Below are 56,457 nucleotides of genomic sequence, written 5' to 3'. Positions count from 1 at the left end.
CTTGACGCCGAAGGCGTCGTGGATCACGCCGAAGCGCGAGCCCGGGCCGTAGGCGCTCATCTTGCCGCCCGTGGTCAGCACGATCAGGGCGGAGCCGGCGCCCGACGCCTTGGCGTTCAGGGCCGAGATCGAAGCGCGCAGGGCGTTCAGCTTTTCCGTGGCCTGGGCCTGCTTGCCGTAGATGGCCGCCAGCGTTTCGGTGTTGCGCGTCACGCTGCCCACCAGGTCCTTCGCATCCACGGTCAGGTCGACGGTAGGCGCGAGCCGGGCCAGCTCGTCGTACTTGGGCGCGGAGCGGCCGGCCACGAAGATCACCTGCGGCGCGGCCGCGTGGATCACCTCGTAGTTGGGCTCGAACATCGAGCCCACTTTCAGGTAGCGCGGGTCGGCGTACTGCGCGAGCTGCGGCGGCAGCTTGGCCACGCTGGGCACGCCGGTCACCTCCACGCCCAGGGCGTGCAGCGTATCCAGCACGGCCAGGTCCATCACCACCGTCTTCGTCGGATTGGCCGGCACCGCCGTCTCGCCGCGCGCGTGCTTGACCGGCACCGTCGGCTGCGCCGCGCACACCGTGGCGGCGGCGCCCAGGGCCAGCGCGGCCCCGGCCTGGATCAACCAGCGGCGCGCGCCGCCCTTTTGAATCTGTTGCTTCATGCGTACCTCATCATGGGGCGGGCGCCGCGCGCCCGCCGGTCTCAGAACTTGACGCCCACGCCCAGCCAGTAGCGGCGGCCGTCTTCCACGTAGCCGTAGTCGTCGTAGGCGACCTGCTTGTCGAACAGGTTGTAGATGCCGGCGTACACCGACACGGTCTTGTTGAGCTGGTAGGAACCGCCCAGGTCCACGAAGGTGTAGGACGGCGCCACCAGCGACGAGGAGGACGGGCCGGTGATGGGCTGGCTTTCCTTGCCGCGGTAGTTCACCCGCGCCCAGGCCTGCAGCGCGTCCGACGGCTGCCAGTTCACGGTGGTGGTGAACAGGTGCTTGGGCAGCTGGTTCAGCGGCTGGCCCTTGTACTGGCCCGACTTCTGCTCCGACTTCGTGAACGTGTAGCTGCTGGTCATCGACCATTCGCGCGCCAGCGGCAGCTTCATGCTCGCTTCCACGCCGCGCGAATTCGCCTTGTCCACGTTCATGTAGGTGGTGGGGTCCGAACCGAACTGGTTGGGCCCGTCCGTGCACTGGCTGACCGGGCACGCCACGCGGGTGATCTTGTCCTTGAAGTCGTTGTTGAAGACGGTCAGGCCGGCATTGAAACCTTCGCCGTCGTCATACAGGATGCCGAGTTCCTCGGTCACCGACTTCTCGGGCGTCAGGTCCGGGTTGCCGTACATATTGCCGCCGCGGCTGACCTGGCCCCAGCCTGCCACCGTCTGGCGCAGGTCGGGCGCGCGGAAGCCGGTGGAGACGCCGCCCTTCAGGGTCCAGCGTTCCGCCATGTGCCACACGCCGTACAGGCGCGGGCTGAAATGGTTGCCGAAGTTCTCGTCCTCGTCCATGCGCAGGCCGGCCGTCAGCGCGAAGCTCTCGGTCAGGCGCCATTCGTCTTCGGCGAACAGGGCCCACTGGTAGCGCTCGACCTTGTTGGGGCCGCCCGCCAGCTGGTTGCCGGTCTGGTCGTCCAGGCGCTGGTTCAGGTAGCTGCCGCCCAGCGTCAGCATGTGCGAACCCAGCGGCAGCGACCAGCTGGTCTGCAGGTCCAGGTTCTTGATCTTCATCTGGCGCGAGCGGTTGTCGAACTCTTCCTGCTGCACGTAGCTGTCCGACACGCCCCAGCCCCAGCGGCCGGTGTGCGACAGCGCCCACTTGTTGCTGCGGTAGTCGGTTTCGGACGAGGCCGGGCATCCGTTGCGCGAGCAAGCCTCGCCCGGGGCCAGCGGCGCGACCGTCTTGCCTAGCGTTTCCTGCAGCTTCTGCCGCATGGTGGTCGCTTCCAGCACGATGTCGTGGTCGCGGTTGGGCGTCAGCGCCAGCTTGGCGGTCACGCTTTCCGAATTGCGCTTGCGGAAGCCGCTGACGATGTCGTCCTCGTCGCGCTGCGTCGCCTGGCCGTAGATCTGCAGGCCCAGCAGGTCGGTCTTGATCGGGCCGGCCAGGTAGAAGTTGCCCTGGTAGATATCGCCGGACTTGCTGCTTTCCTGGATCGTCGTGTCCAGGCGGATCTCGCCGCCCCAGGCTTCGGGCACCTTGCGGGTGATGATGTTGATCACCCCGCCCATCGCGTCCGAGCCGTACAGCGAGGACATGGGCCCGCGCACCACCTCGATGCGCTCGATGGCCGACAGCGGCGGGGTCCAGCCGCCCTCGACCCCGGTCGAGTCGGAGTTGGTGCGGGTTTCGCGGGAGTTCTGGCGCTTGCCGTCGATGAGGATCAGCGTGTACTTCGGGCCCATGCCGCGCAGGCTGATGTCCTGGCGGTCGCCGCCGCCGGTGACGATGACGCCGGGCACTTCGACCAGCGCGTCGTTCAGGTCGCGGTAGAACTTCTTGTCCAGGTCTTCGCGGGTGATCACGCTGATCGAGGCGGGCGCGTCCTGGATCTGCTGCTCATAGCCGGACGCGGTGACCACCACGGTTTCCATCGTCTTGGCGGCGTCCGCGCTCTGCGCCCAGACGGGCCCCGCCCCGAAACCCGCCGCGCACAGCGCCACGGCCAGCCGTGTGCGCGTGCCCGGTGCGCGCCTGCCGCCGGCCAGATCTTTCCTGCTCATGATTCCGATTTCTCCCGTCCCAGGCTTGCGCCCCACCCCACGTGTGACGTCCCGCCCGCTTCGACTTATGAATGAAAACTATTCTCATATTAGAATTGGACCTGTCGGAGACCGGCAACCCGCTTTCCGCAACTTTTATCTTCTTTGCACTTCTTGACACTCCGGCCCGCGGCCATCCGCCACACTGCCGGGTGCAGAACCGACGAAACGCATGCCTTTTTCCCAATCCCCGGCGACGCGCCGCATCCTGCTGATCGACGACGACGTCGAGCTCGCGCAGATGCTGCGCGAATACCTGGAACCGAATCATTGCCTGCTCACGCTGGCGCATACGGGCGCGCAGGGGCTCGCCCTGCTGGCGCGGGACGACTTCGACCTGGTGCTGCTGGACCTGATGCTTCCCGACGGCAGCGGCCTGGATCTGCTCAAGCACTACCGGCAGCGCTCGCGCCGCCCCGTCATCATGTTCACCGCCCACGGCGGCGAAACCGACCGCGTGCTGGGCCTGGAGTTCGGCGCCGACGATTACCTGGCGAAGCCCTTCAGCCCGCGCGAGCTCAAGGCCCGCATCACGGCGGTGCAGCGCCGCTTCGAGGAAGTGCCCGACGCCGCGCGGCCCAGCCTGACGCTGGGCGCGCTGTCCCTCGATCCGGCCACCGGCCGCGCGCGGATCGGCGACGAAGAAATCGCGCTCACCGGCGCCGAGCAGCGCATCCTGGAAATCCTGATGCGCGCCCCGGGCCAGGTCATCGGGCGCGACCAGATAGGCCTGTACGCGCTGGGCCGCAAGCCCGACCGGTACGACCGCAGCATCGACACCCACATCAGCGCCCTGCGCAAGAAACTGCGCCTGGACACCGGCGCGGAGGCGCTGTCCATCCGCAACCTGCGCGGCCTGGGCTACGTGCTGGCCGGCGGCGCCTGATGGCCTGGCTGCCCACCCGCTCGCTCTTCTGGCGCGCCTTCCTGACCTTCTGGAGCGCCATGGCCATCATCCTCGTCTGCGGGATGATGCTGACCGCCGCGGTCGCCTGGTACCGCTTCAATTCGCTCGACGGCCTGAACCCCGCCAGCCTCACGCGCGACGCCGCGCAGATCGCGCGCACCCAGGGCGAGGAAGGCCTGGCGCGCTGGGTCCAGGCCATGGACCAGCGCTATTCGGCCCTGAAGATCTACATCATGGACGCCCAGGACGCCGACATCCTGGGCCGCCGGCTGCCCACCCGCATGCACGATTGGCTGAGCTCGTACCGCGCCGCGCCCGGCCGCCCGCCGCAGGCCGATTACGCGCCCGCCGAACCGGCCGGCGAACGGGTCTCCTGGTGGGAGCCGCAGTGGCTCGCGCTGCCGGACGACACTGAACTGCTGATGCTGTTCCTGCCCTTCGATTCCTCGCATTGGGAAGTGCTGGCGCTCTCGCCCGTGGCGCTGGCGCTGCTGCTATTCGCGCTGGCCGTGACCGCGCCCTTCTGCTGGGCCCTGACCCGCCACGTCACCGCGCCGCTGGCGCAACTGCGCCAGGCCACCCACGCCTTGTCGGCCGGGCGGCTGGGCGCGCACACGCCGGCGAAGCTGGCCCGCCGCAAGGACGAGCTCGGCCTGCTCGCGCGCGACTTCAACGCCATGGCGGACCGCCTCAAGGCCCTGGTCGACACTCGCGAACAGCTGCTGCACAACATCGCCCACGAACTGCGCTCGCCCCTGGCCCGGCTGCGGCTGGCGGCCGAACTGGCGCGGCGCAAGGACGAGCGCCAGGACCTGCAGCTCGACCGCATCGAACGCGAATGCGAGCGCCTGGATTCGCTGGTCGGCAACACGCTGCGGCTGGCGCGCCTGGGCGCCCTGCCCGTGCCCACCGACACGCTGGACCTGGCCGAGATCGTGTCCGCCGTGGTCGAGGACGCCCGTTACGAAGCGGGCGGGCGGCAGATCCGCATCGCCTGGGACCCGCACCCGCCGGTGCCGCTGGTGGGCGACCGCTGCAGCCTCGCCAGCGCCATCGAAAACGTGCTGCGCAACGCCCTGCGCTTCGCCCCCGCGCACAGCGCCATCCGCGTGCGCCTGCTGGTCAGCGCGCGCGAGGCCTGCCTGGAAATCGAAGACCGAGGGCCGGGCGTGGCCCACGAAGAACTGGAATCCCTGTTCGAGCCCTTCTACCGGACCACCTCCGGCGCCCGCAAGCCGGGCAGCGGCGCCGGCCTGGGCCTGTCCATCGCGCACGCCGCCGTGGCCGCGCACAAAGGCCGCATGTCGGCGCGCAATATGTCGCCCCAGGGATTGAGCGTGAGGCTGGAACTGCCCCGGCTGCCCGACTGAGCCGCGGGGGAAACGCCCCCTATTCCGCCGCGATGTGCGGCAGTTCCTCTTGCGGCGCGGCCGCGTTCCGCTTGCGCACCCGCATCAGCAGCAGGCACGGCAACGTGGCCAGCGTCAGCCACATCATCAAGCGATAGTCGTCGAGATACGCGACGAACGCCGCCTGGTTCTGCAATACCGCATCCAGGCCAGCCAGGCCCGCCCGCGTGCCCAGGTCGAATACTTTGTCGAAGCCATCCGGACGCGCCTGCAAAGCGCCCGCCGTCACGTAGGCCGCCAATGAGCTGTGCATCATCACGGTATTGCGGGTCAATAGCGCCTGCATGGTGGATATTCCGATGCTGCTCCCCATGTTGCGCGACAGGCTGAAGATCGCGGTTCCTTCCGGCCGCAGCGCCCGGTCCAGCGTGGAGAAGGTCAGCGTGGTCAGCGGAACCGAGGTGAAACCCAGGCCCAGTCCCTGGACGAACCCCGGCCATGCGACGCCCCAATCCGTGATTTCCGGCGAAAAATTGGCCATCTGCCACAAGGACAGCGCAGTCAGCCCCAGGCCCAATCCGATGATGAGCCGTTCATCCAGCTTCCCGACGACGCGGCCGGCGACCAGCATCGCCACCATGGTGCCCAAGCCGCTGGGCGCGGTGACCAGCCCCGTCGTGACGACCGGGTAGCCCAGCAATGTCTGCAACATCGGCGGCAGCAGCGCCCGGGTGGCGTACAGCAACAGTCCCACCACGAAATAGAATGCCGTGCCGGTGACGAAATTGCGGTCGCGCAACAAATTGACGTTCAAGAACGAGGCCGCGCCGACGGTGGCCGTGTGGATGATGAAGTAGATCAGCGCGATGGCGGCGCAGGCGGCATAGATGCGGATCTCGATGGATTCGAACCAGTCGACCTGGTCTCCCCGGTCCAGCACCAATTGCAGCATGCCCACGAAGATGGCCAGCGTCGCGAAACCGAACCAGTCGAAACCCGATTTGCGCGCCGCGCCCTCGTCGCGCAGATAGAACCAGACTCCCGCGAAAGACAGGAGGCCGACCGGCAGGTTGATCAGGAACACCCAGCGCCAGCTCATGTTGTCGGTCAGCCAGCCGCCCAGGGTCGGGCCCAGGATGGGTCCCAGCATGACCCCCATCCCCCACGTCGCCATGGCGCGCGCATGGCGTTCGGGAGGATTGATGTCCAGCATGACCGACTGCGACAAGGGGACGAGCGCCGCGCCGAACGCGCCTTGCAGCAGGCGGGCGACGACGATCTCCGCCAGGTTCGCCGCGGCGCCGCACAGCAGCGACATGACCGTGAAGCCGGCGATGGCGACCAGGAATATCCGCGAACGCCCATAGCGCCCCGTCAGCCAGCCGGTGACGGGCGTGGCGATCGCCGCGGCCACGATGTAGGACGTGAGCACCCAGGTAATCTGGCTCTGCGATGCGGACAGGCCGCCCGCCATATGCGGCAGCGCGACGTTGGCGATGGTGCTGTCCAGGGTCTGCATGATCGTGGCCATCATGATGGACACCGTGATCATCAGCCGGCGGGACGGCGCGGGAGCGGGCCGGACGGGAAGGTCGGCGGTCATGATGGCGCGGCGGCCCGGATCCTATTCGGCCGCCAGCAACAGCTTGCGCGCCAGCGCCTCGAACTGCTCCAGTTCGGCGGCGTCGAACGCCGCGAAGATGCGGGTCATCTGGGCGCGGCGCAGCGGCAGGTGGTCTTCGACGAAGCGCCGCCCCTTGCCGGTCAGTTGCAGCAGCACCTGGCGGCCGTCATGCGCGCTGGCGATCCGCCGCACGAAGCCCTGTTTCGTCAATTCTCTGGAGACGCGCGTGATGTTGGTGCGCGATGAATTCATGAAAACGCTGAGCGCCGAGGGCATCAGCTCGTGGTCCTGGCTGCTGTAGATGACCACCAGCGCCGTCCACAGGGTGGAATTCAGGCCATGCGGCCGCAATGGCGCATCCAGCGCATCCGTCAGCCGCAAGGCCGTGTGCTGCAGCAGGCGCGACAGGGCGGCCTGCTGCAACGGATTGCCGCTATCCGGGCCCAGCCTCCGCGACAAGTCGCGCATGGCCTGTTCGAACGGATCGAACGATGACGCCTGGGCCGCGGACTGCGGCGGAACTCGATCGGACTTGGCAGTGGCAGACATACGGTACGCACCAGATAATTACGTACGTTACTACTTTTCGCGGTGCGTTTCCATCACGGCGCCCGGCCGGAGCCGGGCGCTCACAGCCATCAGAACGTGATGTTCGCCGACACCCACAGGCGGCGGCCTTCCAGCACCTGCCGGTAGGAGTTCGACCAGTTGGCATTGGCCGCCGGCGCCGACGTGCCGGTCTTCGTCGGGCCGTAGTCCACGAAGTTCTTGTCGAACAGGTTGAGCACCGATGCCGACAAGGTCACGTTCTTGTTGACCGCGTAGGAACCGCCCAGGCTGGCCAGCCAGTACGGGCTGTAGAACACCTGCTCCTTTTCCCAGTTCATGTCGTTGAACTGCTTGGCGCGGTACTCGCCGCGCACCCAGGTGTTGAACTGGTCGTTGATCTTCCAGTTCAGGCCCAGGTTCAGGGCGTGCCTGGGCTGCGAGCCCAGCGGCTGCCCCTGCTTGGCGCCCGAGGTCACTTCGCTTGCGGTCAGCGTGTAGTTGGCGTTGAAGGACCAGCCGGCGTACAGCGGCACGCGGCCGCCAAATTCAAAGCCCTTGATGGTGGCCGAATCCACGTTGACCCGCTGCGAGAAATTGGCGACCGGCACGCCGTTGCGCTCCCACACGCCCAGGTCCAGGCACCCCGGCGCGGGGCCGCCCGCCGCCAGGCAATTGGGCACGTTCTGGCTGTCGATCTTGTCCTTGAACTTGGTGTGGAAGGCGGTCAGGTTGCCGGTCAGCCCCGCGCCGTCGTCGAACAGCACGCCCAGTTCGGACGAGGTGCTGCTTTCGGGCTTGAGCTGCGAATTGCCCAGCAGCGGCATGGTGCCCTGCGCGCCCAGCCCGATGATGCCGTCGGTCATGAGGTTGATGTCGGGCGTCTTGTAGCCCTTGCTCACGCCGCCCTTGAACGTCCACGCCGGCGTGGCGTTCCACACCAGATAGCCGCGGGGACTCCATTTGCCGCCGAACTGCTCGTTGCGGTCGTAGCGCGCGCCCATGGTGAGCGCCAGGTCGTCCACGATGCGCCATTCGTCTTCGGCGAACAGGGCCCACTGGTACTGCTTCATGTCCAGCGGCGCCGATACCAGCGTGTCCTTGAAATGCTGTTCGCGCCATTGGCCGCCCATGGTCAGATTGTGGCGGTCGTTGAACAGCGGCATGGTCCACTTGGTGTCGAACACCCAGTTGTCGTATTCCAGGTCGCGCTTGTCGCCGTCCGTGGGACGGCGCGGCGCGTTCATGGGATTGGTGCGCCCGATGGTTTCCGTGGTGTCGTACACCAGGCTGGTATCGGAACTGATGGAGCCGGCGTAGCGGCCCAGGTGCGTCAGCGCATAGCGCTGGCGGTTGAACTTCATTTCGGGCTCATAGCCCCCGCCCTGGCGGTTGCGCGCCACGCTGTCGTTCAGGGTTCCCAGCTCGCCGTTGGCGTTGTCATAGGTCTGCCAGTTGCTGTCGACGTCGAACAGGACGTCATGGTTGCGGTTGGGCGTCAGTGCCAGGCGCAGCCCGACGTTGCGCTGCAGGCTGTCTCCCAGGCCGCTGAAGCTGGCGATGTCGCCGGTGTAGTTGCCGCTGTCGGACTCGGCCTGATTGGCCGGATAGCTGCCGTGCGCGCTCAGGCGGCGGTACAGCCCGCCGCGCAGGGTCAGGCCCAGCTTGTCGGTCACCAGCGGGCCGCTCAGGTAGAACGCCGATCCATAGTTGTTGCCGTAGCGGTTGTCGCCTTGCGCCGTGCCGTCCAGCGTGACCTGCCCGGTCCATTCCTGGCTAACCTTGCGCGTGATGATGTTGATGACGCCGCCCATCGCATCGGAGCCGTACAAGGTCGACATCGGGCCGCGCACCACTTCGATCCGCTCGATCGCCGCCATGGGGGGAATGAAGTTCGTGTCCACGTCGCCGAAGCCGTTGGGGCGCGCGCCGGAACTGTTCTGGTTCAGGCGCTTGCCGTCCACCAGCACCAGCGTGTAGTCGCTGGGCAGGCCGCGGATGCTGATGTTCATGCCGCCTGCCTTGCCGCCCCGCTCCACCGTCACGCCTTCGACATCGGCGACGGCGTCGGCCAGGTTGTGGAAGGGCTTGGTTTCCAGCTGTTCGCGGGTGATGACGGAAATGGACGCCGGCGCGTTCTTGATCTCCTGCTCGAAACCGGACGCGGTCACCACGACAGTATCCAGTTGAGCCACGCCCATCGTGTCTTCGCTTTGCGCATGGGCGGCCCCTGCGGCGGCCAGGGCCAGCGCAAGCGGCAACTGGCGGACAAGCAGGCAATGTGGGGAACGGATGCGGCGGGAGCCTTTCAAGCTTTTCTGTGTGGGCATAGGAATGACAAGGAAAACCGCCCTTTTCCGGACGGTTGGCGCAAGGCGCCGATTGGGTTCTTTTAGGGAACGCCAATGATATTCATTCCTATTAATTCGTTCAATTATTTGTCAGGTTTCATTCAGCTAAATCAAAGGTTTCAGACAATTCTGAGAAAAATGACGTATTCGCGCAACAACTTCCGTTATCGCGCAGTCAAAAAAACGGGACGGAGATCAGTCGGCGTCGGCCAGAATGGCCGCCGGCAGGCGCGGCAGCACCCGCATGGCGTTGGCCGAGGTGGCATGCGCAACCCGCGCGAGCGAAAGCCCCCGCAGTTCGGCCAGCACTTCGGCGATGCGCGCCAGTTCGCCGGGGCGGTTGCGCCGGTCGGGCGGATGGAGCCAGGCGGGCGGAATGTCCGGCGCGTCGGTTTCCAGCACCAAGTGCTCCAGGTCCACCTCTACCGCGTGGCGGCGGATCTGCAACGCGCGCTCGTAGGTCATGGCCCCGCCCAGCCCCAGCGCGAACCCCTGCTCGATGAACGCCTGCGCCTGCTGCGCGCTGCCGTTGAACGCATGAGCGATGCCGCCGATGCGCGGATGGCGGCGCAGATACTTCAACAGAATGTCCTGCGACTTGCGCACGTGCAGCAGCACCGGCAGGCCGAACTCGGCCGCCATCGCCAGCTGCGCGGCGTAGAAACGCTCCTGGCGCTCGCGCGGCTCGCCCGAGGCGATCTCGGGCACGAAGAAATCCAGGCCGATCTCGCCGATGGCGACGAAGCGGGGATCGCCCAGCGACTGCCCGATGGCCGCGCGCAGCGCGTCCAGGTCCGCGTCGTCGGCGCGCTGCACGTAGAGAGGATGGATGCCCAGCGCGTAGGCGCCGCCGGCGACCCGGCCGGCAAGCTCCCGCACGATGGGAAAATTGGCGCGTTCGACGGCGGGGATCACGATGGACCCGACGCCGGCCTCGCAGGCATCGTCGGCCACCTGGTCGCGGTCGGCGTCGAACTCGGCGGCATCCAGGTGGCAATGGGTGTCGATCAGCATGGGCGCGGCCTCCTTGCCCCGATTATCCACCCGGCCCGCTCAACCCGAAACCAGGCGGCCGTTTTCCATGAGCAATTGGCGGTCGGCGCGGGCGGCCAGTTCCGGGTCGTGCGTGACGATGGCGAATGCCGTGCCCGACTCGCGGTTCACCTGCGTCAGCAGCTCGAACATGATGTGCGCGGTGTGGCGGTCCAGGTTGCCGGTGGGCTCGTCGGCCAGCACGCAGGCCGGCCGCGTCACCAGCGCGCGCGCCAGCGCCACGCGCTGCCGCTCGCCGCCGGAGAGCTGCCCCGGAAAATGGCCTTCACGGGCCGACAGGCCCACCAGGCCCAGCACCTCGCGGGCGGCCGCCCGGGCGCGGTCGCGGTTCTCGCGGCGCACGATCAGCGGCATCGCCACGTTGTCCAGCGCCGAAAACTCCGGCAGCAGGTGGTGGAACTGATAAACGAAGCCCAGGCTGCGGTTGCGCACCGCGCTCTTGCGGCTCTCGGACAGGCCCACCGCCAATTGGCCGTCCACCGACACCGAGCCGCTGGTCGGCACGTCCAGCAGGCCCAGGATGTGCAGCAGCGTGCTCTTGCCGGAACCGGAGGCGCCCACGATGGCGACCATCTCGCCGCGCGCCACCGACAGGCTGACGTTGCTGAGCACTTCGATGCGCGCGGGGCCTTCGTCGTAGACCTTGACGATGTTGTCGGCCTGCAGCGCGGGAGTGAGGTTGTCAGTCATGGCGCAGCACCTGGGCGGGTTGCAGGCGCGAGGCGCGCCAGCTGGGATACAGGGTCGCCAGCAGCGACAGCACCAGGGAAGTCAGGCCGATGGTGACGATGTCGCCCACCTGCGGATCCGACGGCAAGGCGCTGATGAAATAGATCTCGCGCGGCAGGAAATGCACGCCGAGCAGGCCCTCGATGAACGGCACGATCACGTCCACGTTGTAGGCGATGACGATGCCCCCGGCCACGCCCAGCAGCGTGCCGATCACGCCGATCAGCGCGCCCTGCACCAGGAAGATGCGGGCAATCTCGCGCGGGCCCGCGCCCAGCGTGCGCAGGATGGCGATGTCGGACTGCTTGTCCTTCACGGCCATGACCAGCGACGACAGCAGGTTGAACGCCGCCACCGCCACGATCAGCGCCAGGATCAGGAACATCATGCGCTTTTCGGTCTTCACGGCCGCGAACCAGGTGCGGTTGTTGCGCGACCAATCGCTGGCCGTCACATAGGGCGGCAGCACCTGCTGCAACTCGGCCGCCACTTCCGGCGCCTTCTGCATATCCGCGATGCGCAGCCGCACCCCGGCGGTGCCGCTGTCGCGGAACACGCGCGCCGCGTCCTCGTCGTCGACGAACGCCAGCGAAGAATCGTATTCATAGTGGCCGGAAGAAAAAACGCCCACCACGGTGAACTGGCGCATGCGCGGCGTAAAGCCCGCCGGGCTGATCGAGCCTTGCGGCGCCATCATCAGCAGCGTATCGCCCACCTTCACGCCCATGCCGTCGGCCAGCTCGTTGCCCAGCACCACGCCGAAGCTGCCCGGCTTCAGGTCCGTGAGCCGGCCCGAAACCATTTGCCTGGGCAGATCCGACACCTTGCCCTCGGACTGCGGATCGATGCCGCGCACCTGCACGCCCCGCAGGGCCTGCCCGCGCACCAGCATGCCCTGCGCCGCCACGAACGGCGCGCCGGCCTTGACCGCGGTGTTCTTCTCGGCGGCCGCGGCGAACTGCTGCCATTGCTCCAGCACCCGCTCCGGCACGGCGCCGGGGATATAGAGCTCGATGTGCGGCAGCACCGACAGCATGCGGTCGCGCACTTCCTTCTGGAAACCATTCATGACGGACAGCACGACGATCAGGGCGGCTACGCCCAGCGCGATGCCCGCCATGGAACTGGCGGCGATGAAGGAGATGAAGCGATCGCGGCGTCCGCGTCGCTGGCGGATTCGGGCCAGCCCGGCATAGCGGGCGCCTATCCATAGTTCGTAGGGTATTTTCAGCACGTGCGCATTATGGCATTAACGGGCGGGGGGACGCCCCGCGGCGGGCGGGCCCGCCCGCCGCCTGCCCGCGCGCTGCGTTCGCGGCCGACAGGCCCGGACGGGCGTGTTCAGCTATGGCAGTATCGGGGCCGCTTAGTTCCCCCGTCCTCGGGGACTACAATCCCGGCCATGCTGATCGTCATCCCGGGCGCCTTGCCCGCCCTCCCCGTCGCCTCGGAGCTGGCCAAGCTCCTGCCCGAGCGCGCTCCCACCCTGCACGCCTGGCTGCGGGCCGGCGCCGCCCGGCCCGAGGCCTACGACCTGCGCGCCCACGGCTGCACCGCCTTCGAGTCCTGGCAACTGGCCCGGGCGGGCTATGCGCCCGAAGCCGGCCTGCTGCAGGGCGCCGGCCTCGGCCCCCTGCTGGCCGGCGCGCAGGCCGCGGGCGGCGAACCCGTCTGGCTGGCCGAACTGGTCCACCTGGCGCTGGGCACCGACCAGGCCACCCTGCTGGACCCCGGCATGATGGACCTGCGCGCCGAGGAAACCGCCGCCCTGCTGGAAACCGCCCGCCCCCTCTTCGAGGACACGGGCTTCGCCGTCGAACTCCTGTCGCCCGAACGCTGGCGCCTGCGCCTGCCCGAGGGCCTGCGCCCCCAGACCGCCAGCCCCCTGGCGGTGGCCGGGCAGCGCCTGAACGACTGGTGGCGCCAGGACGCCCAGACCCGCCCCTGGCGCCGGCTGCTCAACGAAATACAGATGGCGTGGCACGACCACCCCGTCAACGAGGCGCGCGCCGCCCGCGGCCTGCCCCCCGTCAATGCCCTGTGGCTGTACGGCGGCGGCTCGCCCTGGAACGCCGCCGCGCCCGGCGCCGAACGCGTATTCGCCGAACTGGAAGCCCCCGGGCGCAACGGCGACTGGGCCGCCTGGCTCGACGCCCTCGCCATCCTGGACACCCGGCGCCTGCGCCCCCTCGCCGGCAAGAACGGCCTGCCCGAGGCGCCCGTCGACCTGCTGCTGCTGGGCGACGACCGCAAGGTCGCCCTTACCCTCAAACCGCGCGGGGGCCTGCTCGGCTTGCTGCCCGCCCCCAAAAAGAACTGGAGCGCCTGGTGGTCTCACCCCGCTTGACTGTCCGTCCGTCCGACCTGGACGCCTGCCGCGTCCTCGAAGCCTCGGGCATCCATCCCTTGCTCGCCCGCCTGTGGGCCGCCCGCGGGGTCACCCATCCCGACCAGACCCGCCTGGCCTGGCCCTCCCTCCTGCCCCCCGCCGGCCTCACCCACTCGGCCCATGCCGCCGGCGTGCTGGCCGACGCCATCCAGGCGGGCAAAAAACTGCTGATCGTCGCCGACTACGACTGCGACGGCGCCACCGCCTGCGCCGTCGGGCTGCGGGCCTTGTCCGCCATGGGCGCCGACGTCGACTTCCTGGTCCCCAACCGCTTCGAAACCGGCTACGGCCTCTCGCCCGCCGTGGTGGAACTGGCCTGCAGGCACCGCGCCGGCAAGCCCGACATCATCATCACCGTCGACAACGGCATCGCCAGCGTGGACGGCGTGGACGCCGCCAACGCCGCCGGCATCGGCGTCGTGATCACCGACCACCACCTCCCGGGCGACACCCTGCCCCAGGCGCTGGCCATCGTGAACCCCAACCAGCCCGGCTGCGGCTTTCCGTCCAAGAACCTAGCCGGCGTGGGCGTCATCTTCTACATGATGCTCGCCCTGCGCGCCGAACTGCGCCGGCGCGGCGTCTACGCCCCCGACGGCGGCCCCCGCCTGGACGCGCTGTCCGACCTGGTCGCCCTGGGCACCGTCGCCGACGTCGTCAAACTCGACGCCAACAACCGCCTGCTCGTCACCCAGGGCCTGCAACGCATGCGCGCCGGCCGCCTGCAACCCGGCCTGCGCGCGCTCTTCGCCGTCGCCGGCCGCGAACCGCGCAGCGCCAACGGCTTCGACCTCGGCTTCGCCCTCGGCCCCCGCATCAACGCCGCCGGCCGCCTGGCCGACATGAGCCTCGGCATCGCCTGCCTCACCACCGACGACGAGGCCCAGGCCCTCGAAATGGCGCGCGAACTCGACAACATCAACCGCGAACGCCGCAGCATCGAAGCCGAAATGCGCGAACAGGCGCTCGCCGCCATGGAAGCGCCCGACGCCGCCGCCGGCGCCACCGTCTGCGTCTTCGACCCCGGCTGGCACCAGGGCGTCGTCGGCCTCGTCGCCTCCCGCCTCAAAGAAAAATTCTGGCGCCCCACGCTGGCCTTCGCCCCCGCCGGCGACGATGAAATCCGCGGCTCCGGCCGCTCGATCCCCGACGTGCACCTGCGCGACGCGCTGGATCTCGTCTCCAAGCGCCACCCCAACCTCATCCGCAAATTCGGCGGCCACGCCATGGCGGCCGGCCTGACCCTGGGCAAGGCAGACTTCGCCGCCTTCGCCCCCGCCTTCGACGCCGCCGTCCGCGAGCTGACCGGACGCGACTCCTTCGAGCCCGTCATCGAAACGGACGGCTCCCTCGAATCCGGCTATGCCAACGCCGACGTCGCCGGCATGCTGCAACAGCAAGTCTGGGGCGCCGGCTTCGCCGCCCCCCTGTTCCTCGACGAATTCACCGTCCGCAACCAGCGCCTGGTCGGCGAGAAGCACTTGAAGCTATCGCTGGAACGCGGCCACCAACGCTTCGACGCCATCTGGTTCGGCCACGACCAATCCCTGCCGGAACACATCCAGGCCGCCTACCGACTGGAGCAGAACGTCTGGAACGGCATGGTGTCGGTGCAACTGGTCATCGAGCACGCGGGGTAGTGTTGCCCCCACGCCGCGCGCGCTTCGCGCGCTAGCTGCCCCCCGGGGGGGGGCTGCCCCGCCTTGGGGCGGCCCGGCGGCGGGGCGGTTGCCCCCACGCCCCGCCCACAAGACACCCCGACGCCCCAGCAGGCAGCCCGCGCGGCCGACCTGGGGCGAGCCCCGCAAGACCTTCCATCCGGCCACCACACGCGGCAAGAACCAAAAGAACCCCGCCCTCCCCAGCGACCGGGCAATCCGAGCTGTCGGAGCCGTGCGCGTCGGGGGTGTGGGGTGCGCGGGGAGTCGATAAGCCCAAGGGAATCCGAAGGCAGTCGCCGGAGGCGACAACGAGGATGACGCAGGGGAAGCCCGGAGCGAAGGCTCCGGGCCGCAATCGTTGACCCGCGCACCCCACACCCCCGACGCGCACGGCGTCTAAAGAACCCGTCCTCTCCCGCAAAAAGAACCAACCGTCTCCCGCAAAAAAACACCGTCCACAAATGAAAAAGGTGTCAGAAACCCCAGAAAGGTCCCCGACACCCTCGTCACCGAACAACGCCGCAGCGACTACTTATTCACCAACTTGGCCGGCTGCGCCAACGCCACCAGCGCCCCCACCACCAGGCACCCCGACAACATATACAGCCCGGTATTGGTCGTCCCAGTCATATCCTTCAGCCAACCCACCAGGTAAGGACTGACGAACCCCGCCAGATTCCCCACCGAATTGATCAGCGCAATCCCCGCCGCCGCCGCCGTCCCGCCCAGCAACGCCGTCGGCAGGCTCCAGAACAACGGCAACACCGTGCAAATCCCGATATTCGCCACCGTCAGCGCCAAAATCGCCAGCACCGTACTGCCGCTCCAGATCGCCGAAAACAGCAGCCCCAGCGCCCCGAACAACGCCGGCAGCGCGACGTGCCAGCGGCGTTCCCGGTGCCGGTCCGAATTACGAGAAATCAGGATCATCCCGATCACCGCGAACAGATTCGGCACCGCCGTCAGCAGCCCGATCGCCAGCGGACTCTGCACCCCCGTGCTCTTGATCAGCGTCGGCATCCAGAACCCGACCCCGTACAGCCCCATCACGAACGAAAAATAGATCAGCGCCATCGCCCACACCCGCGGCTTCGTCAGCGCCGCGCGGATCGGCGGATCCTCCTTCTGCTGTTCCTCCGCGGCGATATTGCGGATCAGCACCGCCTTCTCGCTCGCCGTCAGCCACTTCGCCCGGTTGATCCGGTCGTCCAGATAGATCAGCACCAGCACCCCGATCACCACCGACGGAATGCCCTCCAGCAGAAACAGCCACTGCCAGCCCGACAATCCATGGTCGCCATGGAACGTGCTCATGATCCAGCCCGAGATCGGCCCCCCGACCAGCCCCGACATCGGCACCGCCGTCATGAAGAACGTCGTAATGCGCCCCCGGCGCGCCGCCGGATACCAATAGGTCAGGTACAGGATGATGCCCGGGAAAAACCCCGCCTCCGCCGCGCCCAGCAAGAAACGCAGCGCATAGAACATCGGCACGCTGGACACGAACATCATGCACGCGGAGATAATCCCCCACGTAATCATGATCCGCGCGATCCAGATCCGAGCGCCCACCTTGTGCAGAATGATGTTGCTGGGAATCTCGAACAGGAAATAGCCGATGAAGAAAATGCCCGCGCCCAGCCCATACACCGTCTCGCTGAACTGAAGCTCCTGCAGCATCTGCAGCTTGGCGAAGCCCACGTTCACGCGGTCCAGATAGGCCACGACGTAGCACACCACCAACAGCGGCACCAGCCGCCAGCCCACCTTCCGGTAGATCCGGTCCTCCTCAGTCGCCGGGATCGCCGGCGAGACCCCGGGGGCCATCGTATTTTCCATCTATGCCTCCATTCCTCTGACGGGATAGGGCCGGCGGCAGCCGGCGCGGTCACGGTCCGCGGCCCCGGATAGGGAGCCGCATCCGATACCCGCAGGCTAGAACCGCAGGGTTGACAAAAAACTGAACAACTTTCCCCTAGCCAAGCAAACCCTTAGAACAGATCCGTCCCCCCCAATGGCGATATCGGCCCACGAACCGCGAACAAGCGCGGTAAAATGCCAGGTTTCGCACAAAAGTCATCAAGACAGGATCAATCATGGAAGCCGAACGTCAGAACCAGCTCGCAGCCCGCCTCGCCGACTACGCGGAGCGCGAACAGGCTCTACGGAGGTATCTTTGACTACGATGCCAAATCTGAACGCCTGCACGTCGTAAACGCCGAGCTCGAAGACCCGGCGGTCTGGAACGACCCCAAGCACGCCCAGGACCTGGGCCGCGAGAAGAAAGCCCTGGAAGACGTCGTCGAGACGCTCTCCGCGCTGGGCGCCGGCCTGGGCGACGCCAACGAACTGTTCGAACTGGCCGCCGCCGACGACGACGACGCCACGCTGGAATCCATCGAGCACGATGCCGACGCCTTCCAGGAGAAGCTGGAAGGGCTGGAATTCCGCCGCATGTTCTCCAACCCCGCCGACCCGCTGAACTGCTTCCTGGACATCCAGGCCGGCGCCGGCGGCACGGAAGCGCAGGATTGGGCCTCCATGCTGCTGCGCCAGTACCTCAAGTACGCCGAGCGCAAGGGCTTCAAGGCCGAAGTGCTGGAAGAATCCGAAGGCGAAGTCGCCGGCATCAAGTCCGCCACCATCAAGCTCGAAGGCGAATACGCCTTCGGCTACCTGCGCACGGAAACCGGCGTGCACCGCCTGGTGCGCAAGAGCCCCTTCGATTCCTCCGGCGGCCGCCACACCTCGTTCGCCAGCGTGTTCGTCTACCCTGAAGTCGACGATTCCTTCGAAGTCGAAGTGAACCCCGCCGACCTGCGCGTGGACACCTACCGCGCCAGCGGCGCCGGCGGCCAGCACATCAACAAGACCGACTCCGCGGTTCGCCTGACCCACATGCCCACCGGCATCGTGGTCCAGTGCCAGAACGACCGTTCGCAGCACCGCAACCGCGCCGAAGCCATGCAGATGCTGAAATCCAAGCTCTACGAGCTGGAAATGCGCAACCGCATGGCCGAGCAGCAGAAGCTGGAAGATTCCAAGACCGACGTGGGCTGGGGCCACCAGATCCGTTCCTACGTGCTGGACCAGAGCCGCATCAAGGACCTGCGCACGAACGTCGAAATCTCCAACACCCAGAAAGTGCTGGACGGCGACCTGGATCCCTTCATCCAGGCCAGCCTCAAGCAAGGCATCTGAGTTTCGCGACACTCCCCTTCAACGTACCCAGAGGTTCACGAATGTCCGACACCATCGCAATCCTGACCGGCGCCTCGCGCGGCATCGGCGCCGCCATGGCCCGGAGCCTGGCCAAGCCGGGCACGCGCCTGATCACGCTGGCACGGCGCGAAGATCCCGAACTGGCCGCCTACGCCCGCGCCCAGGACGCGCAGCTGGAACAGCTGTCCGTGGACCTCTCGGACCTGAAATCGGCCGAAGCGGCCGCCGAGCGCATCTGCGCCTCGCTGCCGCGCGACGCGAAACGCTACCTGCTGATCAACAATGCCGGCACGGTGCACCCCATCCTCGGCACCAGCGCGCTCACCGACGGCGCGGCCATCGCCTCCGCCTTCAACCTGAACGTCTCCGCCGTGATGCTGCTCAGCGCCCGCTTCCTGGCCGCCGTGCAGGACCTGGACGCCGATCGCCGCGTGCTCAACATCTCCTCCGGCGCGGGCCGCAATCCCAACGCCGGCTGGGGCGTGTACTGCGCCACCAAGGCCGCGCTCGACATGTACACGCGCGTGGTCAAGCAAGAACAAGGCGCCGACGGCGCGCGCGTCGTCTCGCTGGCCCCCGGCATCGTCGACACCGACATGCAGGTCGCCATCCGCTCCAGCGACCCGGAGAACTTCCCGGCGCTGGCCAAGTTCCAGGATTTCCACGCGACCGGCAAGCTCTCTGCGCCCGCCAACGTCGCCGCCCGCATCCTCGCCTACCTGGATCGCGAAGATTTCGGCACCACCGAAATCGACGACATCCGCAATTACGACTGATTTCCCTACCATGACCGACCACTCGACCGCTCCGGCCCCCGCCCAGGATGAAAACCGCTTGATCGCCGAACGGCGCGCCAAGCTGGCCAAACTGCGCGAAGCCGGGGTCGCGTACCCCAACGACTTCGTCCCCGACGCCCGCGCCGCGGCCCTGCACGACAAGTACGACGGCGAGGAGCAGGAAGCCCTGGCCGCCGCGCCCGTCACCGTCAAGGTCGCCGGCCGCATGATGCTCAAGCGCGTCATGGGCAAGGCCAGCTTCGCCACGCTGCAAGACAGCACCGGCCGCATCCAGATCTACCTGGATCGCGGCACCCTGGGCGAAGACAGCTACGCCGCCTTCAAGCAATGGGATATCGGCGACATCATCGCGATCGAAGGGTCGGTCTTCAAGACCAACAAGGGCGAACTGTCGGTGCACGCCGCCAGCGCGCGCCTGCTGTCGAAGTCGCTGCGCCCCCTGCCCGACAAGTTCCACGGCGTGGCCGACCAGGAACTGCGCTACCGCCAGCGCTATGTCGACCTCATCATGACGGACGCCACGCGCCGCACCTTCGAGGCGCGCAGCAAGGCCATCGGCAGCATCCGCCAGTTCATGCTGAACGCCGGCTTCCTCGAAGTCGAGACCCCGATGCTGCACCCGATCCCGGGCGGCGCCGCGGCCAAGCCCTTCGTCACGCACCACAATGCGCTGGACATGGAAATGTTCCTGCGCATCGCGCCCGAGCTCTACCTCAAGCGCCTGATCGTGGGCGGCTTCGAACGCGTCTTCGAAGTCAACCGCAACTTCCGCAACGAGGGCGTCAGCCCGCGCCACAACCCCGAATTCACGATGATGGAGTTCTATGCGGCCTACGCGGAATACCGCTGGCTCATGGACTTCACCGAAGAACTGATCCGCCAGGCCGCCATCTCGGCCACGGGCAGCGCCGTGCTCACCTACCAGGAGCGCGAACTCGACCTGTCCAAGCCGTTCGACCGCCTGACCATCTGCGAAGCCATTCTCAAGTACGCCCCGGGCTACACCCAGGCGCAACTCGACGATCCGGCCTTCGTGCGCGCCGAACTCAAGAAGCTGGGCGCCGACGCCGACGGCCCGGTGCTGTCGCGCGCCGGCCTGGGCGCGCTGCAGCTGGCGCTGTTCGAGGAAACCGCCGAAGCCAAGCTCTGGAACCCCACCTACATCATCGACTACCCGGTGGAAGTCTCCCCGCTGGCGCGCGCCTCGGATACCCGCGAGGGCATCACCGAGCGCTTCGAGCTCTTCATGACCGGCCGCGAAATCGCCAACGGCTTCTCCGAGCTGAACGATCCCGAAGACCAGGCCGACCGCTTCCGCGCGCAGGTCGAGGCCAAGGATGCCGGCGACGAGGAAGCCATGTTCTATGACGCGGACTACATCCGCGCCCTGGAATACGGCATGCCCCCGACGGGCGGCTGCGGCATCGGCATCGACCGCCTGGTCATGCTGCTGACCGACAGCCCCAGCATCCGCGACGTCATCCTCTTCCCGCACCTGCGCCGTGAAGACTGATAACCGGAGGGCGTCATGATCTTCAAGATCCTGATGCTCCTGCTGGTCGTGGCGGGGCTGGTCTACTGGATCAAGCAGCCCCGCAGCGTCCAGCCGGGCGCCTCGTACGCCCCGGCGCGGCCGCGCCGGCCGGCCTTCGTGGCCCTGTGCATCGCGGCCGCGATCTCGGCCGTCGCCGCGCTGCTGACCGTCGTACTGTGGATGGGCAGCGTGGCCGGCGGCGTCACCGGCAGCGGCTATCACGGCGAAGCGGATTTCCTGCTGCCCGTGTCCGGCTCGCTGTTGGCCTTGGCGATCGCCTGCGCCGTGGGCGCATTCCTCAAGCGTCGCGGCTGATTCCCGCCCGGGATCACACCGGCCACTTCCCCGCCCCCGCCGGCAACGCCGGCAGCGAAGCCTGCAACATTGCATCGATGAACTCGGCGGGGGCCAGCCGCCCGCCCGGCTTGTACCACTGCACCGTCAGGTTCATCGCGCCCAGCACGCAGCGCTTGATGACGCGGGCATCGCCCTGGATCAGCCCCGCGTCCACCGTCCCCGCCACCACGGACTGCCACATCGCCTCGTAGCGGTCGCTGAGCACTTTCACCACCGCCTGGCTCGGCGCCGACAGGCTGCGCCACTCATAGACCAGCGCATTCATCGCGTCTCCGCCAGCCCCGTGCAGCATGCTCCACATGTGGACGCGGAACAGCGCCGCCAGCCGGTCCGCCGGCGCGTCATAGCAGGCCAGCGCCCGTTCCCCATGGTCGATCACTTCCTGGATGCCGTTGTTCATGACCGCCACCAGAATTTCTTCCTTGCTGCGGAAATGATGGAACAGGCTGCCCGACTGCAGTCCCACCGCCCGCGCCAGCTCGCGCACCGTGGTGCGCTCGTAGCCGTGCTTGCTGAAGAGCCGCCCCGCCTCCAGCACCAGTTCCCGGCGCCGTTCCGTATCGGCGCCGTCGTCCCGCATCGCGGCCGTTCCGGTCTTGCCCATGCGGCTCACAGCCTTTGGATAATGGTCGCGGTCGCCATGCCGTGGCCGATGCACATCAGTTGCATGCCCAGCTCGCCCTCGGTGGCCTCCAGCCCCGCCAGCATCTTGCCCATCAGGCCCGCGCCCGTCGCCCCCAGCGGATGCCCGTGAGCGATCGCGCCGCCCCAGGGGTTCACGCGCGACAGGTTCGCGCCCAGTTCGCGCTGCCACGCCAGCACCACGCTGGCGAACGCCTCGTTGATTTCGATCCAGTCGATATCGCCCAGCGCCAGTCCCGCCCGCGCCAGCGCCTGGCGGGCGGCGGGAATGACGCCGGTCAGTTGCATCACCGGGTCCGACCCGACCACGACTCGCGCCAGGAACCGCGCGCGCGGCCGCAAGCCGTCGGCCAGCGCGGTATCCCGGTCGCCCAGCAGCACCGCCGCCGCGCCGTCGGCCAGCTGGCTGGCGTTGGCGGCCGTCACGCCGCCCTGGCCGGGCGGCCGCAAGGCCGGCGCCATCGCCGCCATGCGGGCCGCGTCCGTGGTTTCGCGGATGCCTTCGTCGCGGCACGCGGATGCCGACGGCCCCGGCAGCAGTTCGGCATGCAGCCCGGCGTCGGCCGCGGCCCATGCGCGGGCATGGCTTTCGCGAGCCCATTGGTCCATCTCGGACTGCGACAGCCCCCAATGCTCCGCTATCCGTTCCGCGCTCTCGATCTGGTGGACGAGCGGATGGCGCTCCAGCAGCGCCGGGTTCAGGGAGTCGAATCCCCGGAACTCGCCCTGCCCCAGCGTCACGTCCAGGAACATCGGCACGCGGCTCATGCTTTCCACGCCGCCCGCCACCACGTAGCGCATGTCGCCCGCGGCGATCGCCTGCGCGCCGAAATGGACCGCCTGCTGGCTGGATCCGCACATGCGGTTCAACGACACCCCGGGCACGCTCTCCGGCAGCCCGGCCAGCATCGCGGCCAGCCGGCCGATATTGGCGCCCTGCTCGCCCGCCTGGCTGACGCAGCCGGCGATCAGGTCCTCGACCTTGTCCGCCGGCAGGCCGGCGCGCGCCAGCAGCCCTTCCACCGTCTGGGCCAGCAGCGCGTCCGGCCGCGTCTGCGCCCACCATCCTCCGCGCCGCCCGAAGGGCGTGCGCACCGCCTCCAAGATCACGGCCTCGTTCATGCCGTCGTCTCCTCAACGTATAGCGTTTCGATTTCGTCGGCGTAGGCGCGATAGATGCTGGCGCGCCGCACCTTCATCGTCGCGGTCACTTCGCCGTCGTCATGATCCAGTTCCTTGGTCAGCAGATGGAAGCGCTTGATCTGCGCCACCGGGGCCAGCCCGGCGTTGGCGCGCGCCACCTCTTGCTGGACCAGCTCGCGCACCTGCGGGCATTCGGCCAGCGACCGGAAATGCGTGAACGCGATGCGCCGGGATTCCGCCCACTTCCCCACCGTATCGAATTCCAGCTGGATCAGCGCCGACACGTATTTCCGGCCGTCCGCGATCACGATGCACTCCTTGACGTAGGGGCTGCCCTTGACCGCGTTCTCGATCTCGGAGGGCGTCAGGTTCTTGCCGCCCGCCGTGATCATGATGTCCTTGAGGCGATCCACGATGCGCACGCGCCCGCCGTCCTCGGCCACCACGTCGCCCGTGTGCAGCCAGCCGTCGCGCACCGTATCGGCCGTGGCCTCCGGGTTCTTGTAATAGCCCTGGAACACCATCTCGCCGCGCACCTGCAGCTCGCCCGCCTCGCCCATGCGCCATTCCACGCCCAGGATGGGCTCGCCCACGGTTCCCACTTTCACCCGGTCCGGATGCTGCCCGAAGATCATCCCCGCCGACTCGGTCAGCCCGTAGACTTCCACCAGCGGCACGCCCAGCGTGCGGAAGTAGCGCACCACGTCCGGCGGGATCGGCGCGGCGCCCGTCATCGCCACTCGCACCCGCCGCAAGCCGATGAAATTCTGCAGCGCCCGCAGCACCAGCCAGTACCACAGCCAGTACGTCAGCCGTTCGCCCGCGCCGTATTGTCGCGGCGACTTCTCCAGGAATGGCCCGCAGCCGGCCAGCGCCTTGCGGTACAGCCACTGCTGCACGCGTCCGGCCTCCTGCATCTTGATGGAGATCGCCGCGTGCAGCTTTTCCCAGATCCGCGGCACGCCCAGGAAGATCGTCGGCGCGACCTCGCGCAGGTCTTCCTGCACGGTCCGGATCGATTCGCCGAAATTCACCTGCGCGCCCAGGTAGATGGGCACGAAGGTCGACAGCATCTGCTCGGCCACGTGGCACAGCGGCAAGTACGACAGATGCACGCTGGCCGCGTCCATCGACAGCCGTTCGGCAATGCCCGGCGCCACGCCGCGCATATTGCGGTAGCTCAGCATCGCGCCCTTGGGCTTGCCGGTGGAGCCGGACGTGTAGATCATCAGCCCGGTTTCGTCCAGCCCCTGCGAGTCCAGCGCCGCATTCAAGGCCGCCAGCTCCGCGGCCTCGCGATCGCGGCCGTCGGCCTCGACCTGCGCGAACGGCACGATGCGCTCGCGGTCCGGCGGCGAGTAGGAACGCAAGCCCTTGGTTTCCATCATCACGATGCGCCGCAGCAGCGGCAGGCGCGACGCCACCTGCAGCACTTTATCGGTCTGCTCCTGGTCCTCGCACACCACCAGTTCGACGTCCGCGTGCTCCAGCACGTAGCCCATTTCCTCCGCCGGGCTCGTGGAATAAACGCCCACCGCCACGCCGCCCACCGCGCCCGCGCCCATCTGGGCCAGCAGCCATTCCACGCGGTTGTCCGACACGATGGCCACCCGCCCGCCGGCGCTCAGCCCCAACGCGCGCAGCCCCAGCCCGACGCGGCAGGCGCGCTGCCAGTATTCCGCCCACGACAGCGGTTTCCAGATGCCGAAGTCCTTTTGCCGGATGGCGATGGCGGACGGCTGGCGCCGCGCCTGTTCGCGCAGCATCTGCGGCAGCGTCAGCGCCGGCCAGGCGTTTGCGGGGTCCGGCCCGCCGGGAAGGGAGCGCTTGTCCGTCATGAGAGCCAGCGCTTGCGGCGCTTGTAGTGCTTGATGTCGCGAAAGCCCCGGGCCTCGCCCGTTCCGCCCACGCCCAGGTAGAACTCGCGCACGTCCGGGTCCGCCGCCAGCCGGTCGGCCGAGCCGTCGATCACCACCTTGCCGGTCTCCATGATGTATCCGTAATGCGCCACCGCCAGCGCCACCGAGGCGTTCTGCTCCACCAGCAGCATCGACACCCCTTGCTCGCTGTTGATGCGCGCGATGATGGAAAAAATGCTCTCGACCAGCATCGGCGACAGGCCCAGCGAGGGCTCGTCCAGCAGCATCAGCTTGGGCTGCGCGATCAGCGCCCGGCCGATGGCCAGCATCTGCTGCTCGCCGCCCGACAGATAGCCGGCCAGCCCGCGGCGCCGCTCGTACAGGCGCGGGAAATAGCTATAGACCAGGTCGAAATCCACCCGCGCGCCGGGCCTGCCGGTGAGCGCGTAGGTGGCCGCCACCAGGTTCTCTTCCACGGTCAGATCTTCGAACACCCTGCGCCCCTCCATGACGTGCGCCAGGCCCGAGCGGACCAGGTTCTGCGGCTTCACGCCCGCGGTGTCGCCGCCGCCGAACACGATCTGCCCGCGCACCAGGGCCCCGTCCTCCAGGTCCAGCAGGCCGGACACGGCCTTCAGCGTGGTGGACTTGCCGGCCCCGTTGCTGCCCAGCAGCGCGACGATGCTGCCGGCCGGCACCGACAGGGACAGGCCGCGCAGCACCTGCACCGCCTTGTTGTAGACGACTTCGATGTTGTTGATATCGAGCACCGCCTGCGCCGCCCCGGCGCCGGTTCCCGCGCGCGCGTCCTGTCCCGGATTCACGTCGGCCTCACTTGAGCACGATCCAATCGGAAGCGGGCACCATCTGCTTCTGCTTCACGTCGGCGCGATAGATCCGGCCCACCGGTATCGAATTGCCCTTGATGCTGATCGGCACGCCGATCAGGCCGCCCGTGTCGAAGTCCTTGATGCCGTCCAGCGCGGCCTTCATATTGGCGGCGGTCAGTTCCTTGCCCGCGTCCAGCGTGCGCTTGGCGACTTCGGTGAACAGCATGGCCGCCAGGAAACCCTGCATGTAGCCGGTGCTCTGGTACTGCGGGCGCATTTCGCGGATCTTCTTCAGCATCGGCGCATCGGCGGCCGTGTCGTAGTAGTAGCGGTAAGGCATCACGCCCATGAAGCCCTCGGCGTCCTCGCCCATCTGCATCACGGTGGAGTTGTCCATGGTCCAGAACGTGCCCATGTAGCGGGTCTTCAGGCCCATGCGCTTGCCCTGCCCCACGAATTCGGGAATGGGCGCCAGCACGTAGCCGTGGAAAATCGTGAAATCCGGATCGGCGCGGCGCAGCTTGATCACCTCGGTGGACACATCCACGCTGCCCGGCGGCGTCATGATTTCAGTGGCCACCTTCAACCCGAGCTTCTCGGCTACTGCCCGCGAACTGGCGATGGGGTCGCGGCCGAACTCCGTGTCCGAATAGACGAACGCCACCTTCGCGCCCGGCTGCTCCTTGGCGATGTACCGCAACAGGATGCCGAACATTTCCGTGTAGTCGGGCCCCAGCATGAACTGCGCGGGATACTTCGCAGGATCGTTCAGTTCGGTCGCGAACGAGGCGCCCGTCATCAGGATGTCTCCGCTGCGGTTCAGCTCGGCGTTGATGGTCTTGGAGAAGCCCGTCGAATCGCCGTAATAGAAGTTCACCTTGTTCTGGCTGGTGATCTTCTTGAACGCCGCCACCGATGCGTCCACCTTGTAGGCCGTGTCTTCCGGCACGTAGCGCAGCTTGCGCCCCTTCACCCCGCCCTGGTCGTTGACGATCTTCACGTAGTCCGTGATGCCCGCGTGTATCCCCTGGCCGGCGAACGCGAACACGCCGCTCAGCGGAATCGACCCGCCCAGCACCAGGTCCTCGGCCGCCTGCGCCGCGGGCGCCGCCGCCAATGCCGCCGCCAGGCCGAACGGGGCCAACAACCTCGATAAACCGCTGCCTATCCGGATGCGCTTCATGGTTTGTCTCCTGGGTCTTGTGGGTAGTGGCCATCCTCGCGCGGGGCGCGAAACGCTACGTGCGAAAAGGCCAGAGGTGAAAGAATCGGCGCACTCGCCGCCAGATTTCCGCGAGCCCGTGCGGCTCGAAGATCAAGAAGCCCACGATCAGCAGGCCGAAAACAATGGTGCGCACGGGCGAGATCAGCCGCAGCGCGTCGCCGCCCACGGGCAGCCAGCCGACGACCAGCTTGAGGAACTCGGGCACCATCGTCATGAAGATGGCGCCCAGGATGGATCCGAGGATCGAGCCCATGCCGCCGACGATGATGGCGGCCAGGAAGAAGATGGACATGATGAGCGGGAAGCTCTCTGGCGTGACCACCCGGAAGAAATAGGCCCACAGGCCGCCCGCCACGCCGGCGTAGAACGACGACAGCCCGAACGACAGCAGCTTGTAGCGCAGCAGCCGGATGCCCAGCACCTCGGCGGAAATGTCGCGGTCGCGGATGGCGATGAAGGCGCGGCCGATGCGCGTGCGGAACAGGTTCGCGGCGCCCAGCACCATCAGCGCGGTCACGGGCACGATCAGCCAATAGATCTTGAACGAGGTATCCAGGTCCATGCCCAGCACGCGGGCGGGCGGCACCTGCAGGCCCGTGGTGCCGCCGGTGAACTGCCAGTTCGCGAAGACGAAATGCGCAATGAACGAGGCGGCGATGGTGGCGATCGCCAGGTACAGCCCCTTGACCCGCAGCGAAGGAATGCCGACCAGCAGCCCGCCCAGCATCGCCACCACGCCGCCGCCCAGCAGGTTGACCGCGACCGGCGTGCCCAGGCGCAGCTCCATCACCGCCACGGTGTAGGCGCCCAGCCCCATGAAGGCGGCCTGCCCCAGGCTGACCAGCCCCGTATAGCCGGTCAGGATGTTCAGCCCCGTGGCGCTGGCGATATTGATCGCCACCAGGCAGGCCAGGTACAGCCAATAGGCATTCGCCATGAAGGGAAACAGCACCAGCGATGCCGCCAGCAGCGCCAGCCACAGGTGCTGGGTGCGCGTATCGAAGAGCGCCTCGTCGGCCAGGTAGGTCTGTTTGGCGGTGGCGATGCGCATGGATCAGAGCCTCTCGATTTCACGGGTGCCGAACAGGCCGTACGGCCGCGCCATCAGCACCACGACCAGCACGACGAAAGTGGCCAGCAGCTTGTACTCGCCGCCCAGGTAGGCCCCGGCCCAGGCCTCCAGCAGCCCGATGAAGATGCCGCCGACCAGGGCGCCGGCCACGCTGTCCAGCCCGCCCACGATCACCACCACCAGCACCGACAGGCCGAACACGCCCATGGACGAAGAGATGCCGCCGATGGCGCCCACGATCACGCCCGACACCGCGGCGATCGCGCCCGCCGTCACCCAGGCCAGCGAAAACACCCGCGGCACGTTGATGCCCATGGCATAGGCCGCGCCCTGGTCCGACGCCGTGGCGCGCAGCGCCACCCCGCCGCGCCAGTAGCGGAACACCACCAGCACCAGCAAGGCCAGCACCACCGCGACCCAGAAGCCGTAGAAGACCTTGGGCGCCACGAACGCCTCGCCCACCATCACGGGCGAGCGCGGCATGAATTCCGGCAGGCGGCGCTGGTCGGCCGTCCAGATGAGTTCCACCGCGCCCACAAGGATGGAGGCCAGGCCCACGGTGATCATGAACACCGAGATCGGCGCCTCGCCCAGCATGGGCCGTATCGTCAGGCGCTCGACCACCGCGCCCAGCGCGCCGGACACCACCACCGCGCCCACGATGGCCAGCCAGATCGGCCACTCCATGCCGGTCGCGAAGGCATAGAACACGTAGGCGCCCAGCATCAGGAACTCGCCGATGGCGATGTTGACCACCCGCGTCGCCTTGTACACGATGACGAACGCCAGCGCGGCCAGCGCATACAGCCCGCCGCTGCCCAGTCCGGCCAGCGTGACCTCCAGGAGGAACAGCCAATCCATCAGGCGGCCTCCCTCAGGCGGCGGCGCAGGTCGCCCACGTCGCCGGCGCCCAGGTAGGCCTTGATCACTTCCGGATCGGCCTGCACTTCGGACGGCGTGCCGTCGGCGATGACCTGCCCGAAGTTCAGCACCACGACGTGGTCGGACAGGTCCATCACCATGCCCATGTCGTGCTCCACCATCAGCACCGTCACGCCCCACTCGGAGCGCGCATCCAGGATGAAACGCGCCATGTCGTCGGTCTCTTCGCGGTTCATGCCCGCGACGGGCTCGTCCAGCATCAGCACCTTGGGGTTCATCGCCAGCGCGCGCGCCAGCTCCACGCGCTTCTGCAGGCCGTAGGACAGCGCCGCGACCGGGGCGTGGCGGATGTGGTCGATCTCCAGGAAATCGATGATGCGTTCTTCGATGTCCGCGCGCAGCGCCATTTCCTCGCGGCGCGCGCGCCCGAAGTAGAGCAGCGCGTCCAGCACGTTGGTGCGCAGGTGCGCGTGGCGGCCCAGCTTGATGTTGTCCAGCACCGTCATGCCGCGGAACAGCGCGATGTTCTGGAAGCTGCGCGCCAGGCCCAGCCTGGCGCGTTCGGGCGCGGCCACTCGCGTGATGTCCCGGCCTTCGAAGCGGATCTGCCCCGACGCGGGCTTGTAGAAGCCGGAGATGGTGTTGAACAGCGAGGTCTTGCCGGCGCCGTTCGGGCCGATGACCGTGGTGATGGAGCCGGGCGCCACGCGAAAGCCGACGCCGGTCAGCGCCTTGACCCCGCCGAACGCCAGCGTCACCCCATCCGCCTCCAGCAAGGCAGGCCTGTCGGACTGATCCACCATTTGTCTCCCCGCATTATTTTTGCGAAGCCTAGCCGCCTGGGGCGGACATTTTTTACGACGGTGAACCTGGCGAACCCGCGAGGCAGGAGATGCAACGAACCTGTCTTTACCTACGCCAGTACAGCGCCGGAAATTCGTTCTATGCGTTACGCTAAGCGTGCTCAAAACAAAACCAAGCAAGCGCTCGGTTCAGACCATAGCATCGCGGTTTTTGGATCGACAGTTGGTATTTACCCGAAACGGAGACTAGCCATGACCCAGGACCTTCCGGTCTTCCAGACGCTGCTGCTGGAAACCGACGGCGCACTCGCCACCGTCACGCTGAACCGCGCGGACGCGCTCAACGCCATCGACGTGGCCATGGCCCGCGACCTGCTGCGGGCCGCCCAATGGCTGGAAACGCGCGAGGCGGTGCGCGTGGTGCTGCTGCGCGCGGCGGGCAAGGCCTTCTGCGCCGGCGGCGACATCGGCATGTTCACGGGCGATCCCGCCACGGTGCGCGCCACGCTGTCCGATCTGTTCACGCCCCTCAACGACTTCATCGCGCGGATCGCGCGCATGGACAAGGTCTGGCTGGCGCAGGCGCACGGCGTCGCCGCCGGCGCCGGCCTGTCGCTGGTGCTGGCCTGCGACCTCGCCATCGCCGATGCCGGCACCCGCTTCATGACGGCCTACCTGAAGCTCGGCGCCACGCCCGACGCCGGCATGACGCACGGGCTCGCGCGCGTCGTGGGCCCCAAGCGCGCCCTGGATCTGCTGCTGCGGCACGATGCCTTCACGGCCGGCGACGCGCTGGCCTGGGGCATCCTCACCAGAACCGCCCCGGCCGGTGAGATCGCCGAGGCGGCGCTGGCCTACGCGCAGGAGATTGCGGGCCACGCGCCGCACGGCCTCGCAGGCGCGAAGGCGCTGTTGCGCTCGGCCGCGCATGCCACGCTGGAAACCCAGCTGGCCGAGGAAACGGCGCGCTTCCTGCAATCCGCCGCCCGGGAGGACTTCGCCGAAGGCGTCCAGGCCTTCCGCGAAAAGCGCCCTCCCCGGTTTGCCGGCCGGTAGGGCCTAGCGCTCGGCGCTGGCGCCGGACCAGTCCGGTGCGCGCTTTTCCACGAAAGCGCTCAAGCCTTCGCGCGCCTGCGGCGTCGCCGCGGCGTTGCAGAACACCTCCACCGCCGTGGCCACCCGGCGCCGGTATTCGTTGTCGTTGCTGTACACGAAGGCGCGCCGGCCCAGGGCCAGCACCTGCGGCGGCTTGTCCGCCAGCGACCGCGCCAGGCCGCGGGCGTGCTCCAGCAGTTCGGCGGCGGGCGCCAGGCGCGTCACCAGGCCCATGGCGTGCGCATCCTGCGCGCTGAACGTGCGGCCGGTAAACAACAGATCGAACGCCCGATGCTTGCCGACGATGCCCGGCAGGTGCACGTAGTGGATGGCGGGCAGCACGCCCACGTCGATCTCCGGATAGCCGAACGTGGCGGTGTCGGCCGCCACGATCATGTCGCTGGAGACGGCCACCGTCATGCCGCCGCCCCGCACGGCCCCGGACACCACCGAGATCGACGGCTTGGTCAGCTCGAACTGGGCGTCGTACAGCTTGACGTACAGCTTCGTGAGCAGTTCGTGTATGCGGGCCGGCGCGCTCTGCAGCAGCTTCTTCATGTCCAGCCCGGCGCAGAAGCGCCCCGGCAGGTCGCTGGCCAGCAGCACGGCGCGCACGTCGGGATCCGCGTTGGCCCGGTTCAGCGCGGCGATCAATTCATCCAGCATGTCCACGTCCAGCGCATTGACCGGCGCGTGGCACAGGCGGATCTCGGCGATCCGGTCGCGGACCTCATAGCGCAGGTGTTTCATGCCCGATCTCCTTTGCGGGTGTTTTCCTGGACGCTGCCCTCGGCCAGCATGGCTTCGATCTCGGCCTCCGCATACCCCAGTCCGGCCAGGATCTCGCGGCTATGTTCGCCCAGCAGGGGCGCCGGCAGCGCGGCCTGGCGCGGCTGGCGGCCGAACCGCACCGGCAGCCCCACGTTCCGCACCTCGCCCAGGACGGGGTGCCGGGTGGTCACGATGAGTTCGCGCGCGGCAACCTGGGGGTGGGCCAGCGCCTGGTCCAGGGTATGGATGGCGGAGCAGGCAATGCCCGCCGGCTTGAGCGTATCCAGCCATTGCGCCACGGTGCGCGTTTCGATGCGCGACTGCACCAGCGCGACAGTGGCGTCGAAGTTGCGCACGCGGTCGGCGTTGGTGGCGAATTCCGGCGCGTCCACGTAGGCCTGCAGGCCCGCCACCGCGCAGAAACGCTGCCATTGCGCATCGTTTCCGACGCCCAGCATCAGGTCGCCGTCGGCGGCGCGGAACGCCTGGTAGGGGCACATCGCCGGATGGCCCGTGCCCATGCGGCGCGGCACCTTGCCCGTGCGCCAGTAGTTCTGCGCCATGTAGGACATCAGCCCCAGCGAGGTGTCCAGCAGCGACACGTCCAGGTATTGCCCCTGGCCCGTCTGGCTGCGTTCCAGCAGCGCCGCCAGGATCCCGCTCAGCGCGTACGAGCCGGTTCCGAGGTCCACCGGCGAAAAGCTGGCGCGCGCGAAATTCCCGCCAGGCTCGCCCATCGTACTGATCATGCCGCTGAAGGCCTGCAGCATGACGTCGTAGCCCGGCTCCTCTCCCATCGGGCCTTCCCGGCCGTAGCCGGAGATCTCGCAATACACCAGCTTGGGATTGATGCGGCTCAGCGTGTCGTAGTCCACGCCCAGGCGCGCGGCGGTCTTCCCCCCGAAACCCTGCAGGACCACGTCCGCCTGCGCCGCCAGGCGGTGCACGACGGCGCGTCCGGCTTCGGTCTTCAGGTCCACGGCGAGGCTGCGCTTGTTGTGATTCACCGCCAGGAAGGTCGCGGACTCGCCGCCATCCTGCGGCAGCCAGGCGCGCGTATCGTCGCCCGTGCCCACCGGCTCGACCTTGATCACGCGCGCGCCCAGCTCGCCCAGATACTGCCCGCATAGCGGCCCGGCCAGGACCTTGCTCAGGTCCAGGACGGTGATGTGCTTCAACGGGGTCATGCGGTCAGCGGCAGCCATGTTCATTGTTCAGCCTTGAGCCCGATGGTGTTCGCGGCCTGCGTCCACTGGGCGGTTTCGTGCTTGAAGAATTCGTCCAGGTTCGCGGGCGCCACCTGGAACGCCTCGGCGCCGCGCTCCTGCATCGCCTTGCGGTAGGCGTCGCTCGCCACTACCTTGGCCACCGCCGCGCGCAGCTTCTGCACCGCCTCGTCCGGCGTGCCCGCGGGCGTTTGCAGCGAGAACCAGAATTTGAGGTCCAGGCTGGGATAGCCGGCTTCCTTCAGCGTCGGCACGTCCGGCAGCAAGGGCGAGCGTTCGGCGGACGTGATGGCCAGGGCCTTGAGCCTGCCGCCCTGCACCTGGCCGATGCTGGTGGACATGCTGTCGAACAGGAAATCGATCTGCCCGCCGATCACGTCGGTCACGGCATTGGCGCTGCCCTTGTAGGCCACGCCCACCGCCTGGAAATCGGCCAGCTTCTGCAGCGACGCGCCGTACACGTGCGGCGAGCTGCCCGGGCCGAAGGTCGCGTAGCTCAGGCCGTTGGGCGTGTTGCGCCCGCGCTCGACCAGTTCGGCCAGCGTCTTGACGGGCGTGCGCTCCGGATTCACCACCAGGAGGTTGGGCATGGCGCCGGTGGTGCCGACGGGCACGTAGTCCTTCAGCGGATTCATCTTGGCGCTGGGATACATCAGCGGGTTGATGGCCTGCATGGCCACCGTGTTGTGCATCAGCGTGTAGCCGTCGGCCGGCCCGTTCAGCACGCTCTGGTAGCCCACGTTGCCGCTGGCGCCGGGCTTGTTCTGCACGATGACCTGCTGCCCCAGCTCGCGCGCCAGCGGCTCGGCCACCAGCCGGGCGATGAAGTCGGTCGGCCCGCCCGCCGAGAACGGCACGACCAGGGTAATGGGCTTGGACGGCCAGGTATCGGCCAAAGCCGGGGCGGACAAAGTTGCCGAGGCCAGGCACGCGGCCAGGATTCTGTTGAGCGTCATGATGTCTCCGAAGTTTTCTTGGCAGTGGCGCCCATTATGCGAAGCGGATTGATATATTAGAAATACCGTTTAAATATGCAGGCCATAATAAATTTGTGATGGCCTGAGCAGGCAGGAGGGCCTCCGATGAGCATGTCCATACGCGCCATGCAGTGCTTCGTCGCCGTGGTGTCGACCGGGTCGATCAGCCGCGCGGCGGCTGCGCTGCACGTGGCCCAGCCCGCGCTGAGCCTGTTGATGCGGAACCTGGAGGAAGACCTGGGCGTGGTGCTGCTGCATCGCAGCGCCCGAGGGGTCGCGCCCACCGCCGCCGGCGCGCGCCTGCTGGCGCACGCCCGGGAGATCCTGGGACGCATCGATGCGGCGCGCGCGGACGTGCGGGAAGACCTCAACGCGCCCCGCGGCGCCGTATCGCTGGCGATGTCGATGTCCATGGCCAAGCTGCTGACCGTGCCGCTCTTGCGGTTCAGCCTGAAGCATTGGCCGGGGGTCTACCTGAAGATCATCGAATCCAGCACCGGATACATCCCCGGCTTCGTCAGTTCGGGCCACGCGGACCTGGGCCTGACGTTCAGCGACGAGGCATCGGTCGATCTGCGGTTCCAGCATCTGATCGACGAAGAACTGGTGGTGGTGTCCCCGCCCGCGGCGAAGTCCAGGTCTGTGAAAAAGCCGGCCGCCGATCTGCACGCGCTGCCGGCGATCAGCTTGCGCGCCCTGTCGGAGCTGCCGCTGGTGCTGCCGGGAAATCCGCACAGCCTGCGCCGCCTGCTGGACCAGTACCAGCAACGCGAGCGCGTCGAATTCCGCGTCATCGCGGAGGCCAATGCCATTCCCCAGCTGATCGAACTGGCGCAGGCCGGGGTCGCGCACACGATTCTTTCGTACGAAGCGGTGCGCCAGGAGGCCCAACGCGGCGAGGTGGTGCTGCGCCGCATCGGCGCGTCCAGGCTGACCCGGCCGGTGTTCCTGTGCCGCTCGGACGTCCTGCCGCTATCGATGGCGGCGGCGGCCGTGGCCGACCGCCTGGCCCGCATCATCGCGGACGCGCACCCCGCCGCGGCGCCCGGCTAGCGGTCAGGCTTGCCGCTTTTCCACCGCCTGCGCCCAACGCCGCGCCACGGTCGGCGAGGTTGCGCAGGTGGCCGATTCCGTCACCACGCGCACCGCGCGCTCCAGCAGTTGGATGTCGGCCTCGTGCTGGCGGGCCACGTGCGGATCCTCGAAAAAGATGACGCGCTGGCACTGATGCTCCAGCACCAGTTCGGCGATCTGGGCGTCGCCGCCCAGCGGCCCGCTCAGATAGCGGTGCACCCAGGGCGTGTCCTTGGGCCATCCGCGCGACCAAGCCAGTTCATTGAGGCGGCCGCCGGTCGTGCCCGTGGCCACGCGCCGCGCGAATTGCGACAGCACGTCGAAATGCTCGGCGGCGAACGCCACCATCTCGTCCTTCAAGGCATCGTGCGCGATCAGCGCCAGCGTCTGGCCGGTGAAATTGAACAGGCGCGAGGCCGACTCGTCCGGCGCCAGCCCGGCGTGCACGCGCTCCACTTCCATCCACTCGATGGCGCCGGCCAGCGTCGAAATGAACGGCCGGCCATGCGTGATGCACTGCCGCTTGAGCGCCAGCGCCTCGGGGAAAATCGAAGAAGGATCCACCGGATCGATCAGGTAGATCGCGCCGTCGAACGGCGCGTTGCCGTCGCGGCCCTCGGTGACGCGGGCCACCAGCTTCATCAGCCCGCCCTCGCGGCCATAGGGATAGCGAACCAGCCCGCTATAGCCCTGCAGCATGCCCTCGCGCACGATCGCGTCGTGCGTGCGGCCCACGGTATGCAGCTGCACACCCAGCTCGCGGATCGTCGGCGAACATGCGCGCAGCCAGGTAAACAGGGCGGCGTCGGGAGTTTCGTGGTGGAGCCGGTTGGCGGCCAGGCCAAAACGCAATTGGGCAGCGGGCATCTCTAGACTCGGGAAGGAGAACAACGGGATCCCTCATGATACCGGGAAAGAAAAAAAGCTCCCCGCAGGGAGCTTCTTTCTTCAGTCGGCTTCGTCGATCCAGGCCATCTGGATGGCCTCCAGGATCTTTTCGCCGCAGTGGGCCGGGTCGTCACTGAAGCCCGGCAGGGCCAGGACCCACTCGCGCAGCTGCACGAAACGCAGCGTCTTGGGGTCCACGTCGGGATACGTGTCCGCCAGCGCGGCGGCGATCTCGTAGGTGTCGGTCCACTTCATCAATGGCCCTCTTTCGCGTGGTTGATGGTGTACTTGGGAATCTCGACCGTCAGGTCGGCGTCCGCCACCACCGCCTGGCAGGACAGGCGCGAGGTCGGGGTCAGGCCCCAGGCCTTGTCGAGCAGGTCCTCCTCGTCGTCGGTGGCGTCTTCCAGCGACGCATAGCCCTGCTTGACCACCACGTGACAGGTGGTGCACGCGCAGGACAGCTCGCAGGCATGCTCGATATCGATATGGTTATCCAGCAGCACGCGGCAGATCGACACGCCCTTGGGCGCGTCTTCGATCACCGCGCCTTCCGGGCAGTACTCGGGATGAGGCAATACAGTCAGTTTCGGCATAACGTGTTATCAGGCGATCTCATCAAGTTTGCGGCCGGCCAGCGCGGCGCGGATGCTGCGGTCCATCCGTCGCGCGGCGAACTCGTCGGTCGCGGCGGACAGGGCCTGCACCGCGGCTTTCACGGTGTCCGCGTCCGCGGCGTCCTGGGCCGCGACGGCGGCCTGCAGGCATTCGTCCACGCGCTTGCGCTCGTCCGCGTCCAGCAGGTCGCCGTCCACGGCCAGCGCGGCCTGGACCGACTCGACCAACTGGCGCGCGTCCACCTGCTGCTCGCGCAGCATGCGCGCCTGCGCGTCCGAGTCCGCCTGCGCCACGCTATCGGCCAGCATCTGCGCGATCTCGTCGTCGGACAGGCCGTAGGACGGCTTGACCGACACCATGGCCTCGACGCCCTGGCTCTGTTCGCGCGCCGTCACGCTCAGCAGGCCGTCCGCGTCCACCTGGAAGGTCACGCGGATGCGCGCCGCGCCCGCCACCATGGGCGGGATGCCGCGCAGCTCGAACCGCGCCAGCGAGCGCGAATCGGCGACCAGGTCGCGTTCGCCCTGCACCACGTGGATGCACATCGCCGTCTGGCCGTCCTTGAAGGTCGTGAATTCCTGAGCGCGCGCCACGGGAATGGTGCTGTTGCGCGGAATGATGCGCTCCACCAGGCCGCCCATGGTTTCCAGGCCGAGCGACAGCGGGATCACGTCCAGCAGCAGCCAGTCCTCGCCCGGCGCGCGATTGCCCGCCAGCAGGTTGGCCTGCAGGGCCGCGCCCAGCGCCACCACCTGGTCCGGGTCCAGATCGGTCAGGGGCGGCGTGCCGAACAGCTGCCCCACGGCTTGGCGCACGACCGGCATGCGCGTGGCGCCGCCCACCATTACCACGCCGCGCACGTCGGCCGGCGCCAGCGATGCGTCGCGCAGCGCCCGGCGCGCGCAGTCCAGCGTGCGGCCGATCAGGGGCTGGGCCAGGGTTTCGAATTCGGCGCGGGTCAGCGCCGCGTCCACCGCGCGGCCGTCCGACAGCGCGAGCTGCAGCCTGGCCTCGTCGGCGTCCGACAGCGCTTCGCGCGCCGCGCGCGCCGCCATCAGCAGGCCGCGGCGGTCCGAGGGCGTGAGCTCGCCCGAGGCCAGCCCGGCCAGCACGTGGTCCACGATCAGGGCGTCGAAATCGTCGCCGCCGAGCGCGGTGTCGCCGCCCGTGGAGATGACTTCGAACACGCCCTGGGTCAGGCGCAGGATGGAAATATCGAAAGTGCCGCCGCCCAGGTCATAGACTGCGTAGACGCCTTCGGCCGCGTTGTCCAGGCCGTAGGCGATCGCCGCCGCGGTAGGCTCGTTCAGCAGCCGCAGCACGTTCAGCCCGGCCAGGCGAGCCGCGTCGCGCGTGGCCTGGCGCTGGGCGTCGTCGAAATACGCCGGCACCGTGATGACGGCGCCGACCAGGTCGTCGCCCAGCACGTCTTCGGCGCGCTGGCGCAAGACCGCCAGGATCTGCGCCGACACTTCCACCGGGCTCAGGTCTCCCTGCGCCGTGCGGATGCGCACCATGCCGGGCGCGTCGACGAATTCGTACGGCGCGCGCATCGCGCGCGCCTCTTCCAGGGACCGCCCCATGAAGCGCTTCACCGACACGACGGTATTCAGCGGATCCTGGGCCTGCTGGCCCAGCGGCTCGCGGCCGGTGGTGACCTTGCCATCGGCGAAGTAGCGCACCGCGGACGGCAGCAAGGCATGGCCTTGCGCGTCGGGCAGCACTTCGGCGACGCTGCTGCGCACCGCCGCGACTAGGGAGTTGGTCGTGCCCAGGTCGATCCCGACCGCCAGCTTGCGCTGGTGCGGCGCGGGCGATTCACCGGGTTCGGAAATCTGCAATAAGGCCATGATTCTGTTTTTCTGGTCAGTGGGCGGCGGGGCCCGCCTTGCGGGCCTCCCGGCGCGCCCTGGGCTATCCGGCGGGCTGGGCGTTGGCCAGCTCTTCCGCCAGCTTCTCCACGAACATCCATTCCCGCACCTTGAGCCCGGCCGCGGCGTAGTCCCGATCCTGGTCCAGCAAGCGGGCGAGCGTGGCGCGCATGGCGTCGCGCGCCTGCTGCAGTTCCGCTTGCAGGGCGGCCAGCGCCGCCGCGTCTCCGCGCGCATCGTCCAGCATCTCGCGCCAGGTCATCTGCTGCATCAGGAAAGCGCCGTCCATGGACGTATTGCTTTCGGTCTGCAGGTCCACGCCGGCCTGTTCGCACAGGTAGCGCGCGCGCAGCAGCGGATCGCGCAACTGACGGTAGGCCTCGTTGGCGCGCGCCGCCCATTGCATGGCGACGCGGCGCTCCGCGGGGCTGGCCGTGGCGTAGCGGTCGGGGTGAACCTGGGCGGCGACGGCGCGCCACGCGCTTTCCAGCGCCTGGGCGTCAAGGTCGAAACGTGCCGGCAGCCCGAACAGGCTGAAGTGATCGTCTCCAGCCAAGACTTACACCGTGAACGACTCGCCGCAGCCGCAGGTCGCCTTCTCGTTGGGGTTGCGGAACTTGAAGCCTTCGTTCAGGCCTTCGCGGGCGTAGTCGAGTTCGGTGCCGTCCAGGTAGGCCAGGCTTTTCGGGTCCACGAAGACCTTCACGCCGAAGCTTTCGAACACCACGTCTTCCGACGCCGCGTCGTCCACGTACTCCAGCTTGTAGGCCATGCCCGAACAGCCGGTCGTCCTAACGCCGAGCCGCAAGCCGATACCCTTTCCGCGCTTCTGCAAGTAGCGGCCGATATGGGTGGCGGCCTGTTGGGTCAGGGTAACGGACATGTTCAGCTCGCCACGGCTTCGGCCGGAACCGAATGCTTTTCTTTGTAGTTCTGCACCGCGGCCTTGATCGCGTCTTCGGCCAGGATGGAACAGTGGACCTTCACGGGCGGCAGGGCCAGTTCTTCGGCGATCTGGGTATTGCGGATCTTCATGGCTTCGTCGAGCGTCTTGCCCTTGACCCATTCCGTCACCAGCGAGCTGGAGGCGATGGCCGAACCGCAGCCGTAGGTCTTGAAGCGCGCGTCTTCGATCACGCCGGCTTCATTCACCTTGATCTGCAGCTTCATGACGTCGCCACAGGCCGGCGCGCCGACCATGCCGGTGCCCACCGATTCGTCCGACTTGTCGAACGAGCCGACGTTGCGCGGGTTTTCGTAGTGATCCAGAACTTTGGTGCTGTAAGACATGCTATTTCTCCACGGATTTCTTGGCGCGGGCGCTCAGTGCGCGGCCCACTGCACGCTATTCAAGTCGATGCCTTCCTTGGCCATTTCCCACAGCGGCGACATGTCGCGCAGCTTGCCGACGCGGCTCTTGATGAGCTCCACGGCGAAATCGACTTCCTGCTCGGTCGTAAAGCGGCCGAGCGTGAAACGGATCGAGCTGTGCGCCAGTTCGTCGTTGCGGCCCAGGGCGCGCAACACATAGGACGGCTCCAGGCTGGCCGAGGTGCAGGCCGAGCCGCTGGACACGGCCAGTTCCTTGATCGCCATGATCAGGGACTCGCCTTCGACGTAGTTGAAGCTCACGTTCAGGTTGTGCGGAACGCGCTGGTCCATGTCGCCGTTGAGGTAGACCTCTTCGATCTGCGACAGGCCGTTCCAGAGGCGGTCGCGCAGCATGCGGATGCGCTCGTTCTCGGTGCCCATTTCCTCGCGGGCCAGGCGGAAGGCCTCGCCCATGCCGACGATCTGGTGCGTGGCCAGCGTGCCCGAGCGGAAACCGCGCTCGTGGCCGCCGCCGTGCATCTGGGCTTCGATGCGGATGCGCGGCTTGCGGCGCACGTACAGCGCACCAATGCCCTTGGGGCCGTAGGTCTTGTGGGCGGAGAACGACATCAGATCGACCTTGAGCTTTTGCAGGTCGATTTCCACCTTGCCGGTCGCCTGGGCGGCGTCCACGTGGAAGATGATGCCCTTCTCGCGGCAGATCTCGCCCAGCGTTTCCACGTCCTGGATCACGCCGATTTCGTTGTTCACCATCATCACCGACACCAGCACGGTGTCGGGGCGCAGCGCGGCCTTGAAGACGTCCAGGTCGATCAGGCCGTTGTCCTTCACGTCCAGGTAGGTCACTTCGAAGCCCTGGCGCTCAAGTTCGCGACAGGTGTCCAGCACGGCCTTGTGCTCGGTTTTGACGGTAATGATGTGCTTGCCGCGCTCGGCGTAGAAGTTGGCGGCGCCCTTGATGGCCAGGTTGTCGGATTCCGTGGCGCCGGACGTCCAGACGATTTCGCGCGGGTCCGCGTTCACCAGCTTGGCGACTTCTTCGCGGGCGCGCTCGACGGCCTCTTCCGACTCCCAGCCGAACGCATGGCTGCGGGAGGCCGGGTTGCCGAAATTGTCGTACAGCCAGGGCACCATCTTCTCGACGACGCGGGGATCCACGGGCGTCGTGGCGGAATAGTCCAGATAGATCGGGCGGGTGGTCATTTCTACAACTCCTACTGCTTATACGGTGGCATTGGCGGCGACGGTCGCGGTCGGGGCGTTGGCGGCATTGGCGCCGCCCACCCTGTTCACGCGCACCGCGCAGGCCTGGGCTTGATTGTTGGCTTCCTGCAATTGGCGCACGCGCTGCTGATCCACCAGATCTTGCAGGGACACCGAATCCAGGTAATCGACCATCTTGCGATTCAGGGTTGCCCAGAGCTCGTGCGTCATGCACTTGCCGGGCTTGCCGTCATTGCCGCTCGTACAGTCCCGCTTGCCGCCGCAGCTGGTGGCGTCCAGCGGTTCGTCGACAGCGAAGATGATGTCCGCGACCGTGACGTTGCGCGCCAGCCGGGCGAGCGAATAGCCGCCGCCGGGGCCGCGCACGCTATCCACGAGTTCATGGCGACGCAGTTTCCCGAACAGCTGTTCCAGATAGGACAACGAGATATTCTGACGCTGGCTGATGGCCGCAAGAGTGACCGGGCCGCTATGCTGCCGCATAGCCAGGTCGATCATGGCAGTCACGGCGAAACGCCCTTTGGTAGTTAGCCGCATGGTAGGTTCCCTGTGATTCGGCAATGACCGCCAGCGAATCCAGCGGCCAATACCCGAGTAATTGGCTCAAGTATAGCCTATTCCCGACTAATTTGGTATGGCTCCCGGCTAGAAAAAACCGCGCATTCGCGCGGTTTTTCTGGCCAGGCACCCTCGGGAACCGCCGATCGGCAGCTCCCCCCCAACGGCGTATCAGGCTGCCTGGTACTGGGTGGCGCGCTTGCGCACCAGTTCGAGCACGCCCTGACAGGCATCTTCGAGATAGTCGAGCACTTTGCCGAAACCATCGGCGCCGCCATAGTACGGATCGGGCACGGTGGCCTCCTCGAACTCGTTGGCGAAGCGCATCAGCAGCATCAGCTTGTGCTGGTAGGCCTTGGGGCACTGCTGCTGCATGGCGGACAGATTGTCCCAGTCCATGGCGAGGATCAGGTCGAAATCGCGGAAATCCTCCGCGGTGACCTGACGCGCTTCACAGTGCGTGATCTCGTAGCCGCGCTTGCGCGCTGCGGCCTGCGCCCGGGCATCAGGCGCCTCGCCGATGTGAAACGCGTGCGTGCCCGCGGAGTCGATGCGAACCACATCGCTCAAACCCGCGTCGTTCACCAAATGGCGAAACACGCCCTCTGCGCTCGGCGAGCGACAGATATTGCCCATGCAAACGAAAAGTACCTTGGTCATCATGGAAGTAAGTGTGCGGGAAAACCCGAGATAAGGCAAGCTTTTTTTGCGTTCGCGCAATTGGCCCGATGCAAATATGTCCCCTTGAAATATCCATACATTTCAATGATTTGCATGGCATTTCGGAGATTATGCTTGAGGTTCGCATCTGGATAATCGCCCGGATTGCGACAGCGCAATTGCAGCGCAGCAGATTTCCGGGCGATTCAGCTTGGTGTCAGCATAAAGACACACCAGGAAACGGCCTTTTCCCTATACCGCGCCGTCCAGGAGGACCCGCTGCTTGAGCGCGGTCAAGGCGTCGCGCGCGGCCGCGGCCTGCTCGAATTCCAGGTTGCGGGCGTGGTCCATCATCAGCTTTTCCAGGCGCTTGATCTCGCGCGCCAGGGCCTTTTCGTCCTTCAGGAATTCGGCCGGCACCGCCGCTTCGAGGGCGTCGTGCTGCGCCGGCGCCACGATGCCGTCGATCAGCTCGCGCACGGCCTTCTGCACGCCCCGCGCCGTGATGCCGTGGTCGGCGTTGAACTGCAGTTGCTTGGCCCGGCGGCGGCTGGTTTCCTCCATGGCGCGCTGCATGGAATCGGTGATTCGGTCCGCGTACAGGATGGCATGGCCGTTCAGGTTGCGCGCCGCGCGCCCGATGGTCTGGATCAGGCTGCGCTCGGACCGCAGGAAACCTTCCTTGTCGGCGTCCAGGATCGCCACCAGGGACACCTCGGGGATGTCCAGGCCTTCGCGCAGCAGGTTGATCCCCACCAGCACGTCGAACGTGCCCAGGCGCAGGTCGCGGATGATTTCCACGCGCTCGACGGTGTCGATGTCGGAGTGCAGGTAGCGCACCCGCACCCCGTGCTCGCTCAGGAAGTCCGTCAGGTCTTCGGCCATGCGCTTGGTCAGGGTCGTGACCAGCACCCGCTCGCCCTGCCCCACGCGCGCCTTGATCTGCCCCAGCAGATCGTCCACCTGGGTGCGCGCGGGCAGCACTTCGACCAGCGGGTCGACCAGGCCGGTGGGCCGGACGACCTGCTCGACCACGTTGTCGGCATGCTCTTTCTCGTAGGCGGCCGGGGTGGCCGATACGAAGACGCACTGGCGCATCCGCGCCTCGAACTCCTCCAGCCGCAGCGGCCGGTTGTCGAGCGCCGAGGGCAGCCGGAAACCGTACTGCACCAGCGTTTCCTTGCGCGAACGGTCGCCGCGATACATGCCGCCCAACTGCCCGATGGTGACGTGGCTTTCGTCGATGAACATGAGCGCATCGGCCGGCAGGTAATCGATCAGCGTGGGCGGCGGTTCGCCCGGCGCCGCGCCCGACAGGTGGCGGGAGTAGTTTTCGATGCCCTTGCAGAAGCCCAGCTCCTGCAGCATTTCCAGGTCGAAGCGGGTGCGCTGCTCCAGCCGCTGCGCCTCGACCAGGTGGCCGTCGTCGACGAAGCGCTTGACGCGCTCGCGCAGCTCTTCCTTGATGGTTTCGATGGCGCGCAGCACGGTGTCGCGCGGGGTCACGTAGTGCGAGCCCGGATAGACCGTGAAGCGCGGCAGCTTCTGGCGGATGCGGCCGGTCAGGGGGTCGAACAGCTCCAGGCTTTCGATCTCGTCGTCGAACAGCGTCAGGCGCAGCGCCAGTTCCGGACTTTCCGCCGGGAAGATGTCTATCGTTTCGCCGCGCACCCGGAAGGTGCCGCGCGTGAAATCGGCGTCGTTGCGGGTGTACTGCATGGCCACCAGCCGCGCCAGGATCTCGCGCCGCGAGATCTGGTCGCCGGAACGCAGGATCAGCACCATGGCGTGGTAGTCGCCCGGGTTGCCGATACCGTAGATGCACGACACCGTGCCCACGATGATCGTGTCGCGGCGCTCCAGCAGGCTCTTGGTGGCCGACAGGCGCATCTGCTCGATGTGCTCGTTGATGGACGAGTCCTTCTCGATGAACAGATCGCGCGTCGGCACGTAGGCCTCGGGCTGGTAATAGTCGTAGTACGAAACGAAATACTCGACCGCGTTCTTCGGGAAGAACTCCCGCATTTCGGCGTACAGCTGGGCGGCCAGCGTTTTATTGGGGGCCAGTACCAGCGCGGGCCGCCCCAGGCGGGCGATCACGTTGGCCATGGTGTAGGTCTTGCCCGACCCCGTGACGCCCAGGAGCGTCTGGAACATCAGGCCGTCCTGCATGCCCTGGGCCAGGCCCTCGATGGCCGCGGGCTGGTCGCCCGCCGGCGGATACGGCTGGTACAGGTGAAAAGGACTTCCCGGGAAGTCGACGAATCCAGGGCCCGCCGCCATGGCCGGCGCGCCATCGCCCCCAGGTGCGGGATCTTCCGCAATCGGGTCTATTGCGCTATTAGACATGCTAGACTGTTCCAGGGTAAACCCCCCATTATCCACAGCACTCCGTACTGCGTCCACCCACCTCACCAGACTCCCATGAGCACCCTTTTCGATTCCGTCGAACTCGCGCCGCGCGACCCTATTCTTGGCCTGAACGAACAATACAACGCCGATACGCGTCCCGGTAAAGTCAATCTGGGCGTGGGCGTGTACTACGACGATCAGGGCCGCATCCCCCTGCTGGCCGCAGTCCGCAAAGCGGAAAGCGCCCGCCTTGAGGCGGCCGCCGCCCGCGGCTACCTGCCGATCGAAGGCATCGCCGGCTACAACGCCGGCGCGCAAGCCCTGCTGCTGGGCAAGGATTCCACGCTGGCCGCCGCCGGCCGCGTCCTGACCACCCAGGCCCTGGGCGGCACCGGCGCGCTGAAGATCGGCGCCGACTTCCTGCACCAGCTGCTCCCCGGCTCCAAGGTGCTGATCAGCAACCCCAGCTGGGAAAACCACCGCGCGCTGTTCGAGCGCGCCGGCTTCGAAGTCGGCACCTATGCCTATTACGACGCCGCCACCCGCGGCCTGGACTTCGACGCCATGCTGGCGGACCTGAAGGCCGCGCCGGCCAAGACGGTGGTCGTGCTGCACGCGTGCTGCCACAACCCCACCGGCGTCGACCCCACGCTCGACCAGTGGAAGCAGATCGCCGCCGTGGTCAAGGAAAACAACCTGGTCCCGTTCCTGGACATCGCCTATCAGGGTTTCGGCGACAGCCTGACGGAAGACGCCGCGGTCGTGCGCATGTTCGCCGACCTGGACCTGACCATGTTCATCAGCTCCTCGTTCTCGAAGTCGTTCTCGCTGTACGGCGAGCGCGTCGGCGCCCTGACGGTCGTGGCTGGCAGCAAGGACGAAGCCGCCCGCGTGCTGAGCCAGCTCAAGCGCGTGATCCGCACCAACTACTCCAACCCGCCCACGCACGGCGGCACGGTGGTGTCGACGGTCCTGAACTCGCCCGAACTCTTCGCCATGTGGGAAGAGGAACTGGCCGGCATGCGCGACCGCATCCGCCTGATGCGCAAGCAGCTGGTCGAGAAGATCAAGGAACACGGCGCCAAGCAGGACTTCAGCTTCGTGCTGCGCCAGCGCGGCATGTTCTCGTACTCGGGCCTGACCTCCGCGCAAGTGGATCGCCTGCGTGAAGAGCACGGCGTGTACGCCGTCTCCAGCGGCCGCATCTGCGTCGCCGCCCTGAACAGCGGCAACATCGACAAGGTGGCCGCGAGCATCGCGGCCGTGCTGTAAGCAACGGCCGCGCGCGGGCCCACAGGGGCCCGCCACCAGGAACGGGACCTTCGGGTCCCGTTTTCATTCGCGCGGCGCTCTTACTTGTCCAGGAACCGGTTCATCTCTTCGCGGATGATCTGGGCCACGGCTTCCTGGCGCTTTTGCGTCATGCGGTTGTCCAGCGCCGCGACGCTGATGCCGCCCAGCACGTCGCCTTCCTTGTTCTTCAGCGTCACGCCCACGCCGGTCACTTTGCTGACCGCGTGGCTGCCTATCACGGCGTAGCCGCGCTTGCGCGCGCGGGCGATGCGCATGCGCAGCTGCTCCAGCGTGAGCGACTTGTACTTGAGGAAGCGGGCCCTGTTGACCTTGAGGTAATGCTCCGTGACGTCGTCGTCGAAGCTCGCCAGCATGGCCAGGCCGCCCGCGCCCACGCCGATGGGCTGCCGATTGCCCACCGGAATGGCCAGCGCCTGGATCGGATAGGCGCCCACTTCCCGGCCGATGCAGAGGGTGTCCAGGTCTTGCAGGATCACCAGGAAGCTGGCGTCTTCGGTGCGGTCGGAGATACGGCGCAGCAAAGGCGCGTAGCGCACGGACAGCGAGGACTGCGCGGCCAGCGACTCCCCCAGCTTCCGGCAGTAGTCGCCCAGGTAGTACTTCTTGCTGCGCGCGTCGCGGGCCACCAGCCCCTGCGCCTGCAGTTCGCGCAACAGACGCAGCGCCGTCGGCTTTTCCAGGCCCTGCTCCTGGCAGACGTCCGTGAGCCGCAGGCCTTCTTCGTGATGGCGCTGCACGGTCTTGAGCACTCGCAGCGCCTTCTGGATGCTGGAGGATTGCGTCATATCATCGGGGCCCATCGCGGGCGGAAAAGTTTCATATGCCGGAACTTTATCCTCTTTTTCACGGGTAAGCAGGGGTTAATCCGGATCGGCCGGCCACGCAGAATAGAGCCACTCATCGACCCGCTGCCTACACCTACCATGAACGTCTACATCACCGGCATCGCCCACACTCCGCTGGGCCGCCACCCGGATCTCTCCGTCAAGCAACTGACCGAACAGGCCGTCAACAATGCGCTGGCCGACAGCGGCCATGGCCTGGAAGACATGCAGGCGGCCTGGTTCTCCAACGTGCGCCAGGGCCAGATGGAAAAACAGAATTCGATCCGCGGCCAATGCGCGCTGAACGCGATGGGGGTGAGCGGCATCCCCGTCTTCAACATCGAGAATGCCTGCGCCAGCAGCAGTTCCGGCTTGTTCAATGCCTGCCTGGCGATCGAATCGGGCATGTTCGATACGGTGCTGGTGGTCGGCGCGGAGAAGATGTTCTATCCGGACAAGAAGACGGAGATGATGAACGCCTTCTTCGGCGGCACCGACATCCATCTGCTGCGCCAGACCTGGGACTTCTTCTGCCAGCAGGAGACCGACCCCGCCATCCGCGAGCGGCTGAACTCTCCCGGCGCCTGGAATACGCAGAGCTTCTTCATGGACATTTATGCGGCGATGGCGCGCCAGCACATGCGCACCTACGGCACCACGCAACGGCAGATCGCCAGCGCGGCAGCCAAGAACCACGCGCACTCGACCATGAACCCGCTGGCCCAGTACCAGAACGACATGTCCATCGACGAGGTGCTTGCCACTCCCGAGATCGCCTGGCCGTTGACGCGCGCCATGTGCGCGCCGATTTCCGACGGCGCTTCGGCCGTCGTGCTCTCCAGCGGCCGCGCCTTGTCCGACGCGCGCCGGCAGCGGGCCATCCGGGTCGCGGGCATCGGCGCGGCCAGCACCGTGATCCGCGACATTGCCGACATGGACCGGCACTGCGTGCACCTGGCCGCCAAGCGCGCCTACGCCATGGCCGAGATCACGCCGCAGGATATCGACGTGGCCGAAGTGCACGACGCCTCCAGCTTCGCGGAACTGCTGCAGATCGAAAACCTGGGCCTTTGCGCCCGCGGCCAGGGCGGCCCCTACACCGAAAGCGGCGCGACCAGCCTCGGCGGCATCACCCCCGTCAACGTATCGGGCGGCCTGGTGTCCAAGGGGCATCCGATCGCCGCGACGGGCCTGGTGCAGATCCACGAACTCGTTACGCAACTGCGCCATGAAGCCGGCGCGCGCCAGGTCCAGGGCGCCCGCACCGCGGTGGCCGAAAACGGCGGCGGCTTCCTGCACTACGAGGACGCCGCGGCCGTGGTCACGGTGCTCAGCAACAGGCTCTAGCATGCAGCCCATCGATTTCTTCCTGCATGCCGCCATGCGGTACCCGGATCGCATCGCGGCAATCGACGCGGCCAGCGGATTCGCCCACACCTACGAAGCGTTGCGCGGCCAGGCGCTGGCGCTGGCCGCGGCGCTGCAGCGCCTGTCGGGCAAGCCTCGTCCGGTGATCGCCACGCTGGCCGGCAATTCGCACGCCATGCTGCTGGGCATCCTGGCCACCTATGCCTGCGGCGGCGTGCTGGTGCCGCTGACGCCGACCGTGGTTGAACAGGACATCGCCCGCCAGCTGGCGACGGCCGCGCCCGATATCGTGTTGCACGACGCGGCATACGAAGCGCTGCTGGTGTCCTACCAGGGCCTGCGCATCTGCAACGACGAAAGCCGCGAGTTCCAGACCGACGCGCTGGCGCGTGAATACGCGGGCCAGTCGCCCTCGCGCGGCAACCCGGATCCGGGCGAGACGACCGCCATCAAGTTCACGGGCGGATCGTCGGGCGTGCCCAAGGCGGTATTGCAGTCGCTGCGCTGTATCAACACCATGGTGGCGTCCCTGGCCATGGCCTATGGCTTCGACAGCAAGGAACGCTTCCTTCTGGCGCCGCCGATGACGCACGGCGCGGGCACGTTCGTGCTGCCGGTATTGCATGCCGGCGGCTGCCTGGTGATCGCCGGAAAGGCCACGGCCGAGCAACTGCATGCCCTGCTGGACACCTACGCGGTGACGTCCACCTGGGTGCCTCCCACGCTGCTCCAGCGGCTGGTGCAGGCGCAGCGCGCCGCGCCCCGTTCTCTGCCGGCGCTGCGCAATCTGCTGTATGGCGGCGCGCCGTGCCCTGCCCCGCTGCTGTCGCAGGCGATAGACGCGTTTGGCCCCGTGCTGGGCGTGACCTATGGCCTGACGGAAGCGCCGGTCATCATCGCGGGGATGGACGGCGCCACCGGCTCCCAACCGGAAAATCGCGGCAGCGCGGGCCGCGTCGGCCCCCTGACGCGGGTCGCGGTCGTCGGCGAAGACGGCCGTCCGACCGCCAGCCCGAACACCCTGGGCGAAATCGTCGCCGGCGGCGACCTGCTGATGTCGGGCTACCTGAACATGCCCGAGCAGACCGCGGCCGTCCTGAAAGACGGCTGGTTCCACACCGGAGACATCGGCTTCATCGACGAGCGCGGGTTCCTGTTCATCAAAGGCCGCTCCAAGGACGTCATCATTACCGGCGGCTTCAATGTCTATCCCTCCGACGTCGAGAACGCGTATGCGCGACACCCGGACATCGCCGAATGCGTGGTGTTCGGCGTCGCCGACGACTACTGGGGCGAACGCGTCGAAATGGCGGTCGTTCCAGTTCGGCCGGACTCGGTCGGCGCCCAGGCGCTGATCGATTACGGCAAGCAGCAGTTGGGGTCCGTGCGGACGCCCAAAACCATCCACATCGTGCAGTCTTTTCCAAAAAACACACTAGGCAAACTCGACAAGCGGCGAATCATCGACGACTTGCGCGACGCGAGCCAGCAGGAGGAACATCGATCATGAAATTCAAGACCTGGATTGCCGCCACGGCCGGCGCGCTGGCCATCACGCTGGGCGGCTCCGCCGCCGCGGCCTTTCCGGACCAGCCCCTTCGCTTCGTGGTCGGGTTTCCGCCGGGCGGCTCGACCGACATCGTCGCGCGCGTCCTGGCCGAGGGCCTCTCGCGCGAACTGGGCCAGCCCGTGGTGGTCGAGAACAAGGCGGGCGCGGGCGGCACCATCGGCGCCTCGACCGTCGCGCACGCCAAGCCGGACGGCTACACCATCTTCCTGGGCACCGTCGCCACCAACGTGATCAACCCCTTGCTGCGCAAGGAACTGAATTTCGACCCGATCAAGGGCTTCACCATGATCGGCGAGGTCGGCTTCTACACCAATCTGGTGCTGGTCAACGCCGATTCGAAATACCGCGACCTGGGCGCGCTGATCGCCGACGCGAAACAACGGCAGCTGTCCTACTCCAGCCCCGGGGCCGGCACGTCGCCGCACATGACCGGCGAGTACTTCAAGATCCTGACCGGCTCGAAAATGCAGCACATCCCCTTCTCGGGCAGCGGCCCGGCGTTGACCGCGCTGATGGGCAGCCACGTCGACCTCGGGTTCGACAACCTGCCCGCCGCCCTGAGCCTGGTGCAAGCGGGCAAGGTGCGGGCGCTGGCCATCACCAGCACGACGCGCATCAAGGAACTGCCCGACGTGCCCACCGCCGAGGAACTGGGCGTGAAGAACATGAGCGTGGACGCCTGGGTCAGCGTAATGGGCCCGGCCGGCATTCCGGCCGACCGGCTGTCGGTGCTGAGCTCCGCCCTGCTGAAAACGCTGGCCCAGCCCGACATCGTCCGCAAGCTCGAAGACAAGGCCATCACGATCAAGGCCACCCGTCCGGAGGAATTGCAAGACTACATCGAATCCGAGACCCGCAAGTGGCGCGGCGTCATCGAGACGGCCGGCATCAAGCCGGAATAACGCGCGGCGCATCGCCCGGGCCGCGCCATGACGCCGCAACGGCACGGCCGTCCGGCGGCCACGCTTGGCCGCCGGCGCGGGGCGCGCCCCGCCTGAAGCGCGCCGGCCGGCCGCCGTTACCTCCACCTCGACGCGGCTGGCCCCGCAAGCTTGCTTTTTTGCGCTGCGTCCCCCAGAATGGCGCTGGATATATGTACAGTCCGTTAGCACCGGATCATCGCCATGGCCAGCAAACTCACCGATCGCCAACAACAAATCCTGGATCTCATCAGGCAGACCGTCGCGCGCACCGGGTTTCCGCCCACTCGCGCCGAGATCGCGCAGGCCCTGGGGTTCCGGTCGCCCAACGCGGCGGAAGATCACCTCAAGGCCCTGGCCCGCAAGGGCGCCATCGAGCTCACGGCCGGCGCCTCCCGCGGCATCCGCCTGAAGGACGCCGCCCCGGCGCCCACGCAGGCCTCGCTGCCGCTGCCCGCCCTGGCGCAGCTGCTGCTGCCGCTGGTGGGCCGGGTGGCCGCCGGCAGCCCCATCCTGGCCGCCGAGCACGTCGAACGCGAAGTCGGCGTGGACCCCAACCTCTTCGCCCAGGCGCCCGATTACCTGCTGAAGGTGCGCGGCATGAGCATGCGCGATGCCGGCATCCTGGAAGGCGACCTGCTGGCCGTGAAGAAGGCCTCCGAAGCGCGCAACGGCCAGATCGTGGTGGCCCGCCTGGGCGACGACGTCACCGTCAAGCGCCTGCAGCGCCAGAACGGCCACATCGAGCTGCTGCCCGAAAACCCTGATTTCCAGACCATCGTGGTCGGCGCCGACCAGGACTTCGCGCTGGAAGGCATCGCCGTCGGCCTGATCCGCACCCACGCGCTGCACTGACGCGGCGCTGCCGCGCTAGCCGGGGCCTGCCCCGGCATTTGCCCCCAAACGAAAAAAACCGCCAATCGCTGGCGGTTTTTTTGTGCAGCCGAGAAGGCTGCCGGCCACCGGGCGCTCTATTCGGAGACGCCCGGCCTGGCCTGTCAGTGCTTGAGCACCGGATCGGTCGAGCCCGGCTCGGCCGGCTTGGCCACCAGGGGTTCCTTGACCGCCTCTTCCTCGGCCAGCGGCTCCGGCAGGCGTTCCAGGGCCAGTTCCAGCACCTTGTCGATCCAGCGCACCGGCACGATCTCAAGATGGTTCTTGACGTTGTCCGGGATCTCCGCCAAGTCCTTGACGTTTTCTTCCGGGATCAAGACCGTCTTGATGCCGCCGCGATGGGCCGCCAGCAGCTTTTCCTTCAGGCCGCCGATGGGCAGCACTTCGCCGCGCAGCGTGATCTCGCCGGTCATGGCGACGTCGGCGCGCACCGGGATGCGCGACAGGGCCGACACCATGGCCGTGGTGATCGCGATACCCGCGGACGGACCGTCCTTGGGCGTCGCGCCTTCCGGCACGTGCACGTGCATGTCGTGCTTCTCGAAGACGCTGTCGGCGAAGCCCAGGCGGCGGGCGCGCGAGCGCACCACCGTGCGGGCCGCTTCGACCGATTCCTTCATCACGTCGCCCAGCGACCCCGTGCGTTGGATCACGCCCTTGCCGGGCATGTCCGCCACTTCGATGGTCAGCAGGTCGCCGCCGACTTCCGTCCAGGCCAGGCCGGTCACCTGGCCGATCTGGTTTTCCTTCTCTGCCATGCCGAAGGCATAGCGGCGCACGCCCAGGAAGTCGCTCAGGTTGTCGCCCGTCACGTTGACCGGCTTGACCTCGGCGGTCTTGCCTTCGGCCTTGGCGCGGTCGCTCTGGGTCAGCAGCTGCTTGATCACCTTGCGGCAGATCTTGCCCACTTCGCGTTCAAGCGCGCGCACACCGGCTTCGCGGGTGTAGTAGCGCACGATGTCGCGCAGCGCGCTGTCGTCGACGGTCAGCTCGGTATCCTTCACGCCGTTGTTCTTCATCAGCTTGGGCAGCAGATGGTCGCGGGCGATGTGGATCTTTTCTTCCTCGGTATAGCCGGACAGGCGGATCACTTCCATCCGGTCCAGCAGGGCCGGCGGAATGTTCAGCGTGTTGCTGGTCGCCACGAACATGACGTCGGACAGGTCGAAATCGACTTCGATGTAGTGGTCCTGGAACGTGTGGTTCTGTTCCGGATCCAGTACTTCGAGCAGCGCCGACGAGGGATCGCCACGGAAATCCATGCCCAGCTTGTCGATTTCATCGAGCAGGAACAGGGGATTGCGCACGCCGACCTTCGACATGTTCTGGACGATCTTGCCGGGCATGGAGCCGATGTAGGTGCGGCGATGACCGCGGATCTCGGCTTCGTCGCGCACGCCGCCCAGCGCCATGCGCACGAACTTGCGGTTCGTGGCCTTGGCGATCGACTGGCCGAGCGAGGTCTTGCCCACGCCCGGAGGGCCTACCAGGCACAGGATCGGCGCCTTCACCTTGTCCACGCGCTGTTGCACGGCAAGGTATTCCAGGATCCGTTCCTTGACCTTTTCCAGACCGTAGTGGTCGTTGTCCAGCACCGTTTCGGCGTTGCTGATGGAATTGTTGATCTTGCTCTTTCTCTTCCAGGGAAGATTGATGAGCGTATCGATGTAGTTGCGCACCACGGTGGCTTCGGCCGACATGGGCGACATGAGCTTGAGCTTCTTGAGCTCGGCATCGGCCTTCTTGCGCGCTTCCTTGGGCATGTGCGCGGCGATGATCTTCTTTTCGAGCTCTTCAATGTCCGCGCCCTCTTCGCCTTCGCCGAGCTCCTTCTGAATGGCCTTGACCTGCTCATTCAGGTAGTAGTCGCGCTGGCTCTTCTCCATCTGCTTCTTCACGCGGCCGCGAATCCGCTTCTCGACCTGGAGGATGTCGATTTCGGTTTCGAGTTGCGTGAGCAGGCCTTCGAGGCGTTCGGAGGTGCCGACGATTTCGAGCATCTTCTGCTTCTGCTCAAGCTTCAGCGGAAGATGCGCGGCGATCGTATCGGCCAGGCGCCCGGCATCGTCGATGCCGGCCAGCGAGGTCAGGATCTCCGGGGGGATCTTCTTGTTCAGCTTTACGTACTGCTCGAACTGGGCGACGATCGCGCGGCGCAGGGCCTCGGTCTCGGAGCCTTGCATGGCGTCCGGTTCGATCGGGGTCACTTGGCAGGTGAAGTGCGAATCGGCGTCTTCGATGCTGTTGATGCGGGCGCGCTGGGTACCCTCGACCAGCACCTTGACGGTGCCGTCGGGCAGCTTGAGCATCTGCAGGATACCGGCGACGCAGCCGATCTCGTAGACGTCTTCGGGAGTGGGATCATCCTTGCCGGCGGATTTCTGGGCCACCAACATGATGCTTTTGCCCGCTTCCATCGCAACCTCAAGCGCGCGGATGGAGCGCGGGCGGCCGACGAACAGCGGGATGACCATGTGCGGGAACACCACGACATCGCGCAGTGGGAGCAGGGGCAGGTCGATCGGGTCGGAAGGCAGGGTCTGGCTGGCAGACATAGGAGGTTCCTCGGTATGACTCGGCGTATCGGGGACAGGTGGCCCGGGTATACCCGGACCAGCCACGTCAGTTACGTCTGTTATGGGAACAATAGCCGAAAATTCAAGATCTCGGCGCCTCGATAGCCCAAAGGCTAAAAAAAACCCCGGGCGGCACCTTCAGTATGCAAGGGTCGAGAGCGCGAGAAAAGCGTGTTTCCACCCAGGAAGGGCCCTGAGGCAAAAAAACCCGTTACGGGAACGGGCTTTTTTGAAATATCAGGCTGCGGCGTCCCGGACTTCCCCCCGCTCCGGCTTCTCCGAAGCGGCGGCCTCGTCGGCGTAGATCAGCAAGGGCTTGCCCTCGCCTTCGATCGCGCCTTCGTCCAGCACCACACGCTTGACGTTGCCCTGGGAGGGCAGGTCGTACATGGTGTCGAGCAGGGCCTGTTCGATGATCGAACGCAGGCCGCGGGCGCCCGTCTTGCGCCGGAGCGCCTTGCGGGCGATCGCCTTCAGCGCGGCGGGCCGCACGTCCAGCTCGGCGCCTTCCATCGCGAACAGCTTCTGGAATTGCTTGAGCAGGGCGTTCTTGGGCTCGGTGAGGATCTGCACCAGGGCGGCCTCGTCCAGCTCGTCCAGGGTGGCGACCACCGGCAGGCGGCCGACCAGTTCCGGGATCAGGCCGAACTTGATCAGGTCTTCCGGCTCGACTTCCGAGAACAGCTCGCCCACGCCGCGCTCGGACTTGGCGCGCACGGAGGCGGAGAAGCCGATGCCCGATTTCTCGGTGCGGTCGCGGATGACTTTTTCCAGCCCGTCGAAGGCGCCGCCGACGATGAACAGGATGTTGGTCGTGTCGACCTGGACGAAGTCCTGGTTGGGATGCTTGCGGCCACCCTGCGGCGGCACCGAAGCGACCGTGCCTTCGATCAGCTTGAGCAAGGCCTGCTGCACGCCCTCGCCCGACACGTCGCGGGTGATGGACGGGTTGTCGGACTTGCGGGAAATCTTGTCGATTTCATCGATGTAGATGATGGCGCGCTGCGCCTTCTCCACCTCGTAGTTGCAGTTCTGCAGCAACTTCTGGATGATGTTTTCGACGTCTTCGCCCACGTAGCCGGCTTCGGTCAGCGTGGTGGCGTCGGCCATGACGAAGGGCACGTTCAGCATGCGCGCCAGCGTCTGGGCCAGGAGCGTCTTGCCCGACCCGGTGGGGCCGATCAGCATGATGTTGCTCTTGGACAGCTCGACTTCGTCGCCCTTGATCTCGCCGTGGCGGATGCGCTTGTAGTGGTTGTAGACCGCCACCGCCAGCATGCGCTTGGGCGAGTTCTGCCCGATGACGTACTGGTCGAGGAAGGTCTTGATTTCAGCCGGAGTGGGCAGTTCGGAACGAATCGCCGCGCGCGCGGTGGCTTGCGCCTCCTCGCGGATGATGTCGTTGCACAGATCTATGCATTCATCGCAGATGAATACCGACGGACCCGCGATCAGCTTGCGGACTTCGTGCTGGCTTTTATTGCAAAACGAGCAATGCAGCACTTTTGCGTCTGCCGATCCCTTTTTTTCAGGCATATTTGTTTCGTATCTCAGGTAAAGATGCGCCAGGCCGGGAAAGACCTAGCGCATGCGCTTACTCAAACATGATGGCAGCGGGTTCGGGTCAACCGGGAAGTCAACCTTCCGAGCGGGAGCTCATCACCTTGTCCACCAGTCCATACGATACCGCATCTTCGGCCGACATGAAGTTGTCACGTTCCGTGTCTACGCCGATGCGCTCCATCGTCTGGCCGGTATTCGTGGCCAGGATCTGGTTCAGGCGTTCGCGGAGGTCCAGGATTTCGCGGGCCTGGATCTGGATGTCGGAGGCTTGCCCCTGGGCGCCGCCCGAAGGCTGGTGGATCATGATGCGCGAGTTGGGCAGCGTGAAACGCTTGCCCTTCTTGCCCGCCGCCAGCAGGAACGCCCCCATGCTGGCCGCCAGGCCGGTGCACAGGGTGGATACGTCCGGCTTGACGAACTGCATGGTGTCATAGATGGCCATTCCCGCGTAGACCGACCCGCCGGGCGAGTTGATGTACAGGGAAATGTCCTTGTCAGGATTCTCCGATTCCAGGAACAGCAACTGCGCGACGACCAGGTTGGCCGTGGCGTCGTTGACCGGACCCACCAGGAAAATGAGCCGCTCGCGGAGCAAACGCGAATAGATGTCGTAGGCGCGTTCGCCGCGCCCCGACTGCTCGATCACCATGGGAATGTAGCCCAGGCCGGTGGGGGTCACCGACGACCCGCCATTCATTGCCGCATAGAAATCGGTGAATCTCTGCATAGTGTTACGCCATCCCCATCAACTGATCGAAAGGCACCTTCTCTTCGGTGACCTTGGCCTTGTCCAGCACGTGCGCGACGACATTGTCTTCCAGCACGATCGCCTCGATTTCAGCACGACGCTGGCGGTCGGCCAGGTAATAGCTGACAACCTGGGCGGGTTGTTCGTAGTTCTGCGCGAACTCTTCGATGCGGGCGCGCACTTGCTCGGGCTTGGCTTGCAGCTGAGCTTGCTTGACCAGTTCCGAGACCAGCAGGCCCAGGCGCACGCGGCGCTCGGACTCGGTGGCGAAGGCTTCGGCGGGGATCGGCACCGACTCGGCGTTGGGGA

51 protein-coding genes (2 of these 51 running past the window's edge) are annotated in these 56,457 nt (G+C 67.0%); 15 read left to right on the top strand and 36 right to left on the bottom strand.

The window, feature by feature from the left end; genetic code table 11:
• Together ADE01S_RS16600 and ADE01S_RS16595 are read right to left on the bottom strand one after the other, a co-directional pair.
• A protein-coding gene (locus ADE01S_RS16600; RefSeq protein WP_062682828.1) for a siderophore ABC transporter substrate-binding protein crosses the window boundary here: on the bottom strand, positions 1 to 654 show its 5' portion. It extends 297 nt beyond the left edge of the window; the window shows 654 of its 951 coding nt (coding positions 1-654); it begins with the start codon at positions 652 to 654; the stop codon falls past the left edge of the window.
• Between the two features lie 41 nt (positions 655 to 695).
• Positions 696 to 2,711 (bottom strand): ligand-gated channel protein, encoded by a 2,016-nt coding sequence (locus tag ADE01S_RS16595; protein ID WP_062682827.1) that lies wholly within the window; start codon positions 2,709 to 2,711, stop codon positions 696 to 698.
• Between the two features lie 211 nt (positions 2,712 to 2,922).
• On the opposite strand from ADE01S_RS16595, the gene ADE01S_RS16590 reads away from it, so the two are divergent.
• Together ADE01S_RS16590 and ADE01S_RS16585 are read left to right on the top strand one after the other, a co-directional pair.
• Entirely contained in the window at positions 2,923 to 3,636 is a 714-nt protein-coding gene (locus ADE01S_RS16590) for a response regulator transcription factor (RefSeq protein ID WP_062682826.1), read from the top strand.
• The gene (locus tag ADE01S_RS16585) at positions 3,636 to 5,027 is read left to right on the top strand and encodes a HAMP domain-containing sensor histidine kinase (protein WP_062682825.1); all 1,392 of its coding nucleotides are present in this window, start codon (positions 3,636 to 3,638) and stop codon (positions 5,025 to 5,027) included. Before ADE01S_RS16590 ends, ADE01S_RS16585 begins: the two co-directional genes overlap by 1 nt.
• Before the next feature lie 19 nt (positions 5,028 to 5,046).
• On the opposite strand, the gene ADE01S_RS16580 is transcribed toward ADE01S_RS16585, so the two are convergent.
• From ADE01S_RS16580 to ADE01S_RS16555, 6 genes are all read right to left on the bottom strand, one after another.
• Positions 5,047 to 6,609, bottom strand: coding sequence for a DHA2 family efflux MFS transporter permease subunit (locus ADE01S_RS16580; RefSeq protein WP_062682824.1), 1,563 nt, complete (start codon positions 6,607 to 6,609; stop codon positions 5,047 to 5,049).
• A 21-nt stretch (positions 6,610 to 6,630) separates the two neighbouring features.
• Positions 6,631 to 7,179, bottom strand: coding sequence for a MarR family transcriptional regulator (locus ADE01S_RS16575; protein WP_062682823.1), 549 nt, complete (start codon positions 7,177 to 7,179; stop codon positions 6,631 to 6,633).
• 89 nt (positions 7,180 to 7,268) lie between these two features.
• Positions 7,269 to 9,506: a TonB-dependent receptor domain-containing protein gene (locus tag ADE01S_RS16570; RefSeq protein ID WP_062682822.1), complete on the bottom strand. Its 2,238-nt coding sequence runs from the start codon at positions 9,504 to 9,506 to the stop codon at positions 7,269 to 7,271.
• A 216-nt stretch (positions 9,507 to 9,722) separates the two neighbouring features.
• A complete protein-coding gene (locus ADE01S_RS16565; protein ID WP_062682847.1) occupies positions 9,723 to 10,541 on the bottom strand; it encodes a TatD family hydrolase in 819 nt (272 codons plus the stop codon).
• Positions 10,542 to 10,580: 39 nt separating this feature from the next.
• Complete coding sequence (locus ADE01S_RS16560; protein ID WP_062682821.1) at positions 10,581 to 11,270, bottom strand: ABC transporter ATP-binding protein; 690 nt, start codon at positions 11,268 to 11,270, stop codon at positions 10,581 to 10,583.
• A complete protein-coding gene (locus ADE01S_RS16555) occupies positions 11,263 to 12,495 on the bottom strand; it encodes a lipoprotein-releasing ABC transporter permease subunit (protein ID WP_242663377.1) in 1,233 nt (410 codons plus the stop codon). The genes ADE01S_RS16560 and ADE01S_RS16555 overlap by 8 nt, the downstream gene beginning before the upstream one ends.
• 216 nt (positions 12,496 to 12,711) lie before the next feature.
• On the opposite strand from ADE01S_RS16555, the gene ADE01S_RS16550 reads away from it, so the two are divergent.
• Positions 12,712 to 13,656, top strand: a complete 945-nt coding sequence (locus tag ADE01S_RS16550; RefSeq protein ID WP_062682819.1) for a hypothetical protein — start codon at positions 12,712 to 12,714, stop codon at positions 13,654 to 13,656.
• Positions 13,638 to 15,338, top strand: coding sequence for a single-stranded-DNA-specific exonuclease RecJ (recJ, locus tag ADE01S_RS16545; protein WP_062682818.1), 1,701 nt, complete (start codon positions 13,638 to 13,640; stop codon positions 15,336 to 15,338). Before ADE01S_RS16550 ends, recJ begins: the two co-directional genes overlap by 19 nt.
• A 549-nt stretch (positions 15,339 to 15,887) precedes the next feature.
• Here recJ and ADE01S_RS16540 read toward each other — a convergent pair.
• The gene (locus tag ADE01S_RS16540; RefSeq protein ID WP_062682817.1) at positions 15,888 to 17,198 is read right to left on the bottom strand and encodes an MFS transporter; all 1,311 of its coding nucleotides are present in this window, start codon (positions 17,196 to 17,198) and stop codon (positions 15,888 to 15,890) included.
• A gap of 257 nt (positions 17,199 to 17,455) precedes the next feature.
• Here ADE01S_RS16540 and prfB point away from each other — a divergent pair.
• The 4 genes from prfB to ADE01S_RS16525 all read left to right on the top strand — a co-directional run bounded on the left by prfB (position 17,456) and on the right by ADE01S_RS16525 (position 21,227).
• A protein-coding gene (gene prfB, locus ADE01S_RS31275; RefSeq protein WP_115599009.1) for a peptide chain release factor 2 occupies positions 17,456 to 18,560 on the top strand; the annotation gives its coding sequence in 2 pieces (ribosomal slippage) (positions 17,456 to 17,536 and positions 17,538 to 18,560; 1,104 coding nt in all).
• A gap of 41 nt (positions 18,561 to 18,601) precedes the next feature.
• Positions 18,602 to 19,357 carry an SDR family oxidoreductase gene (locus tag ADE01S_RS16535; RefSeq protein WP_062682816.1) on the top strand — a complete coding sequence of 252 codons (756 nt, stop codon included), beginning with the start codon at positions 18,602 to 18,604 and terminating at the stop codon, positions 19,355 to 19,357.
• Positions 19,358 to 19,367: 10 nt separating this feature from the next.
• On the top strand, positions 19,368 to 20,891 hold the full coding sequence (lysS, locus tag ADE01S_RS16530) for a lysine--tRNA ligase (protein WP_062682815.1): 1,524 nt from the start codon (positions 19,368 to 19,370) through the stop codon (positions 20,889 to 20,891).
• Positions 20,892 to 20,906: 15 nt separating this feature from the next.
• Entirely contained in the window at positions 20,907 to 21,227 is a 321-nt protein-coding gene (locus ADE01S_RS16525; RefSeq protein WP_062682814.1) for a preprotein translocase subunit TatB, read from the top strand.
• A gap of 13 nt (positions 21,228 to 21,240) precedes the next feature.
• Here ADE01S_RS16525 and ADE01S_RS16520 read toward each other — a convergent pair whose 3' ends face one another.
• From ADE01S_RS16520 to ADE01S_RS16485, 8 genes are all read right to left on the bottom strand, one after another.
• Positions 21,241 to 21,849, bottom strand: coding sequence for a TetR/AcrR family transcriptional regulator (locus tag ADE01S_RS16520; protein WP_370511545.1), 609 nt, complete (start codon positions 21,847 to 21,849; stop codon positions 21,241 to 21,243).
• Between the two features lie 29 nt (positions 21,850 to 21,878).
• The gene (locus ADE01S_RS16515) at positions 21,879 to 23,033 is read right to left on the bottom strand and encodes a thiolase family protein (protein WP_062682812.1); all 1,155 of its coding nucleotides are present in this window, start codon (positions 23,031 to 23,033) and stop codon (positions 21,879 to 21,881) included.
• On the bottom strand, positions 23,030 to 24,892 hold the full coding sequence (locus ADE01S_RS16510) for an AMP-dependent synthetase/ligase (protein WP_062682811.1): 1,863 nt from the start codon (positions 24,890 to 24,892) through the stop codon (positions 23,030 to 23,032). The genes ADE01S_RS16515 and ADE01S_RS16510 overlap by 4 nt, the downstream gene beginning before the upstream one ends.
• Positions 24,889 to 25,683: an ABC transporter ATP-binding protein gene (locus ADE01S_RS16505; protein WP_062682846.1), complete on the bottom strand. Its 795-nt coding sequence runs from the start codon at positions 25,681 to 25,683 to the stop codon at positions 24,889 to 24,891. Before ADE01S_RS16505 ends, ADE01S_RS16510 begins: the two co-directional genes overlap by 4 nt.
• A 61-nt stretch (positions 25,684 to 25,744) precedes the next feature.
• On the bottom strand, positions 25,745 to 26,926 hold the full coding sequence (locus ADE01S_RS16500; RefSeq protein WP_062682810.1) for an ABC transporter substrate-binding protein: 1,182 nt from the start codon (positions 26,924 to 26,926) through the stop codon (positions 25,745 to 25,747).
• Positions 26,927 to 26,981: 55 nt separating this feature from the next.
• Positions 26,982 to 28,019 (bottom strand): branched-chain amino acid ABC transporter permease, encoded by a 1,038-nt coding sequence (locus ADE01S_RS16495; RefSeq protein WP_062682809.1) that lies wholly within the window; start codon positions 28,017 to 28,019, stop codon positions 26,982 to 26,984.
• A 3-nt stretch (positions 28,020 to 28,022) separates the two neighbouring features.
• Positions 28,023 to 28,901, bottom strand: a complete 879-nt coding sequence (locus tag ADE01S_RS16490) for a branched-chain amino acid ABC transporter permease (RefSeq protein ID WP_062682808.1) — start codon at positions 28,899 to 28,901, stop codon at positions 28,023 to 28,025.
• Positions 28,901 to 29,725, bottom strand: a complete 825-nt coding sequence (locus tag ADE01S_RS16485) for an ABC transporter ATP-binding protein (protein ID WP_062682807.1) — start codon at positions 29,723 to 29,725, stop codon at positions 28,901 to 28,903. Before ADE01S_RS16485 ends, ADE01S_RS16490 begins: the two co-directional genes overlap by 1 nt.
• A gap of 252 nt (positions 29,726 to 29,977) precedes the next feature.
• On the opposite strand from ADE01S_RS16485, the gene ADE01S_RS16480 reads away from it, so the two are divergent.
• The gene (locus ADE01S_RS16480; protein WP_062682806.1) at positions 29,978 to 30,781 is read left to right on the top strand and encodes an enoyl-CoA hydratase/isomerase family protein; all 804 of its coding nucleotides are present in this window, start codon (positions 29,978 to 29,980) and stop codon (positions 30,779 to 30,781) included.
• A gap of 3 nt (positions 30,782 to 30,784) precedes the next feature.
• Here ADE01S_RS16480 and ADE01S_RS16475 read toward each other — a convergent pair whose 3' ends face one another.
• From ADE01S_RS16475 to ADE01S_RS16465, 3 genes are read right to left on the bottom strand one after another with little or no spacing between them, the layout of a single operon-like run.
• Positions 30,785 to 31,570, bottom strand: coding sequence for an enoyl-CoA hydratase/isomerase family protein (locus tag ADE01S_RS16475; protein ID WP_062682805.1), 786 nt, complete (start codon positions 31,568 to 31,570; stop codon positions 30,785 to 30,787).
• On the bottom strand, positions 31,567 to 32,796 hold the full coding sequence (locus ADE01S_RS16470; RefSeq protein ID WP_087881350.1) for a CaiB/BaiF CoA transferase family protein: 1,230 nt from the start codon (positions 32,794 to 32,796) through the stop codon (positions 31,567 to 31,569). The genes ADE01S_RS16475 and ADE01S_RS16470 overlap by 4 nt, the downstream gene beginning before the upstream one ends.
• Positions 32,797 to 32,798: 2 nt before the next feature.
• Positions 32,799 to 33,773, bottom strand: coding sequence for a Bug family tripartite tricarboxylate transporter substrate binding protein (locus tag ADE01S_RS16465; RefSeq protein ID WP_062682803.1), 975 nt, complete (start codon positions 33,771 to 33,773; stop codon positions 32,799 to 32,801).
• A gap of 126 nt (positions 33,774 to 33,899) precedes the next feature.
• Between ADE01S_RS16465 and ADE01S_RS16460 the strand changes: the two genes are divergently transcribed.
• A complete protein-coding gene (locus ADE01S_RS16460) occupies positions 33,900 to 34,847 on the top strand; it encodes a LysR family transcriptional regulator (protein WP_062682802.1) in 948 nt (315 codons plus the stop codon).
• A 3-nt stretch (positions 34,848 to 34,850) separates the two neighbouring features.
• On the opposite strand, the gene ADE01S_RS16455 is transcribed toward ADE01S_RS16460, so the two are convergent.
• The 11 genes from ADE01S_RS16455 to uvrB all read right to left on the bottom strand — a co-directional run bounded on the left by ADE01S_RS16455 (position 34,851) and on the right by uvrB (position 44,302).
• Entirely contained in the window at positions 34,851 to 35,735 is an 885-nt protein-coding gene (locus tag ADE01S_RS16455; RefSeq protein WP_062682801.1) for a methylglyoxal synthase, read from the bottom strand.
• 81 nt (positions 35,736 to 35,816) lie between these two features.
• Positions 35,817 to 36,011 (bottom strand): Fe-S cluster assembly protein IscX, encoded by a 195-nt coding sequence (gene iscX, locus ADE01S_RS16450; protein ID WP_062682800.1) that lies wholly within the window; start codon positions 36,009 to 36,011, stop codon positions 35,817 to 35,819.
• Positions 36,011 to 36,352: an ISC system 2Fe-2S type ferredoxin gene (gene fdx / locus ADE01S_RS16445; protein WP_043547647.1), complete on the bottom strand. Its 342-nt coding sequence runs from the start codon at positions 36,350 to 36,352 to the stop codon at positions 36,011 to 36,013. Before fdx ends, iscX begins: the two co-directional genes overlap by 1 nt.
• 9 nt (positions 36,353 to 36,361) lie before the next feature.
• A complete protein-coding gene (gene hscA / locus ADE01S_RS16440; protein WP_062682799.1) occupies positions 36,362 to 38,224 on the bottom strand; it encodes a Fe-S protein assembly chaperone HscA in 1,863 nt (620 codons plus the stop codon).
• 64 nt (positions 38,225 to 38,288) lie between these two features.
• Positions 38,289 to 38,801, bottom strand: a complete 513-nt coding sequence (gene hscB, locus ADE01S_RS16435; protein WP_062682798.1) for a Fe-S protein assembly co-chaperone HscB — start codon at positions 38,799 to 38,801, stop codon at positions 38,289 to 38,291.
• A gap of 3 nt (positions 38,802 to 38,804) precedes the next feature.
• Positions 38,805 to 39,128, bottom strand: coding sequence for an iron-sulfur cluster assembly protein IscA (iscA, locus tag ADE01S_RS16430; protein ID WP_062682797.1), 324 nt, complete (start codon positions 39,126 to 39,128; stop codon positions 38,805 to 38,807).
• A gap of 2 nt (positions 39,129 to 39,130) precedes the next feature.
• Positions 39,131 to 39,535, bottom strand: a complete 405-nt coding sequence (gene iscU, locus ADE01S_RS16425) for a Fe-S cluster assembly scaffold IscU (RefSeq protein ID WP_062682796.1) — start codon at positions 39,533 to 39,535, stop codon at positions 39,131 to 39,133.
• Between the two features lie 33 nt (positions 39,536 to 39,568).
• Positions 39,569 to 40,780 carry an IscS subfamily cysteine desulfurase gene (locus ADE01S_RS16420; RefSeq protein ID WP_062682795.1) on the bottom strand — a complete coding sequence of 404 codons (1,212 nt, stop codon included), beginning with the start codon at positions 40,778 to 40,780 and terminating at the stop codon, positions 39,569 to 39,571.
• 18 nt (positions 40,781 to 40,798) lie between these two features.
• A complete protein-coding gene (gene iscR / locus ADE01S_RS16415; protein ID WP_062682794.1) occupies positions 40,799 to 41,338 on the bottom strand; it encodes a Fe-S cluster assembly transcriptional regulator IscR in 540 nt (179 codons plus the stop codon).
• 192 nt (positions 41,339 to 41,530) lie between these two features.
• A complete protein-coding gene (locus tag ADE01S_RS16410) occupies positions 41,531 to 42,022 on the bottom strand; it encodes a low molecular weight protein-tyrosine-phosphatase (protein WP_042794076.1) in 492 nt (163 codons plus the stop codon).
• Between the two features lie 249 nt (positions 42,023 to 42,271).
• Positions 42,272 to 44,302, bottom strand: coding sequence for an excinuclease ABC subunit UvrB (gene uvrB, locus ADE01S_RS16405; RefSeq protein WP_062682793.1), 2,031 nt, complete (start codon positions 44,300 to 44,302; stop codon positions 42,272 to 42,274).
• Between the two features lie 141 nt (positions 44,303 to 44,443).
• On the opposite strand from uvrB, the gene ADE01S_RS16400 reads away from it, so the two are divergent.
• Complete coding sequence (locus ADE01S_RS16400) at positions 44,444 to 45,643, top strand: amino acid aminotransferase (protein WP_062682792.1); 1,200 nt, start codon at positions 44,444 to 44,446, stop codon at positions 45,641 to 45,643.
• 80 nt (positions 45,644 to 45,723) lie between these two features.
• Here the strand turns inward: ADE01S_RS16400 and ADE01S_RS16395 are convergent, their stop codons facing one another.
• Positions 45,724 to 46,470: an IclR family transcriptional regulator gene (locus tag ADE01S_RS16395; protein ID WP_075873226.1), complete on the bottom strand. Its 747-nt coding sequence runs from the start codon at positions 46,468 to 46,470 to the stop codon at positions 45,724 to 45,726.
• A gap of 138 nt (positions 46,471 to 46,608) precedes the next feature.
• Here ADE01S_RS16395 and ADE01S_RS16390 point away from each other — a divergent pair, with 138 nt between their 5' ends.
• From ADE01S_RS16390 to lexA, 4 genes are all read left to right on the top strand, one after another.
• The gene (locus tag ADE01S_RS16390) at positions 46,609 to 47,856 is read left to right on the top strand and encodes a thiolase family protein (protein WP_062682790.1); all 1,248 of its coding nucleotides are present in this window, start codon (positions 46,609 to 46,611) and stop codon (positions 47,854 to 47,856) included.
• A 1-nt stretch (position 47,857) separates the two neighbouring features.
• Positions 47,858 to 49,387, top strand: coding sequence for a class I adenylate-forming enzyme family protein (locus ADE01S_RS16385; protein ID WP_062682789.1), 1,530 nt, complete (start codon positions 47,858 to 47,860; stop codon positions 49,385 to 49,387).
• Complete coding sequence (locus tag ADE01S_RS16380) at positions 49,384 to 50,349, top strand: Bug family tripartite tricarboxylate transporter substrate binding protein (protein ID WP_062682788.1); 966 nt, start codon at positions 49,384 to 49,386, stop codon at positions 50,347 to 50,349. The genes ADE01S_RS16385 and ADE01S_RS16380 overlap by 4 nt, the downstream gene beginning before the upstream one ends.
• Before the next feature lie 222 nt (positions 50,350 to 50,571).
• Positions 50,572 to 51,222: a transcriptional repressor LexA gene (lexA, locus tag ADE01S_RS16375; RefSeq protein ID WP_062682787.1), complete on the top strand. Its 651-nt coding sequence runs from the start codon at positions 50,572 to 50,574 to the stop codon at positions 51,220 to 51,222.
• 143 nt (positions 51,223 to 51,365) lie between these two features.
• Here lexA and lon read toward each other — a convergent pair whose 3' ends face one another.
• The 4 genes from lon to tig all read right to left on the bottom strand — a co-directional run.
• The gene (gene lon / locus ADE01S_RS16370; RefSeq protein WP_062682786.1) at positions 51,366 to 53,816 is read right to left on the bottom strand and encodes an endopeptidase La; all 2,451 of its coding nucleotides are present in this window, start codon (positions 53,814 to 53,816) and stop codon (positions 51,366 to 51,368) included.
• A gap of 258 nt (positions 53,817 to 54,074) precedes the next feature.
• Entirely contained in the window at positions 54,075 to 55,373 is a 1,299-nt protein-coding gene (gene clpX, locus ADE01S_RS16365) for an ATP-dependent Clp protease ATP-binding subunit ClpX (protein ID WP_062682785.1), read from the bottom strand.
• 100 nt (positions 55,374 to 55,473) lie between these two features.
• Positions 55,474 to 56,127 carry an ATP-dependent Clp endopeptidase proteolytic subunit ClpP gene (gene clpP, locus ADE01S_RS16360; protein WP_062682784.1) on the bottom strand — a complete coding sequence of 218 codons (654 nt, stop codon included), beginning with the start codon at positions 56,125 to 56,127 and terminating at the stop codon, positions 55,474 to 55,476.
• Between the two features lie 4 nt (positions 56,128 to 56,131).
• Positions 56,132 to 56,457: the 3' portion of a trigger factor gene (gene tig, locus ADE01S_RS16355; RefSeq protein WP_062682783.1), read on the bottom strand. It continues 985 nt past the right edge of the window; 326 of the gene's 1,311 nt are visible here — the last part of the coding sequence; its start codon lies beyond the right edge, outside the window; its stop codon occupies positions 56,132 to 56,134.

It is taken from the genome of Achromobacter denitrificans NBRC 15125 (assembly GCF_001571365.1).
Lineage (GTDB): Bacteria > Pseudomonadota > Gammaproteobacteria > Burkholderiales > Burkholderiaceae_B > Achromobacter > Achromobacter denitrificans.
This window is presented reverse-complemented; position numbering and strand designations above follow the sequence as displayed.

Bases quoted from the DNA above. Each gene is read 5' to 3' on its own strand.
- ADE01S_RS16570 (WP_062682822.1), bottom strand. From the start codon at position 9,506: ATGCCCACACAGAAAAGCTTGAAAGGCTCCCGCCGCATCCGTTCCCCA.
- ADE01S_RS16540 (WP_062682817.1), bottom strand. From the start codon at position 17,198: ATGGAAAATACGATGGCCCCCGGGGTCTCGCCGGCGATCCCGGCGACT.
- lexA (WP_062682787.1), top strand. From the start codon at position 50,572: ATGGCCAGCAAACTCACCGATCGCCAACAACAAATCCTGGATCTCATC.
- iscR (WP_062682794.1), bottom strand. From the start codon at position 41,338: ATGCGGCTAACTACCAAAGGGCGTTTCGCCGTGACTGCCATGATCGAC.
- ADE01S_RS16380 (WP_062682788.1), top strand. From the start codon at position 49,384: ATGAAATTCAAGACCTGGATTGCCGCCACGGCCGGCGCGCTGGCCATC.
- clpP (WP_062682784.1), bottom strand. From the start codon at position 56,127: ATGCAGAGATTCACCGATTTCTATGCGGCAATGAATGGCGGGTCGTCG.
- ADE01S_RS16390 (WP_062682790.1), top strand. From the start codon at position 46,609: ATGAACGTCTACATCACCGGCATCGCCCACACTCCGCTGGGCCGCCAC.
- ADE01S_RS16470 (WP_087881350.1), bottom strand. From the start codon at position 32,796: ATGGCTGCCGCTGACCGCATGACCCCGTTGAAGCACATCACCGTCCTG.
- hscA (WP_062682799.1), bottom strand. From the start codon at position 38,224: ATGGCCTTATTGCAGATTTCCGAACCCGGTGAATCGCCCGCGCCGCAC.
- fdx (WP_043547647.1), bottom strand. From the start codon at position 36,352: ATGCCGAAACTGACTGTATTGCCTCATCCCGAGTACTGCCCGGAAGGC.
- ADE01S_RS16595 (WP_062682827.1), bottom strand. From the start codon at position 2,711: ATGAGCAGGAAAGATCTGGCCGGCGGCAGGCGCGCACCGGGCACGCGC.
- ADE01S_RS16520 (WP_370511545.1), bottom strand. From the start codon at position 21,849: ATGCGGGACGACGGCGCCGATACGGAACGGCGCCGGGAACTGGTGCTG.
- ADE01S_RS16510 (WP_062682811.1), bottom strand. From the start codon at position 24,892: ATGACGGACAAGCGCTCCCTTCCCGGCGGGCCGGACCCCGCAAACGCC.
- iscX (WP_062682800.1), bottom strand. From the start codon at position 36,011: ATGAAGTGGACCGACACCTACGAGATCGCCGCCGCGCTGGCGGACACG.
- ADE01S_RS16400 (WP_062682792.1), top strand. From the start codon at position 44,444: ATGAGCACCCTTTTCGATTCCGTCGAACTCGCGCCGCGCGACCCTATT.
- ADE01S_RS16550 (WP_062682819.1), top strand. From the start codon at position 12,712: ATGCTGATCGTCATCCCGGGCGCCTTGCCCGCCCTCCCCGTCGCCTCG.
- ADE01S_RS16420 (WP_062682795.1), bottom strand. From the start codon at position 40,780: ATGACCACCCGCCCGATCTATCTGGACTATTCCGCCACGACGCCCGTG.
- iscA (WP_062682797.1), bottom strand. From the start codon at position 39,128: ATGTCCGTTACCCTGACCCAACAGGCCGCCACCCATATCGGCCGCTAC.
- ADE01S_RS16455 (WP_062682801.1), bottom strand. From the start codon at position 35,735: ATGCCCGCTGCCCAATTGCGTTTTGGCCTGGCCGCCAACCGGCTCCAC.
- ADE01S_RS16515 (WP_062682812.1), bottom strand. From the start codon at position 23,033: ATGAACGAGGCCGTGATCTTGGAGGCGGTGCGCACGCCCTTCGGGCGG.
- clpX (WP_062682785.1), bottom strand. From the start codon at position 55,373: ATGCCTGAAAAAAAGGGATCGGCAGACGCAAAAGTGCTGCATTGCTCG.
- lon (WP_062682786.1), bottom strand. From the start codon at position 53,816: ATGTCTGCCAGCCAGACCCTGCCTTCCGACCCGATCGACCTGCCCCTG.
- ADE01S_RS16500 (WP_062682810.1), bottom strand. From the start codon at position 26,926: ATGAAGCGCATCCGGATAGGCAGCGGTTTATCGAGGTTGTTGGCCCCG.
- ADE01S_RS16580 (WP_062682824.1), bottom strand. From the start codon at position 6,609: ATGACCGCCGACCTTCCCGTCCGGCCCGCTCCCGCGCCGTCCCGCCGG.
- ADE01S_RS16410 (WP_042794076.1), bottom strand. From the start codon at position 42,022: ATGATGACCAAGGTACTTTTCGTTTGCATGGGCAATATCTGTCGCTCG.
- lysS (WP_062682815.1), top strand. From the start codon at position 19,368: ATGACCGACCACTCGACCGCTCCGGCCCCCGCCCAGGATGAAAACCGC.
- ADE01S_RS16495 (WP_062682809.1), bottom strand. From the start codon at position 28,019: ATGCGCATCGCCACCGCCAAACAGACCTACCTGGCCGACGAGGCGCTC.
- ADE01S_RS16485 (WP_062682807.1), bottom strand. From the start codon at position 29,725: ATGGTGGATCAGTCCGACAGGCCTGCCTTGCTGGAGGCGGATGGGGTG.
- uvrB (WP_062682793.1), bottom strand. From the start codon at position 44,302: ATGGCGGCGGGCCCTGGATTCGTCGACTTCCCGGGAAGTCCTTTTCAC.
- ADE01S_RS16395 (WP_075873226.1), bottom strand. From the start codon at position 46,470: ATGACGCAATCCTCCAGCATCCAGAAGGCGCTGCGAGTGCTCAAGACC.
- ADE01S_RS16525 (WP_062682814.1), top strand. From the start codon at position 20,907: ATGATCTTCAAGATCCTGATGCTCCTGCTGGTCGTGGCGGGGCTGGTC.
- ADE01S_RS16480 (WP_062682806.1), top strand. From the start codon at position 29,978: ATGACCCAGGACCTTCCGGTCTTCCAGACGCTGCTGCTGGAAACCGAC.
- ADE01S_RS16535 (WP_062682816.1), top strand. From the start codon at position 18,602: ATGTCCGACACCATCGCAATCCTGACCGGCGCCTCGCGCGGCATCGGC.
- ADE01S_RS16585 (WP_062682825.1), top strand. From the start codon at position 3,636: ATGGCCTGGCTGCCCACCCGCTCGCTCTTCTGGCGCGCCTTCCTGACC.
- ADE01S_RS16575 (WP_062682823.1), bottom strand. From the start codon at position 7,179: ATGTCTGCCACTGCCAAGTCCGATCGAGTTCCGCCGCAGTCCGCGGCC.
- ADE01S_RS16460 (WP_062682802.1), top strand. From the start codon at position 33,900: ATGAGCATGTCCATACGCGCCATGCAGTGCTTCGTCGCCGTGGTGTCG.
- ADE01S_RS16590 (WP_062682826.1), top strand. From the start codon at position 2,923: ATGCCTTTTTCCCAATCCCCGGCGACGCGCCGCATCCTGCTGATCGAC.
- ADE01S_RS16560 (WP_062682821.1), bottom strand. From the start codon at position 11,270: ATGACTGACAACCTCACTCCCGCGCTGCAGGCCGACAACATCGTCAAG.
- ADE01S_RS16475 (WP_062682805.1), bottom strand. From the start codon at position 31,570: ATGAAACACCTGCGCTATGAGGTCCGCGACCGGATCGCCGAGATCCGC.
- ADE01S_RS16565 (WP_062682847.1), bottom strand. From the start codon at position 10,541: ATGCTGATCGACACCCATTGCCACCTGGATGCCGCCGAGTTCGACGCC.
- ADE01S_RS16465 (WP_062682803.1), bottom strand. From the start codon at position 33,773: ATGACGCTCAACAGAATCCTGGCCGCGTGCCTGGCCTCGGCAACTTTG.
- ADE01S_RS16490 (WP_062682808.1), bottom strand. From the start codon at position 28,901: ATGGATTGGCTGTTCCTCCTGGAGGTCACGCTGGCCGGACTGGGCAGC.
- ADE01S_RS16385 (WP_062682789.1), top strand. From the start codon at position 47,858: ATGCAGCCCATCGATTTCTTCCTGCATGCCGCCATGCGGTACCCGGAT.
- iscU (WP_062682796.1), bottom strand. From the start codon at position 39,535: ATGTCTTACAGCACCAAAGTTCTGGATCACTACGAAAACCCGCGCAAC.